Annotated in this window: 49 protein-coding genes, 1 tRNA gene and 1 pseudogene (1 of these 51 running past the window's edge); 26 read left to right on the top strand and 25 right to left on the bottom strand. The window is 50.6% G+C overall.

Translation table 11 applies throughout. From position 1 onward, the window contains the following. A protein-coding gene (locus tag IPN95_31935) for a T9SS type A sorting domain-containing protein (GenBank protein MBK9453925.1) crosses the window boundary here: on the bottom strand, positions 1 to 753 show its 5' portion. The gene continues 1,806 nt to the left of window position 1, outside the view; 753 of the gene's 2,559 nt are visible here — the first part of the coding sequence; the start codon lies at positions 751 to 753; its stop codon lies off the left edge, out of view. Between the two features lie 310 nt (positions 754 to 1,063). Between IPN95_31935 and IPN95_31930 the strand changes: the two genes are divergently transcribed. Next, positions 1,064 to 1,137, top strand: a tRNA-Met gene (locus IPN95_31930). 174 nt (positions 1,138 to 1,311) lie between these two features. On the opposite strand, the gene IPN95_31925 is transcribed toward IPN95_31930, so the two are convergent. Continuing rightward, the gene (locus tag IPN95_31925; GenBank protein MBK9453924.1) at positions 1,312 to 1,584 is read right to left on the bottom strand and encodes a hypothetical protein; all 273 of its coding nucleotides are present in this window, start codon (positions 1,582 to 1,584) and stop codon (positions 1,312 to 1,314) included. A 189-nt stretch (positions 1,585 to 1,773) separates the two neighbouring features. Further along, a complete protein-coding gene (locus tag IPN95_31920) occupies positions 1,774 to 2,058 on the bottom strand; it encodes a DUF2752 domain-containing protein (protein ID MBK9453923.1) in 285 nt (94 codons plus the stop codon). 47 nt (positions 2,059 to 2,105) lie between these two features. On the opposite strand from IPN95_31920, the gene IPN95_31915 reads away from it, so the two are divergent. Then, the gene (locus IPN95_31915; GenBank protein ID MBK9453922.1) at positions 2,106 to 2,519 is read left to right on the top strand and encodes a cupin domain-containing protein; all 414 of its coding nucleotides are present in this window, start codon (positions 2,106 to 2,108) and stop codon (positions 2,517 to 2,519) included. Here IPN95_31915 and IPN95_31910 read toward each other — a convergent pair. Next, positions 2,516 to 3,163, bottom strand: a complete 648-nt coding sequence (locus IPN95_31910) for a hypothetical protein (GenBank protein ID MBK9453921.1) — start codon at positions 3,161 to 3,163, stop codon at positions 2,516 to 2,518. The two genes, IPN95_31915 and IPN95_31910, sit on opposite strands and share 4 nt — an antisense overlap. A 235-nt stretch (positions 3,164 to 3,398) precedes the next feature. On the opposite strand from IPN95_31910, the gene IPN95_31905 reads away from it, so the two are divergent. From IPN95_31905 to IPN95_31880, 6 genes are read left to right on the top strand one after another with little or no spacing between them, the layout of a single operon-like run. Continuing rightward, positions 3,399 to 4,814 (top strand): glycosyltransferase family 39 protein, encoded by a 1,416-nt coding sequence (locus tag IPN95_31905; GenBank protein MBK9453920.1) that lies wholly within the window; start codon positions 3,399 to 3,401, stop codon positions 4,812 to 4,814. Continuing rightward, positions 4,801 to 5,877 (top strand): glycosyltransferase, encoded by a 1,077-nt coding sequence (locus IPN95_31900; GenBank protein ID MBK9453919.1) that lies wholly within the window; start codon positions 4,801 to 4,803, stop codon positions 5,875 to 5,877. The genes IPN95_31905 and IPN95_31900 overlap by 14 nt, the downstream gene beginning before the upstream one ends. Next, the gene (locus IPN95_31895; GenBank protein MBK9453918.1) at positions 5,870 to 7,051 is read left to right on the top strand and encodes a polysaccharide biosynthesis C-terminal domain-containing protein; all 1,182 of its coding nucleotides are present in this window, start codon (positions 5,870 to 5,872) and stop codon (positions 7,049 to 7,051) included. Before IPN95_31900 ends, IPN95_31895 begins: the two co-directional genes overlap by 8 nt. Positions 7,052 to 7,062: 11 nt before the next feature. Further along, positions 7,063 to 8,145: a radical SAM protein gene (locus IPN95_31890; GenBank protein ID MBK9453917.1), complete on the top strand. Its 1,083-nt coding sequence runs from the start codon at positions 7,063 to 7,065 to the stop codon at positions 8,143 to 8,145. A gap of 30 nt (positions 8,146 to 8,175) precedes the next feature. After that, a complete protein-coding gene (locus tag IPN95_31885; GenBank protein MBK9453916.1) occupies positions 8,176 to 9,678 on the top strand; it encodes a B12-binding domain-containing radical SAM protein in 1,503 nt (500 codons plus the stop codon). Between the two features lies 1 nt (position 9,679). Continuing rightward, positions 9,680 to 10,498 carry a methyltransferase gene (locus tag IPN95_31880; GenBank protein MBK9453915.1) on the top strand — a complete coding sequence of 273 codons (819 nt, stop codon included), beginning with the start codon at positions 9,680 to 9,682 and terminating at the stop codon, positions 10,496 to 10,498. A 9-nt stretch (positions 10,499 to 10,507) separates the two neighbouring features. On the opposite strand, the gene IPN95_31875 is transcribed toward IPN95_31880, so the two are convergent. After that, entirely contained in the window at positions 10,508 to 11,848 is a 1,341-nt protein-coding gene (locus IPN95_31875; GenBank protein ID MBK9453914.1) for a T9SS type A sorting domain-containing protein, read from the bottom strand. 144 nt (positions 11,849 to 11,992) lie between these two features. Beyond that, entirely contained in the window at positions 11,993 to 13,951 is a 1,959-nt protein-coding gene (locus IPN95_31870; GenBank protein ID MBK9453913.1) for a T9SS type A sorting domain-containing protein, read from the bottom strand. Positions 13,952 to 14,318: 367 nt separating this feature from the next. Between IPN95_31870 and IPN95_31865 the strand changes: the two genes are divergently transcribed. Next, positions 14,319 to 15,239, top strand: a complete 921-nt coding sequence (locus IPN95_31865; GenBank protein MBK9453912.1) for a DUF4261 domain-containing protein — start codon at positions 14,319 to 14,321, stop codon at positions 15,237 to 15,239. A gap of 386 nt (positions 15,240 to 15,625) precedes the next feature. Beyond that, on the top strand, positions 15,626 to 16,162 hold the full coding sequence (locus IPN95_31860) for an SRPBCC family protein (GenBank protein MBK9453911.1): 537 nt from the start codon (positions 15,626 to 15,628) through the stop codon (positions 16,160 to 16,162). 83 nt (positions 16,163 to 16,245) lie between these two features. Here IPN95_31860 and IPN95_31855 read toward each other — a convergent pair whose 3' ends face one another. Further along, positions 16,246 to 18,231, bottom strand: a complete 1,986-nt coding sequence (locus tag IPN95_31855) for a T9SS type A sorting domain-containing protein (protein ID MBK9453910.1) — start codon at positions 18,229 to 18,231, stop codon at positions 16,246 to 16,248. Positions 18,232 to 18,476: 245 nt separating this feature from the next. Next, positions 18,477 to 19,997: a hypothetical protein gene (locus IPN95_31850; protein ID MBK9453909.1), complete on the bottom strand. Its 1,521-nt coding sequence runs from the start codon at positions 19,995 to 19,997 to the stop codon at positions 18,477 to 18,479. Between the two features lie 236 nt (positions 19,998 to 20,233). Between IPN95_31850 and IPN95_31845 the strand changes: the two genes are divergently transcribed. Then, entirely contained in the window at positions 20,234 to 21,139 is a 906-nt protein-coding gene (locus IPN95_31845) for a hypothetical protein (protein MBK9453908.1), read from the top strand. Positions 21,140 to 21,305: 166 nt separating this feature from the next. Beyond that, on the top strand, positions 21,306 to 21,785 hold the full coding sequence (locus tag IPN95_31840; protein ID MBK9453907.1) for a hypothetical protein: 480 nt from the start codon (positions 21,306 to 21,308) through the stop codon (positions 21,783 to 21,785). A gap of 139 nt (positions 21,786 to 21,924) precedes the next feature. On the opposite strand, the gene IPN95_31835 is transcribed toward IPN95_31840, so the two are convergent. Further along, complete coding sequence (locus IPN95_31835) at positions 21,925 to 22,737, bottom strand: sterol desaturase family protein (protein MBK9453906.1); 813 nt, start codon at positions 22,735 to 22,737, stop codon at positions 21,925 to 21,927. A 253-nt stretch (positions 22,738 to 22,990) separates the two neighbouring features. Here IPN95_31835 and IPN95_31830 point away from each other — a divergent pair, with 253 nt between their 5' ends. Together IPN95_31830 and IPN95_31825 are read left to right on the top strand one after the other, a co-directional pair. Then, complete coding sequence (locus IPN95_31830; GenBank protein MBK9453905.1) at positions 22,991 to 23,701, top strand: YebC/PmpR family DNA-binding transcriptional regulator; 711 nt, start codon at positions 22,991 to 22,993, stop codon at positions 23,699 to 23,701. A 21-nt stretch (positions 23,702 to 23,722) separates the two neighbouring features. Then, a pseudogene (locus IPN95_31825) lies at positions 23,723 to 24,076 on the top strand (four helix bundle protein). A gap of 48 nt (positions 24,077 to 24,124) precedes the next feature. Here the strand turns inward: IPN95_31825 and IPN95_31820 are convergent. From IPN95_31820 to IPN95_31770, 11 genes are all read right to left on the bottom strand, one after another. After that, the gene (locus IPN95_31820) at positions 24,125 to 24,322 is read right to left on the bottom strand and encodes a hypothetical protein (protein MBK9453904.1); all 198 of its coding nucleotides are present in this window, start codon (positions 24,320 to 24,322) and stop codon (positions 24,125 to 24,127) included. A gap of 170 nt (positions 24,323 to 24,492) precedes the next feature. Next, the gene (locus tag IPN95_31815; protein ID MBK9453903.1) at positions 24,493 to 25,854 is read right to left on the bottom strand and encodes an alkaline phosphatase family protein; all 1,362 of its coding nucleotides are present in this window, start codon (positions 25,852 to 25,854) and stop codon (positions 24,493 to 24,495) included. A gap of 103 nt (positions 25,855 to 25,957) precedes the next feature. Continuing rightward, the gene (locus IPN95_31810) at positions 25,958 to 26,227 is read right to left on the bottom strand and encodes a hypothetical protein (GenBank protein MBK9453902.1); all 270 of its coding nucleotides are present in this window, start codon (positions 26,225 to 26,227) and stop codon (positions 25,958 to 25,960) included. Positions 26,228 to 26,305: 78 nt separating this feature from the next. Beyond that, positions 26,306 to 26,782, bottom strand: coding sequence for a hypothetical protein (locus IPN95_31805; protein ID MBK9453901.1), 477 nt, complete (start codon positions 26,780 to 26,782; stop codon positions 26,306 to 26,308). Positions 26,783 to 26,811: 29 nt separating this feature from the next. Further along, positions 26,812 to 27,318, bottom strand: coding sequence for a hypothetical protein (locus tag IPN95_31800; GenBank protein MBK9453900.1), 507 nt, complete (start codon positions 27,316 to 27,318; stop codon positions 26,812 to 26,814). A gap of 25 nt (positions 27,319 to 27,343) precedes the next feature. Next, positions 27,344 to 29,650 carry a M1 family metallopeptidase gene (locus IPN95_31795; GenBank protein MBK9453899.1) on the bottom strand — a complete coding sequence of 769 codons (2,307 nt, stop codon included), beginning with the start codon at positions 29,648 to 29,650 and terminating at the stop codon, positions 27,344 to 27,346. Positions 29,651 to 29,775: 125 nt separating this feature from the next. After that, entirely contained in the window at positions 29,776 to 30,351 is a 576-nt protein-coding gene (locus IPN95_31790) for a HupE/UreJ family protein (protein ID MBK9453898.1), read from the bottom strand. 1 nt (position 30,352) lies between these two features. Next, positions 30,353 to 31,834, bottom strand: coding sequence for a hypothetical protein (locus IPN95_31785; protein ID MBK9453897.1), 1,482 nt, complete (start codon positions 31,832 to 31,834; stop codon positions 30,353 to 30,355). A 48-nt stretch (positions 31,835 to 31,882) separates the two neighbouring features. Next, positions 31,883 to 32,263 (bottom strand): hypothetical protein, encoded by a 381-nt coding sequence (locus IPN95_31780; GenBank protein ID MBK9453896.1) that lies wholly within the window; start codon positions 32,261 to 32,263, stop codon positions 31,883 to 31,885. 336 nt (positions 32,264 to 32,599) lie between these two features. Further along, positions 32,600 to 36,106, bottom strand: a complete 3,507-nt coding sequence (locus IPN95_31775; GenBank protein MBK9453895.1) for a hypothetical protein — start codon at positions 36,104 to 36,106, stop codon at positions 32,600 to 32,602. A gap of 168 nt (positions 36,107 to 36,274) precedes the next feature. Next, complete coding sequence (locus tag IPN95_31770; GenBank protein ID MBK9453894.1) at positions 36,275 to 38,068, bottom strand: hypothetical protein; 1,794 nt, start codon at positions 38,066 to 38,068, stop codon at positions 36,275 to 36,277. A 341-nt stretch (positions 38,069 to 38,409) separates the two neighbouring features. Between IPN95_31770 and IPN95_31765 the strand changes: the two genes are divergently transcribed. Continuing rightward, positions 38,410 to 41,838 (top strand): T9SS type A sorting domain-containing protein, encoded by a 3,429-nt coding sequence (locus IPN95_31765; GenBank protein ID MBK9453893.1) that lies wholly within the window; start codon positions 38,410 to 38,412, stop codon positions 41,836 to 41,838. Then, positions 41,835 to 42,533: an SH3 domain-containing protein gene (locus IPN95_31760; GenBank protein ID MBK9453892.1), complete on the top strand. Its 699-nt coding sequence runs from the start codon at positions 41,835 to 41,837 to the stop codon at positions 42,531 to 42,533. Before IPN95_31765 ends, IPN95_31760 begins: the two co-directional genes overlap by 4 nt. Positions 42,534 to 42,539: 6 nt before the next feature. On the opposite strand, the gene IPN95_31755 is transcribed toward IPN95_31760, so the two are convergent. Next, positions 42,540 to 43,736, bottom strand: coding sequence for a LamG domain-containing protein (locus tag IPN95_31755; GenBank protein ID MBK9453891.1), 1,197 nt, complete (start codon positions 43,734 to 43,736; stop codon positions 42,540 to 42,542). Positions 43,737 to 43,811: 75 nt separating this feature from the next. After that, complete coding sequence (locus tag IPN95_31750) at positions 43,812 to 45,398, bottom strand: VCBS repeat-containing protein (GenBank protein ID MBK9453890.1); 1,587 nt, start codon at positions 45,396 to 45,398, stop codon at positions 43,812 to 43,814. A gap of 120 nt (positions 45,399 to 45,518) precedes the next feature. Between IPN95_31750 and IPN95_31745 the strand changes: the two genes are divergently transcribed. Continuing rightward, positions 45,519 to 45,890: a transmembrane 220 family protein gene (locus IPN95_31745; GenBank protein MBK9453889.1), complete on the top strand. Its 372-nt coding sequence runs from the start codon at positions 45,519 to 45,521 to the stop codon at positions 45,888 to 45,890. 339 nt (positions 45,891 to 46,229) lie between these two features. On the opposite strand, the gene IPN95_31740 is transcribed toward IPN95_31745, so the two are convergent. Continuing rightward, the gene (locus tag IPN95_31740; protein ID MBK9453888.1) at positions 46,230 to 46,508 is read right to left on the bottom strand and encodes a hypothetical protein; all 279 of its coding nucleotides are present in this window, start codon (positions 46,506 to 46,508) and stop codon (positions 46,230 to 46,232) included. Positions 46,509 to 46,663: 155 nt separating this feature from the next. Here IPN95_31740 and IPN95_31735 point away from each other — a divergent pair, with 155 nt between their 5' ends. The 9 genes from IPN95_31735 (at position 46,664) to IPN95_31695 (ending at position 55,367) form a co-directional block, all read left to right on the top strand. Then, positions 46,664 to 49,939 (top strand): hypothetical protein, encoded by a 3,276-nt coding sequence (locus tag IPN95_31735; GenBank protein MBK9453887.1) that lies wholly within the window; start codon positions 46,664 to 46,666, stop codon positions 49,937 to 49,939. Between the two features lie 94 nt (positions 49,940 to 50,033). Next, the gene (locus IPN95_31730; GenBank protein MBK9453886.1) at positions 50,034 to 50,309 is read left to right on the top strand and encodes a hypothetical protein; all 276 of its coding nucleotides are present in this window, start codon (positions 50,034 to 50,036) and stop codon (positions 50,307 to 50,309) included. 362 nt (positions 50,310 to 50,671) lie between these two features. Next, the gene (locus tag IPN95_31725) at positions 50,672 to 51,700 is read left to right on the top strand and encodes a hypothetical protein (GenBank protein ID MBK9453885.1); all 1,029 of its coding nucleotides are present in this window, start codon (positions 50,672 to 50,674) and stop codon (positions 51,698 to 51,700) included. Further along, positions 51,652 to 52,128: a T9SS type A sorting domain-containing protein gene (locus tag IPN95_31720; GenBank protein ID MBK9453884.1), complete on the top strand. Its 477-nt coding sequence runs from the start codon at positions 51,652 to 51,654 to the stop codon at positions 52,126 to 52,128. The genes IPN95_31725 and IPN95_31720 overlap by 49 nt, the downstream gene beginning before the upstream one ends. Positions 52,129 to 52,193: 65 nt before the next feature. After that, on the top strand, positions 52,194 to 52,760 hold the full coding sequence (locus tag IPN95_31715; protein MBK9453883.1) for a pseudouridine synthase: 567 nt from the start codon (positions 52,194 to 52,196) through the stop codon (positions 52,758 to 52,760). 816 nt (positions 52,761 to 53,576) lie between these two features. Then, entirely contained in the window at positions 53,577 to 53,879 is a 303-nt protein-coding gene (locus IPN95_31710) for a hypothetical protein (protein MBK9453882.1), read from the top strand. Next, a complete protein-coding gene (locus IPN95_31705) occupies positions 53,791 to 54,105 on the top strand; it encodes a hypothetical protein (GenBank protein ID MBK9453881.1) in 315 nt (104 codons plus the stop codon). The genes IPN95_31710 and IPN95_31705 overlap by 89 nt, the downstream gene beginning before the upstream one ends. A 322-nt stretch (positions 54,106 to 54,427) precedes the next feature. Continuing rightward, positions 54,428 to 54,994 (top strand): hypothetical protein, encoded by a 567-nt coding sequence (locus IPN95_31700; protein MBK9453880.1) that lies wholly within the window; start codon positions 54,428 to 54,430, stop codon positions 54,992 to 54,994. A gap of 121 nt (positions 54,995 to 55,115) precedes the next feature. Further along, the gene (locus IPN95_31695; GenBank protein ID MBK9453879.1) at positions 55,116 to 55,367 is read left to right on the top strand and encodes a hypothetical protein; all 252 of its coding nucleotides are present in this window, start codon (positions 55,116 to 55,118) and stop codon (positions 55,365 to 55,367) included. A 416-nt stretch (positions 55,368 to 55,783) separates the two neighbouring features. On the opposite strand, the gene IPN95_31690 is transcribed toward IPN95_31695, so the two are convergent. Together IPN95_31690 and IPN95_31685 are read right to left on the bottom strand one after the other, a co-directional pair. Next, on the bottom strand, positions 55,784 to 56,212 hold the full coding sequence (locus IPN95_31690) for a hypothetical protein (GenBank protein ID MBK9453878.1): 429 nt from the start codon (positions 56,210 to 56,212) through the stop codon (positions 55,784 to 55,786). Positions 56,213 to 56,741: 529 nt separating this feature from the next. Next, positions 56,742 to 56,894 (bottom strand): hypothetical protein, encoded by a 153-nt coding sequence (locus IPN95_31685; protein ID MBK9453877.1) that lies wholly within the window; start codon positions 56,892 to 56,894, stop codon positions 56,742 to 56,744. Positions 56,895 to 57,671 lie beyond the last annotated feature (777 nt).

The raw sequence follows: 57,671 nt of genomic DNA, 5'->3' as shown, positions 1-57,671 counted from the left end.
ATTGGTAACGGTTCCAGTACCATTGACCACGGTCCAAGTACCTGTTCCAAACGCTGGATTGTTGGCAGCCAATGCGGTGCTACCTGCGCAAACCGTCTGATTTGCTCCTGCTGCCGCAGTACTTGGGGCATGGAAAACAGTGATTTGCTGCGTGGTGGAAACATATCCGAAAGAATAGGTAATGGTATAGTTCTGGTTGTTGCCTCCAGGGACAGGCGCAGTGAAAACGGTTCCTGAAACTCCTGTACCCGAGAAAACGCCAGCGCTTCCTGAATTTGGCAATGCGCCTGTCACCGCTGCAGGGGTGGCAGTCAATGCGCGTGTTTGACCTTGGCAAAGACTCGTGGATGAGGATGTGATGGACAAGTTGTTGTTTTGCTGCACTGTGATCGTGATCGAGGAAGATCCGCCAGGCTGACAGGAGTATTGACGTACATCGACGCGGGCATAGTCAGTAAAGTTAGGCACCATCGAGCAGGAGGCCGTCAATCCACCGCAAAGTGGGCCACTGTCGTCATCATAGGCAAAAGGTCCCGTAGTGGCATTGCCTTCAAAGATGTTGATCTGCGTATCAAAAGGTGCTCCGCACGTGCTAACCGTATAGCAACCTCCCGCCAGAACAGGCATTCTGAAATACTCCCCCGGGCTGTATGGGCTCACTGAAAGTGGTGCCGCTCCATTGGAAGGCACGATTTCGCCGCGGTAGAAATTGCTGCGAACGCATCCAGACTGTCCTCCCAGTTGCGTATTCACGCATAATTGCGCCGATAAATTTTCGGGAACTGCAATCCATAGAAGGGCAAAAAGCAGAACAAATTGAACTGAGTAAAGGGCTTTTCTCATAATCCTTTTGGCAAAGTGAATTGACTTTAGAAGCTAGCTGATGTTCTTAAAACGAATCACAAATTATGATTTTTGTTTGAAAGGGCCAAGCAATGTGCCTTCAAATGGCATTTTATCAATTCTTAAGAGGATTTTTTGTGGAACGCTTTACATTTCTATTTCCATCCGCTATATTTGCAGTCCAATTTTTTCCGCTCCAAATTATTGGGCGGTGCTACTTGGCGAGGTAGCTCAGATGGTTAGAGCGCAGGATTCATAACCCTGAGGTCGAGAGTTCGATTCTCTCCTTCGCTACGAAATGTCGGTCTTCGGATCGACATTTTTGTTTTGCGGGTCGAGCGATTGATGCTCCTTCGCTACGAAATGTCGGTCTTCGGATCGACTTTTTTTTGCACGAAGCGGTCTTCGGATCGACTTTTTTGTTTTCGCAAGGTTCATATCCGCTTTTGGATTTCCCCGGCAGATGGGTCAAAAATTCCCTACAGCCGCCATGAACAAGCCCAACATTGCCAAGACGATCACCGCTGAAAGGCAGATTCCAACGATTCCGCAGACCCTGCCAGCCTTCAAATTGCTGTAGGAAGACGACGAGTATTTGGTCGGATTCTGCTTGTAGAGCCTTTCCGGACGTCCCGCCAAAGCCACGGCAATGATGCCCAAGATCAGGCCCACGATGCCGTAACAAAAGGATCCGATGATCGACAATATTCCCAAAACCAGGACGGCGGTGGAATCAGGCAAGTTCTCAGACCATGAGCTTCCCGCGTTGGAATTGGTATTCTGATTGCCGCTGTAGTTGTTGTTTCTGCCACTGAAATGGTCATCCACAAAGGGGTCGCGCACCACTTTGCTTTCAAATGGATCTTCGAAGGGGGTTTCGTTATTTGGACTTTCTGCCATGATGTTGAGTGTAGAGTAGGAAGGAGCAAATCAATACATTTTGAAGGCATAGTTGACGAAAATCGCGACGCAAGTCACTGTTAGAGAAGCCACAAGAGCGGGCATTCGGAAACGGGACTTTGTTTTCAATGCGACGAGCAAAACGATCAGGGTCACCAAAAAAGGAATCAACGGCGGATAATCATGCCAGGATTCGGCAAAATCACCCTGCAGCAACGCAAAAAACGCACGTTGGAAACCACAACCCGGACAGTCAATGCCCAACCCAGCCTTCACAGGACAAGGGAGCATCCAACCATTCGAGAAATTTGCCATCGTTACCATGCTTGTGCAATTTCTCTATTTTTGGGAAAAACGACAAGATGAAACGTTGGATAAGTCTCGGATTCCTTTTTGCCCTGATCGGATGCACTTTTCTTCCTGCCCAAATGCCCTTCCAAAGTCAGGCAAAGGCCATTCAGCCGGATACGACCTTTGACAATGTGCTGGTCAAGCGCATCTTTGGTGACGACAAGGCCTCCGGATTCGTCATTTGGATCAAGCAGCGGGTGCCCGCGCATTACCATGCTGCCCACAGCGAAACCGTGATGATCCTGGAAGGCAAGGCCGAAATGACCCTGGGCGACCAACGACTTTCCATCAGGAAGGGCGACATTTTTTTCATTCCCAAGGGAACAGCACATTCCGTGAAGGTCAAAAAGGGCATCCTCAAGGTGCTTTCCATTCAAGCACCCGAGTTTGACGGAACGGACCGCGTGATGGTCAAAGAAAATTAGCGAATGTGCTTTTCGCCGTTGGCGATGATGTTGTCGTGCATCCAGCTGCGGCCGCGAAGTTCGTCGTATTGCTTGTCTTCCAGCTTCTTGACGGCAAATCGCTTGAAAGTCACGTCGCCTTCGGGGCTTTTCTTCTCCTCGATGTCCAAGCTGAAACAATCCTTGGTATCCTTGACCGCAGCCAAAAATTCGTCGGCTTTTACTTTTTCCGCATAGATCGCCGAACCGGGGTAGGGGGCGTGGTTGCCGAATGTATTCTTCATGGCACCACCACGGCTGTCGAGGTAGACGTCGCCGCCAAACCACATTTTTTCGCCTTCACCATTCTCGCCGACGATGCTGTAGTTGGTGCCATCGCTTTTGAGCCAGAGCAACATGCCCTCGGAAAGTACATATTTTCCCCAGCGTTTGGCGGTTTTGGTGTTCTTGAATTTCTTGACGACGATGGTCGGGTTGCTGTAGCTACCGGCGAGCACTTGGTCGATTTCGAAGGTGAACGTTGTCGTTTCGAGCATCTTGATCTTACCTGTGACGACGACGTCAGAAGCGGCATTCAGCTCAAAGACTTCCATTTTGGCGGTCTGTGACATGCCAAAGGTCCAAGAAACCAAGGCAAAAAGGGCGAGGAAAATCGTCTTTTTCATGTGTAGAATTGGAAATGAGATGCGAATTTATGAATTGAGACCGCGGTTGCAAAATCTGGGCCAATTTCTCGCGTGCATCACACTCAAATGCACGGGATTTGCCACCCGTGGACAAAATGAGGCCTGAATCAAGCCATTTGACAATCGTTGCAGGATTGGATTTCGTTCCGTGCGCTTTTCCGCATTAATTTGGGGGATGCGTATGTGTTGGAAGCCAATTTCTCGCGTAGATGCAATGCCCTGGTTTTGGGCCGGATTGCTCTTGGGAGGTTTGGCTTTGCTGACCACGGTGGCGGGCTACGATGGCCTCTACGGACAGGATGCGTACGCGCACCTGAATTATGCCATTGATATTCAGGAGTTTTGGCGAAGCGGAACGCCGTTGGGCAGCTATCAATGGCCGCGCTTGTATGCCTTTTTGGGAGCACTTTGGCCTTGGGGCGATCCGCGGTGCTGGATGCAATTCCTGTCGATGGCGGGAGCTGCATTGACCTTGGCGATGTTGATCAAAATTTTGCAACGGTCGCTTCCGGAGGCCCGATGGGTTCCCGCCTTGACCTTCTCCTTTGTCGGATTGTCGCCATTGTTGGTGCGTAACAGCTTGTCTGTCATGGCGGATGCACCTGCGTTGGGCGTGATGACGGCTGCGCTTTGGCTGGGAATGCAGTATCAAGAAAGCGGCAAGCCGCTCAAATTGCTCGGTGCAGCCCTGCTTGCCGGTGCTGCCATTCTGCTGCGTTATCCCGTGGCACTCGCCTTGTTCTTTCCCGTCCTCAGCTGGCTTTGGTCGGCAATTCGGCGAAGGGATTTGTCGGGATTGTCTTTGTTTCTACCCGTGATGATGGTGGCGGCGCTGCCGCAATTGTTGTTGCCCGAGGCCGCGGGAGAAGGTCTTTCGCAGCCGTTTCAGCATCAGCATTTTATTCAATGGACGCCTACCAACTATTTCGGACGGGATTTTGTCCAAAAAGATGGGCACAATGTGTACCCGATCTTCAATTTGGCTGCAGTGTTGGGTATTTTCTGGCATCCTCGTTATCTTGGACTGGGGTTGCTGGGTGTATTGGGGTGGTTTTTTCGAAGAAATGCCAGTGTACAACCCATGTTTTGGATTGCATGTGGCGCAATCGTGGTCAATGTCCTCTTTTTGGCCGGAATTCCATTCCAGAACCCGCGGTTTCTGTTGCCCATTCTGCCTTTTGTGGCGATTTTGTTGGCTACAAGTTGGGATTTTGGCTTTCAGCGCCTGTTTCCATCCCGTCGAATGCAGCAAATTGCCTTTTTGGGGATTTTGACCGTCCAAGTCGGGCTCTGTTTGTGGTCGAGCAAATTGCCATTCGCCGTCAGTGCCAATGAAAAAATGATTGCCGCTGATTTGAAAGCCATTCCCAACCAAGGTCAGCGCCTCTACGAATTGAGTTTTGAAGCCATGCTCAAAGCCCGCAATGTACCGCTTCAGGAAGTAAATATGTGGTACGGGCCACTCGAGCCGCCGCAAAAGGGTGATTTGGTCCTTTTTAACCTCAAGGCCTTCGAAGGGCAGTTTAAAGGGATGTGGCCGATGAAAAATTGGGAAATGCTCGGGCAAAACCATACGTTGCGCGTTCAACAAGAGTGGAAGGAGGGCTGGAAACTGTATGTCATCGACTAAACACATCGTTTTTGTCACCCCAGGATTCGCGAAAAGCGAATCCGACAGCGTCTGCACGCCTTACCTGCAGGACTATTTCCGCGCATTGAAGTCTGCGCGACCTGATTGGCGGATTTCCATCGTCGCGATGCAATATCCTTACCAAAAGGGCAGTTACACGTGGGAGGGGATCACCGTGCAGGCGATCGGCGGCAAAAACAGAAGGCTTTCCAAACCTTGGGTTTGGAAGCGGACCGCGAAGGCGATTCAATCCTTGCACAACGTGCAACCGATCGACGTGATGCACAGTTTCTGGCTCACGGAAGCAACGCAAGTCGCAAGTAAAGTGGCTTCCAAGCTCGGAATTCAACATTTTGCTTCAGCAATGGGGCAGGATGTCGGAACCAAAAACCGGCAGTTGAAACGGCTGCCCTTCGACAAAATGAAGGTCATCGCCATCAGTGAATTCAATGCGGAACTGGTCAAAAAGGCAATTGGCCGGGAGGCGGATGCGATGATTCCCTTTGCGGTCGCTGAGGCCGACATTGACCGCACAAACAATGCCGATCGCCCCATCGATGTGCTTGTAGTGGGAAGTTTGATCCCTGTGAAGCGTTACGAAAGGATTTTGCGGATCGTGAAGATGGTCAGTGAGTTACATCCGAATATCCACGTTGAAGTCATCGGTTCAGGTCCCGAACGCGCCAAAATGGAGCGCTTGGCGGCTGCGTTGGGCATTCAAGACAAGGTTCAATTTCTGGGAGAATTGCCGCGTGCGGCGGTATTGGCCAAAATGAGTCAAGCCAAGGTTTTCCTGCATGCAAGTGCCATGGAAGGGACGGGCTTGGTGCTTTTGGAGGCACTCGGGCGCGGCGCGCACGTGGTCACGTCAGCCGTAGGCGTGGGCGCGAGCCTGCCCGCGAGCGTCGCTGCCGACAAGTCGGCCGTGTCGGATGCGACCTTTGTCTTGTATGAGGCAACGTTGAATTTTTTGAAACATCCCGTGGATGCACAACCCCGCGTCCCGTTTCCGATGGCTAAAATGGTCGCCGATCACCTTCAATGCTACGGAATCGATGCTTAAACGGCTGCTGAATGTCGGCTGGAGCGCGGCGCTGAACATGTTGCCGACGCTCACCAACTTGGTGGCAGCTTGGCTTATCCTTCGCCTTGCCGGCGATGGCATTTGGGGCGAATTTGTAGCTATTCAATTGTTGATCGGGCTCGGGCTGCATGTCATGGCTTGGGGAAACCGCGACTATTTGATGCGGGTATTTTCAGTCGAAAAGGACAATCCTGTTGAGGTTTGGCGCCAAGTTTTATTCAGCCGCGGCGTCATGCTTTTCATGGCAATGCCCGTTTTTTTGCTGACGTATCCATCGCAGACAGCTGTTTTGCTGTTGCTCTGGCTATTTTTTGGATTTTTGCGCCAATCCTTTGATGTCGTGCTCACATTCCGGAGGGAATTTGCCTTCGGAGCCCTCACAGAATTGGCATCGAGCCTGTTTTTGTTGGGTTGGATCTACGTGGATGCTGAAAAGTCGACGGTTGAATCCTTGATCATGGGTTCGATGTTGGCACAATCCGTCCGTTTGCTGCCTTTTTTGCTTCGATATGGTGGTGAATTTCTTCTGGGTGCTGTTCCCAAGATTCGATTTGGGTATTTTCAGTTGGCATTGCCGTTTTTTTTGCTCGGATTTGCAGGGTTGCTGATCATGCGGCTGGATTTGTATTGTTTGTTGGCGAATGCGGGGCCTGGAAAAGCAATTTCGAAGGCCGAAATCGGCCATTACCAAGTTTGGACCGGATTGCTGATCTATTTGCAGAGTTTTTCAGCCTTCATTCTCCTGCCGCTGATGAAATTTGTGTACCGCCTTCCGCTTCGATCGATTTGGAAACTGGCCTTCCGCATGGGACTTTGGGGAATGTTGGCCGCCGCAGCAGGATTGCCGGTTGTTTGGCTGCTGCTCACTTATTGGTATCAAATTCCGATGCCGCTGGAAATGTTCGGCTTGGCCATACCTTATATAGTGGTGGTGTATTTCATGGCGCCTTTGGTTTTGTACCTTTACAAACGGCAATGCCAACAGCAGGTTTTGATGGCCAATGGCGCCGCCATTTTGCTCAATTTTGGTTTCAGCATTTTGTTGATTCCGCGTTGGGGTATCTTTGGGGCCATGGTTGCCGGCGTTGCCGGGCAAATGCTGTTGATCGCTTTGGTTGTAGCTTTTGTGCAGCGTTACGGGAAGCAACGATAACTTTTCATCGGATGGTCAAAAAGACATTCAGGAAACTCAATATCCACCTTCGGCCGCAGAAACTTGCTTTCGGGCCCAAATGGATTGTGTTGGGCGTGAACAACATCTGCAACATGAGCTGCAAGATGTGTGATGTTGGTGTGGGCTATGAGGGCAGCAATTTTTACGCGAATCTCATGGGTGCAAAGCCGATCAACATGCCCATGGAACTCGCAGAACGCATTTTCCAGCAAACGGCCTTGCATTTTCCCGGCACCAAAATCGGCTACGCCTTTACTGAACCCATCATTTATCCGCATCTCGTGGAATCCTTGGCCGTTGCAGACCGGTTGGGACTCTATACGTCGATCACCACCAACGCGCTCAAGCTCAGAAACTTGGCAGCGGAACTCGCGGAAGCGGGCCTGGATGACATTTTCATTTCGCTGGATGGCCCTGCCGATGTGCACAATGAAATTCGCGGCAACAAAAAGTCGTTTGAATGGGCCGTCGAAGGAATGGAAAAGGTCTTCGCTTTGCCTGGACGAAAGCCCAAAATCTCCATTTACTGCACCATTACCGAATGGAACATTGGGCGATTGCGTGAGTTTATGGGCTATTTCAAGGGCATGCCCTTGGCCGCGATGGGCTTTATGCACACCAATTTCGTCCCGAACGATGTCGCCGATCGTCACAATGCGGTGTATGCGGGAAAATATCCCGCTACCGCGAGCAACATGGAGTTGATCGACATCTCCAAAATGGATTTGCCGCTGTTGTGGGAGGAAATCAATGGCATCAAGGCCATGGACAAGTCATTTCCCGTTTCATTCTCCCCGAATTTCAAGGATTTTGCCGCGATGGAACATTATTACAGCAAGCCTGGCGAGATCATCGGGAAGATCTGCAACGATGCTTTTCAAATGATGATGATCAAAAGTGACGGCACCGTGATTCCTGCCCACGGGCGCTGCTATCAACATACTGTCGGCAATCTGTACACTGAAAACCTTGCCGAAATCTGGAATTCCGCTGCTTTCGGGACCTTCCGAAAGGACTTGATGACGGCTGGAGGATTGCTTCCTGCCTGCGCGAGATGTTGTTCGGCGTTTTGATTTGCCCGCTTTTCGCTTTTCTTTTGTACCGTGAGTAAAGTCATCCTCTTCAACCCGCGTTCTGCCAATTCCAAGCATCGGATACCCAATTCGGTGTTGCAGGTCGCTGCTTCCATCGATGCGGAGCGGGAATGGGTAATCGTGGACGGCAACCGCGAGGTCGATCCTTGGCCCAAAATCAAAGCGCTGCTGGAAACTGGCGAATACGGCTATTTTGGCTCCACGGTGATGCCCGGACCGCAATTGCGGCAGGCCATTCCGATCTCACGGGACATTCGGCGGCTTTTTCCATCGGTCAAAATTATCTGGGGTGGCTACTTCGCTTCGAATCAAAATGCCTCCGTTCTGGCATCGGGTTACGTCGATTTTGTGATCAATGGCCCGGGCGACGTCGCATTCCCCGAATTGCTGCGCTGCATTGAATCCGGCGGCGAGCCTTCCTTGATTCCCAACCTGATTTATCTCCGTGACGGCATGCCATTTCAGACCCACAAGGGCGCGCTGCTCGACATGGACACCTTGCCGCCCTTGCCTTACGAAAAGCTGGGGACGATGTATGACATGAAGGGCTACCTGCCTAAGACATGGTTTGGGAATCAGACGATTGCCTACCATGCCAGTTTCGGATGCCCGTTTACCTGCTCATTTTGCGCCGTTGTTCCGATCTACAACGCCAAGTGGAAGGGCCGTTCTGCGAAGGGGATTTACAACGATATCCTCCGTTTCCGGGAGCGGTTTGGCGGGGATTCGATTGAGTTTCATGACAATAACTTCTTCACTTCCCGCAAACGCACCGTCGAATTTGCGCAATTGATGCTGAACGAAGGCATGGTTTGGTGGGGCGAAGGCCGCATTGACACCATGGACAAATACAGCGACGAAGACCTCGCGCTCATGCGCGCTTCCGGCTGCAAAATGATTTTCTTCGGCGCTGAAACAGGCAACGACGAAATTCTGGCCCAAATGGACAAAGGTGGAACCCAAACCGCCGCCCAGATCAAGGAATTCGCTGCCCGCCTCGGCAGGCTCGACATCGTCCCCGAATATTCATTCGTACTTGGGATGCCCGCCGCAACTCCGGAATTGGTGATGAAGCAAATTGACGACGACATTGCCTTCATTCGCACGATCAAGGAAATCAACCCGCAGGCGGAGATCATCATTTATGTCTACAGCCCCGTGCCGACCGAAGGTTCAGAACTCTATGAGCAGGTCAAGGCAGCAGGTTTTGACTTTCCGGAGCGCCTTGAAGACTGGTTGATGCCGGCTTGGGAAAAGTTTGACCTGCGCAAAAATCCGCTGACACCTTGGTTGACGGCGGCGATGGTGGACAAGATCAAAAACTTTGAAACGGTGTTGCATGCGCGTTATCCGAGCAATTCAGATACCAAGCTCACGCGTTTTCAGCGCCGCACGATGCACCTGTTGGCAGGTCCGCGCTACCGCACGGGCGTATACACCTTGCCCTATGAGTTGAAGGTATTGCAAAAATTCTGGCTGCGCTACCGTCAGCCGGAAATCGAGGGCTTCTGAGGTGCGGCTACGTCGACTCGTCAAACCGGTTTTGGACCGTATCATGCCGCCGCTTTGGCGTTGGTACGTGCGCAAACCGCGTGTTGCACGCAGTGGAGACGTACGTCTGACGGTCCCACCGGGAGTCTTCCATCCTGGATTGTTCATCAGTACGAAATTCATGATGGCCCATCTGACGCAGTTGGATGTCAAGGGAAAGTCCTTGCTCGAACTCGGCGCAGGAAGCGGAATGATCGCCATTGTGCAAGCCAAACGCGGAGCGAATGTCACGGCCACGGATATCAGCAGCTTGGCGGTCAAAACGATAACATCCAATGCCCTCGCCAATCAAGTCCAAATCGAAGTTCAACAGGCAGACTTGCTGGTAGGGCTGGAAAAGAAACAATACGATTTTGTGGTCATCAATCCGCCGTATTATCCCGAGGAACCCGCCAATGAAGCGGAGCATGCCTGGTTCTGTGGCAAGGACTTTGAGTATTTCCAGCGGCTATTCCGGGACTTGGGGGAATTTGTGCATCCGAATTCGCAAATTTTGATGGTGCTCAGTGAGGATTGCAAGATCGACCGCATTGCCCAATTGGCAGAAAACAATGGCTGGACAATGCAAATCGTAAACGAACGCACCCAATGGGGCGAACGGAATTACATTTTCAGAATTTCGAGATCGGAATCCTCTGGAAAACAGCCATCGGACATCAAATTGCATTCCCAAAAAGTCAAGCTCTCCAATTCAACCAAAGCCTCAACAAGCTTGCTGAATTCACGCAAACAACACCAACGTGCTTTCAGTAAATTCTGCGAATTAGCTTCGCTGATCTAAAGATTCTGCTCATCGGAGGACCGAGAACTTCCCTGAGTAGGTGTGCATCCCATTGCTTACGTGCGCAATGTACATGCCGTTCGCGAGATTGGTGACATCCACATCCAATTCGTTGATGCCGCTCTTCATGGTGAAATCCTGCGTATGCACCAACTGTCCGCGCAAGTCAAGGACTTTCACCTGCAGTGGCGCGTTTTCAATTTCGCTATCGAATTTCACTTTCAATGAACCTTCGGTGACGGGATTTGGAAACAATGCCAACATGTTTTCGCCAGCGTAGTTCATGTTGACCTTGATCGCGGGATATCCCGTGGTGGCGCCGTTCATGTCGACCTGCACAATCCGGTAAAAATTGAGCCCACGATGGGGAGTTACATCACGCACTGAATAAGTATTGGACTCATCGGTGGTGGCATTGCCATCTACACGTGCAAATTCGACCCAATTGTCAGCATCGGTGCTGCGGTAGAGGATGAATCCCATATTTTGTTGCTCGGATGCCGTTTTCCAGTGAAGATCAACACCAAGGCCGTTTTGCTCGCCATTGAAGTACTCCATCAAAACCGGCAAAACAGTCATTTGTCCATAGGAAGCATTGTCCAAGGACGCAGTGAGGTCAAAACCGGCAGCGTAATTGTCCCAGTTACTGAACATTGTCATGTTAGCGGCAGACCAGCCACAGAAATTCATTCCTGCAACACCAAAATTCAGTTCCGTATGCGTAAAGGCGGGAGATGCACTGGTAATAGTGATCATGGCAACGCCAGTACTGGCATTGTAACTAAAGGCGTAATTTCTCCAGACTCCATCTACAGGCAGTTCGCCATTGGAGGGAACTGCTCCGCCCCAGAGCCAACCGCCATTGACCGGCCAATTCCACGCAGGAGGATAAGCTGCAAATTCGATTTGCGGGACACAACCACCTACGCCATTTTCGTGGGAATATCGGGCGGTGACTTTGCTAAATCGGACGCCAAACGCAAGCTGGTCCTTCAGCCAAAACCAACCATCGATTTCGCGCCTTGGACGACGGTAATCGATGCTCATTGTGGGACTTGTTACATTGAATACCGCGCCAGGAACGACCATGTTGACGGCTTGGGGGCAACCGCCAGGAGTAAAACATCCACCGGTAAATTGTGGTGTTACCCCGGCTGCACATCCTTGAGGTGTGCCATTTCCCGTCGCGCGCGCATTGGCTTGCGCACCTGAAGAAACGGCATTTGGCCCAACGGTGGCAATGCGCTCGTCAAAAGCAGGATCGTCGAAATCAAATCGACTAACCGTCTGTGCCTTCGTCACAAAGGCAGTCAAGAGCAAGAACAAGACGACTTGGACAATTTTCTTCATACTACCATTACCATTGGCAAACATTATGCCACATGCAAAGCTACGCTATCGTACGTGATTTTCAAATAGCAGTTGCGGGCTTCAAAGATCAAGCTGCCGAAGTGCAACTGAAACTTTCCCTCCAATGCTTTTCTTCTGGAAAAATCAATTCACCTTCAATTTCAGCGTCGCAACGCCTTGCGAACCCGCATTGACACGAAGGAAATACATTCCAGAGGAAAGGCCCTGTGTGGGCAATTCAAGGCTGTTTAGCCCCGTTTCAAGGTGAATAGGCATCGAATAGATGACTTGCCCAACCATGTTGAGAATGCTGAGATTGCCATTCGATGCAGCCGGAGCCATCGTTTCGAGCGTCACTGCGTTGGGTGCCGTGACTGGATTGGGATAGAGTTGTTGAATGGTGATTGCCGTTGGGGCAAATCTTACTTGTCTGATTTCGGAGGCTGAACTGCGGCCGTCACGGTCAAATTGTCGGATTCTATACCAGTTGTCGCCGACTTTTGGAGTACGGTGCACAAATTGGTATTCTGCACCTTGGCCATTTTCTGCAGTCGACAGAACTTCGCCAATGGGCTCATAGTTGATGGCATCCAAAGAATGCTCCACCACGAAATGCGTATTGTTAACCTCTGTTGCGGTACCCCAATCCAGTTTCACTGTGTTTTGGATGCTGGGTTCTGCGTCAAAATAGGCGTATTCGACGGGCAAAATACAAGGCGCAACCGCGACGGTGGTACCCATCGGTACGCCAGGTGCATTGGTCACGACAACACCGACGGCACCTGCCACGGCAGTGCCACTCGTATTCAGGCAACCATTGCTAGATGACAGGATTAATCCAGGTACACCACCCGAAAGTAAGGTGGTCACTGTCCCAGGCAAAGTAGCCGTTCTTGTAATGACTGCCCCGCCACTACCGCCACCGCCAGGTCCATAACAACGATTTCCGCCGCCTCCTGAAGCAGATCCTCCATTCCCGCCGAGTCCATGAATGATGAAAGGGGTAGCAGTGATCGACGTTACATCAAGGACAAGTGTGCCGGCTGCGCCTCCGCCGCCAGCGCCATCGAAATTGGCAGTATTAGCAAAGCTTGAACTGATTCGAAATGCGTCCAAGCTTGCGTTCAAGGTTCCAGCCATCACGATGATGATTCCTCCTCCTGCAGAACCAGCGGTAGAGTTTCCGCCAGCGGAGCAACCACCGATTCCACCATTGTTGCCATGCCCTGCGCCACCACCGCCACCCATGAAAGCACGCGCGCCAGCCAATGAAGCCAAAGGCTTGCCGCCGATACCTGGGTGAAATCCTTTGCAGTTGAATGCTCCAGGCTCATTGTTCGCCGATCCTTGGCCGCCCGCGCTCAGGTTGCCACCGCCTGCACCTCCGGCATTGTGGTCGTTTGCTCCACCACCACCATTGGCTTGTGCGCCTTTACCCAGCTCAAATCCTGCGGGGATGGCAGCAATGCCCTCGCCTTTCGGTGCCCCACGGTAGTCACCGGTAGGATAAAAAAAGTTGGCGTGCTGCACGCTGAAATTGCAGCCATTTGGACAAACTTGTTGAAAGGCTCCGCCCCGGAAACCTTTGGAATTCATGTTGATCTCGCCCGCAGTAATGTTGAGCGTACCTCTCACATCCAAGACGACGACCCCACCTGTTGTGCCGTTCCACGCTTGGCCCGTCAATGACCCGGTAACATTCGCATTTTGATAGACTGGAACACTTACCATCTGCACTCTGCCACCAAAGTTGTAGGTATTCACCAGATCTTGGGTCAGGTGAATTGTCCCGCCGGCAATCGCTTGAATTTCGGCTTTTTCAAATGAACCTGCACCGTTGTAATTGGAGATTGTCCCGTAAGCAGCAGTATTGGTTTGGTCGATGATCGCGCCTTGCATTTGGATGATCAGAACCGTATCGCCAACAGAAAATCCTGCAGAACTGCTTACAGTGATCACGTTGGCGCATGGACCTTGAGTCAAAACAGGCGTGTAAATGTTGATGACGCCTGAAATATTCGTCGTTTGGGCAAATGCTACGCCCCAAATGGCAAGCATTCCCAACAAAAACCGTATAGCAAGACGTGAAATCCTGATTTCCATCTTCATCTAAGCTGCAAAAAGTTCAATTCCCGTAGGCGATCATCCGTCAACAACGGATCCAGACGATCTATTCTGCAAGTTAAGGATAAAAAGTATGCCAAATCTATGTTTTATGCACAGTTGTTACAGAAAATGTTGATTGTCAGCCTTGTGATTGCCGGGAAGTACTTTCATTTCTTTGCTTGTTAAATTTGCTTGTGTAAGATGTTGATAGCTAGATTCTTATGTGCAGGGTCGTTTTCGGTGAGCATGCAAAAGGATTGTCTGTCATTTTGTCAGTTCTGTTTTCCCTGCACGTTGATGTACAAATCGAGGCGATTTCTTGGCTAGCTTTGACCGGCAAATTCAATAGTTTATCACCATGGGAATGAAATCGTTTTGGAATCGAATCGCTGGTAAGAATCAACTGCCAAAGGAGGAGGAACCACAAGCAAAGGACATGCAGGAAAATGCGGAATGGGAGCCGGAAGACCTCTTTGCCGTCACATTCGGGGTTGAATTGTTCTTTAGAGAAATGCCAAACGCATTTCCCATTGAGCAAATCAAGCGCAGGATGACTGCTCTTTGCGGAGACTTGGATATGCCCGGCGACAGCCAGGAATCCATGCTCTTTTTCTTCAAGGACCATACGGTCAAGTTTGCAACGGGTGAGATGCCGGTGCAAGTGTTGGTTGCAAAAGCAGGTGAGGGCGAATCCAACATTGATTATGAGCCCGCGCTGCGGCAGTCCTGGCAATTTCACAATGTCCGTGATGTCGTTGCGGCGTGCCCCAGCCGCATCCTCGTAACAGACATGATGGCCTCCGGATTGGAAATTCATCAAAGAATCACGCTTTTTCAGGCTGCTCTTTATGTGATTGTTGAAGCTCTGCGACCGCAGGCAATCCATTTCATGCGCAGTCAGTTGTTTGTCGATGGAGACGCTTACCTCGCCAACGTCCCGATGAGTCCGGGATATGACCGGCTGCTAGGCCCATTGAATGTTCGTCTTTTTAATGTCGAGAATGGCAATGAAGAGGCAATCGTGATGGATACGCTCGGTTTGTCTGCCCTTGGATTACCCGATCTGCAAATTCATTGCCGCGACCTCGATGTGAATCAACTTGCCGGCATGCTCTATGGCACAGGACATTACATTTTTGAAAACGGTGACGTGATCCAGGACGGAAATACCCTCAGTGGTTGGGAGGAGAGCCAGCGCTGGAAATGCCGTCATGAAGCCGCTCTTGTCGAACCCCGCAGGGTGGTAGTGGACATCAATCCGGGAGAGCCGTGGGCGGTGCGGTGAGAATTGAGAATGGAAAATTGAGAATGGAAAATGGAGAAACCCAAAGGGTTCGCGCAAGCAATGGGAAACTGCGAAGCACATCACCAAAACGTTTGAAAACAGACAACGCTGAGTACATCACGAAGACCTTTGAAAAGAGTCAACACTGCGTACATCACGAAGATCTTTTACAATAGACAATAGGCAGTCCAGGAAACATTTGTGAGTGATTTGATGCCAGCAATGCAAAACCAACTATTTGTTGCCAGGTTGTCCTGATTCTTGACAAGGATTCTAACACAGGAAGTTGCGAAGTTTTTTTTGAGCAGATATCCCTGCTTTCCAGAATCGCAATTATCTTCGCAAGGTCGCATCCCCGTTGCGAAATGCCTTGAAATTAGTCTCATATGAATATCCTCCTCTATATCCTGCTTGGCGTGGTGGGCTTCATTGCCTTCCTGCTGATCCTCGCATTGTTCACAAAAAAGGGCTATAGCATACAGCGGCAGATCATCATCGATCGCCCGGTTACGGAAGTCTATGATTTCGTGCGCCACCTTAAAAACCAGGACATTTTCAGCAAATGGGTCCAATCTGATCCCGGAATGCAGAAAATTTACAAAGGCACCGATGGAGAAGTTGGCTTCGTCTATGGCTGGAATGGCAACAAACAGGCAGGCGAAGGCGAGCAGGAAATCATGAAACTCATTCCCGGCAAATTCGTGGATGTCGAAGTACGGTTCGTAAGACCCTTTAAAGCTGTGGCCAAAACACCATTTTCATTGGAGGATCACGGTGGCGTCAACACGACTGTCACTTGGAGCATGACAAGTGCAATGACCTATCCGATGAATCTGTTTTTGCTGATCATGGACATGGACAAAGCACTGGGAAAGGACATGGAAACCAGCCTCGGGGTGCTCAAACAGCACTTGGAAAAGTAGGTCATGCGCTGTTCCGAATCGCGTAAGTCTGCAAAAGCCCAATCGGTCCGTGGAAAGGTAACTTGCTGATTTATAAGATATTTTTAGTGGATCACCTCGATCTTGAAGTTCCGTCTGACGTCGGCGGCTTGCAATGAGACAAGATATATTCCTCCCGGCTTTTGGCTGAGGTCCACATCCCTGTTGTATTCGCGGACCCAGTCCACCTTTTCAGTAAGAACAAGTCTTCCCAGGATGTCCCTGATTTCCATGACGAGTTCGGTCGGCTCACCTGTTTGCACAGTCACCCTGAATTTGCCGTCGTTGGGATTGGGATACAAAGTGAATTTTACCGGATTTATTGGTTGATCGTTGCTGACAACCAAGTCTATACTTGCAACGGAGGTGCAGCCGATGGCATCGGTGACTGTCACCGAATAAGTTCCCAGCCCAAGCCCACCGATACCACCCGGATTAGTTGATCCGTTGCTCCAAACATAAGTACATGGCCCATGACTGCCACCGACATACACAGCCACAGAACCATCTTGAGCACCTGGAGAGGAGGGTGGCCACATCACTGCCTCCGTAACGAGGTCGCAAACTGAAAGGATCGGCCTGATCATCTGCGGATGTTTGTAGGCATTCAGTCCGAAAAATTCCACATTTCGCCAATCAACAGCCGGCAAAGTCGGCCAGCTCAGCCACGTAGTTCCTGGGAAAAATGCTCCTGAAGACATTCCCACATGCAGGGTCGAATCGAATTCCACCATCGTCACGACAAAATCACCTTGAGGCAATTGCAATCGTCCGCCATGCATCGGCAAGACGTAGGACATTGCAGAATCGGTGGTGTAAACGAGGGTGTCGGTGGACCCTACAATTTGATTGGGGACACCATCGAGCATGTCCCAAACGACGACAGCAAGGGGTTGCCCGGTGAATCCTTTGGTGACGTGCACCCAAACACTGTCAAGATTGTCTGACTGGTTGAAATGGAATTCCTGACCGACATATCCCCCGACGTAGGCGCCGATCCCGATCCCGCCGATTGCAATTCCGTTGTCGCGTGCATAGGTAAGCGGCGATATTTCAAAGTGGTCGTACAAGGTATCATTGCTGTGATCGCCGTCGAATGCGTTGTGCAAGGCGATGTATTGTAGCGTGTATTTACCAGGAGCAAGACCGTTCGGAGCAGGAACGGAGTCCAGCATGTTGTCGCCAGGCACCATGTTGGCATGCATTGCACTGTTGGCTGTGTAAACCTGTGTGCCAGCGCTATCGAGTACATTCACTTTCATGTAGGCTGCATTCACCGTTGTCGAGCCATAATTCTGGAAATTCCCATAGAGATAGCCGGAATAGGTATGGCGCTCAGGAAAAATGGTGTATTCCATGCGTTGAATGGAACGCATCCGCAAATCTCCGGGAGGAGGGAGGTAATAGGCGACGCTGTCAATACCGATATACTCGGAATTTGCCCCGGATGAGCCGCCGTTTGTGACAAAGTAGCGGAATGCAATCCGGCCAGAGGTGGGCGCAGTCAATCCCGTAATAATAATCGTGTATTCTGTCCAGACATTGGGGTAACCTGATGCTGTAAGTGTTGGGTTGATCTGCAAAAGTTGCGTAGTGAAATCCCCAACAGAGGTTGCAGTGGTCCCTACATCGGTACTTGCCCCGTTGAGGCTGAGTCGCACTTGGAGACGGTCGGGATAATTGGGGGCACTGACCGTTCGCGTTCGGAAGGAAAATTTTTCGCCATTGGTGAAAGTTCGGGTCGGCGTAAAGAGCCAGTTGCTCAGGGTATTGCTGCCGGTTCCGCAATTGTAGCTCACAGCGATATATGCTGTGTCGCCGCCATCAAAAGCCGCGAAATTTCCGGGGTCTCCCTGAAACCAATTCGGGATCGATCCTGGAAGCGCACTCCGGTTTTGTTGCGCCCAACCATTGCTCCACAAAGCTGGAACATCGTCAAAATGCTCGGTATAGTACTGCGCTGATACATCGGAAAAGCACCCGGCCATCATCAGCAAGGCCAAGAGCATCCGACCCCGACCAAAAGCAAAAAGGCGACAAAAAGCATTCATTGAAAAATCATTGACCACGAAAATGCAGCATTTGAAACCCGCAAAAATTGGAAACAACACAGGAAAGATAAGGCATTTCCAGATACGCACGGCAGCGCCTGAAAACGTAGAAACAACCAACCCTGACAAATGTCTTTTGCTGCCAAAACCGAAGATGCTTCACTTCGTTCTGCATGACAATGAAGCTCTCAACTCTCAACAACTCATCACCAAGCTGAAAACTCTGATCTCTGAACTTAGCAAGCTCACGTTACTCCCATCTGTCGCACCACATCGACCATCCTTTTATTCTCCAGTCGGCTCAGGACCCAAATCCAGAGTTCATCATAACCCGTAGGTTTGATTTCTGGACCGAGGGCGAGGAGTTGTTCGTGGATTTCAAGGATGGCTGCCCGTGTCTCCGCGGCGTCGACTGCGTCGAGCAGTTTTCCGATGAACCGATGCGTTATTTGGCCGAAAAGCGGTTTATTGGGTTGCTGCCGCAAGCGGCGCTCTTGTGACTTGTGCAAGTGCGTAAGCACATCCAGCTGCCCACGCGCGTAACGCGCGATCATTTCGAGCAACCGCAAAGCGTCCAGAATGTCTTCGCGGAGTGGCAAATGCGGCCGATTGAGCACCAAGTTGATGTACCGCTGCGCCTCCGGATAACGCTCAGCAACGAAATAGAGTGCACAAAGGTTGTAAAGAAACGTCAGTTCGAGACTGGCATTCAGGTACTTACCATATTTGGTCATGCCCGCTTCAAATTCTGGCGCATTCACCATTGCTTGGTCAAGGTGGCCCGTGATAAGCGCATACCGCAGCATCAAGTGGTGTTTCAGGAAAAAAATGCGCGCCACAAGGCTGGTTTCTTTGGCTTTGTGACTGACGAGGCGGTCAAGATCCGTGAGAAAACGTTCAAGGTCATTGTTGTTCAGCTGCGCGTCGAGAAGCGAAACAAGGGCATTGATGTATTGGTCGGGTTGCCGTTTGATCTGGATCGGATAGGCCTCGTAGGTCGCCACAAGCGACTGCCAAGCCTCCATGGAAAGCCGAGTTTTGGCCTGCGAACGCTGATAATAGGCATGCGCTAGATAATAGGAGACCTTCGCATGGAAACCGACCTCCTCAGGTGGCTCGCGCAATGCCGGATCAGCCCACAGAGCTTCCAATTCGGCTTGCAAATCAGGGTTACGGTCATCAACTTGCTGCGAAAAGATGATTTGAATGCGGCCCATCAGATCGCGGAGATGGGCTTCCTGCGCCAACCGCGAAATGGCCAATGCCTCCTCTTTTCCAATTTCGACCAATTCCGGGAGCAAGGTTTTGCCGCCCCGCCATTTGCTCAGGCGTCGCTGCCAGCGATGAAATTCTGCCGTAAAGGCATGCAGATCAAGTTGGCGCGACTTGGAAAGTCCAGTTTTCAAGAGCTTTTCCGCCTGGGCCGGCAATCCTTTTGCATGCAAAATTTCAAGGTGGTCCAGCATTTCCCGCAATTCCGTTTCGGCGGATTCTGGCCCGCGTGTGAACCGCAAGCCGGCTAAAATGGCATCGTAGAGATAGGATTTGGCCTCACTGAGGTTTTTGAGGAAGGCCTTGCCTTCAAATTTTTCCCGCAATTCGTTTTCATCGTAATGCGACTGATCGACAAGTGCGTCAAACAGCAGAATGTAGTTGTTGCCGTCTTGCCGGGAATGCCGTTCGGAAAGCAACCGAAAGGCCCGCCGTTCCGCTGCCGTCATCGAACGCACCAATTGGAACAAATCATCTGATGCCTTGATTCCCATCGCTTTCCAAATCAATTGCCCATTTTGTCAACGCGAATTCGGCTGGATTTTTGCAGTCTAATTGGATTCAAATTACTGATTAAAAAGATAAAAATACGATCAAATGAATGCTTTTTAATTGAAAAGGTGAATTTGGATTGCTGAATTTGAAAAAACATTGAATTTGTGCTCAAAAGTCCAAATGCTAGGTTTGTAGTGTCCTCCTGGAAGACCACAAGACCAATTTTAAGAACTCTATGAAAGCGACTTATTTTTCATTCTTTGCTGTCTTTTTGATCTGCTTCGCGGCCTGTACTCCGACGGCAGCCCCTACAGACAGTCTCACCCTCACCAAAGAAAAAATCTGTCTCCAAGCAGGAGGCAAAGAACAATGTTTGGATGGACCGGGCACCTACCGGTTGCGTTTGCAAGACGGGAAACCCGTTTTGGAGGCCATGAATCTCAAAGAAGCCGGCAGCAATATCACTTTCACGCAGTTTGGACGGCCCGATGCCGTGAAAGCCGAAAAGCTCGGCGTGATCATTGAAAACAAAGTATTGAGCCTCAAAGATGGCGAGCGCCTTCTAAAAGATACCACCGGGCTTGGTTTCCTGATTGTCAGGGAGGCAAACGGTTCCCTCAGTGTCAGCACGGGCAATCAGATTGAATTGGAGTCCTTGCCGATTGATCTTTCGTTTGCACAAAGGACGGTTCGGGTGGATGTCTCATCGCGGAAACTCGATCCTTCGTTCATTGCCTTGACGCAAATTGACTATACATTTCAAGGCGAAAATCGCTACATGCCCAACGATACCGGTACCATTGTCGTGATCATCGACAATTTTAAGGTCGTGGGAAATTGCGCTGCGGAGGCGCCCGACAGCTGCTGCCCTGCAAGCGAAGCGCCAGGTCCCGATGTCACGGTCACCGACGGCATGGTTTCTGACTATGCAGCCGACGGATTGCGGTTACTCGCTTGCTTTCCCAACAATTCGATTTGCACATTTACCCATGGCGACAAACTGATCATCTTGGACTGTGCCTCTCAGGAAAGGTACTGCATTGACCTTTCCATTTGTTCAGTCACCATCACAACCACCGATGACAATGGAATTTGTATCAGCGTTCCAAGCGACTGTTCGCTTGAGAACCCTTTTGAATAGGGCTTTATGACCTAGAATCAATATCACCCGTTCTTTTTTCTAAATCACCCGTTCTTTTCATTCAATAGTCACCAGTTCTTTAAAGAATCAAAAATCACCCGTTCTTTTCATTCATTAGTCACCCGTTCTTTCAGCATCAAAAATCACCCTCTAAAATCCTATCGACATGCACTATGCTGTGGTTGGACGTATTTTGGCCGAGTTGCCCTGGGATCGTTACGCGCTTTCTGGCGCGCAGGGTTACCTGAGGCTCTACAATGGAACACTTCCGCTCGGCCGCGGAATCCAAGTCGGTCCAATCCCGATTGAGATTGATCTGGAAAAGGAGTTTGCCGGATTCGGCGAACACTACCTCGCCCGTGAGCCGCTCGACCAAGAGGGTGCATTTGAAATCGGCATTGATGATCGGCAGCATCCCTACGCCAGTGGTTCGCTACGCGCTGTTTTGGAGCTGCCGTTCGTCAGGCCATCTGATGGAAATGCCGACAAACATGTTTCACGGTTTCTTGTCTTGGAAACTTTTGAGCCCGCATGGCACTTCGAAGGTAAGACGGCAACGACGACCTGGAACTTCCAAGTCAATGCCCAATTTTGGACACTCGCTTTCGGTGAGAAAGCTGATCCAATTCTTCTGAATGTATCGTAATCAATGATATCCGTTGGCGCCCAAGTGCCAGCTTTTCCTCTGCCAATTCACTCTACCAACAGTTTTTTTTTCAACATTTCCCGAAGTCCCAAGGTTGCCGCTCCCGCGCAACGCTTGGGACATTTTTTTGGAGAATCGGTCAGTAAGGCTTTCTGAACAGCTCTCTTACCTTGCCCGTCCAGCTTTTGGTCTCCCCCGTTGCTTTGAAGACAGATTCGAATTCATGGAAGGCGATTTTCCATGGGTTGTAGGTTTCGATGGGTTTTGTGAGACCGTATTTGACAGGTTCGTCTTCGACCTCAAAGGTGCCAAACAGCTTGTCCCAAAAGATGAAGATCGCCGCGTAGTTTTTATCGAGGTACTTGGGATTGCTTGCGTGATGAACCCGATGGTGTGAAGGGGTATTCATCAACCATTCAAAGGGTCCCAATTTGGGAATGATGCGGGTATGCAGCCAAACCTGGTAAAAATAGGATAGACCATCGGTCGTGATCACGATCCAAGGGGCAAACCCAAACAAAACCATCGGCGTCCAAAAGATGCCATGAAAAAGGTTGTTGAGGAAGTTTCCTCTCACAGACGTGGTGATGTTGAGCTTTTCACTGCTGTGGTGGGCAACATGCACCGCCCAGAAAAAGCGGGTAGTATGGCTGATGCGGTGGTACCAATAAAACAGAAAATCATTGACCAGCAAACCGATCAGGTACCAAACGACAATGTTTACATCCGGTTTCCATAGGACGTAGTCGTTTTCCCAAAGAAAGGTATAAAAGGCAAGTTGCAAGAAGTTGATACCTATCTTGGTCACGAAGGTAATGACGCCCATGGAGATGTTTGCCTGTGTATCCTTGGGATCAAACAGCTCCAATTGGTCCTTCTTGCTGACAATGGCTTCCGCAATGGCCAATCCTATAAACACCAACACGGACAAAAGGGATGTCCACTCTAGCATGACTTTGTAATTCGGATAATTCTTTCGCGGCAAATTTAGTGGCATGTGATGTCACTTTCAACCATTTCTCCTATCAAAAACTTGATTTTGATCATTTGCGGGGAGATTCCTCTGCGAATGTCCTTCTGCAGGACTTGGACTGCCTTTTGTTGCCGAACATTTGTTCAGTTCCTGTTTTCTGCTTGACGTGATAGCCTCAGAATTCGTAGTATTGCGCCTTCAATTTGTAGTTTGTTCGCAAAACCTCAAGAAAATGGGAAGAGCTTTTGAATATCGCCGCGCCTCCAAGGAAAAACGTTGGGACAAAATGTCCCGAATTTTCCCGAAACTCTCCAAGGCGATCACGATTGCAGCAAAAGAAGGCGGTTCAGACCCTGAAGCAAACGGAAAGTTGCGTTCGGCCATCATGAACGCCAAGGCTGAAAACATGCCTAAGGACAACATTGACAACGCCATTGCACGTGCCTCCGGCAAAGATGCCGAAGACATGAAGGAAATTGTCTACGAAGGCAAAGGCCCGCATGGCGTCATGGTCGTCGTGGAATGTGCCACGGACAATGGTACCCGTACAGTCGCCAACGTCAAAAATTACTTCAGCAAGGCAGGTGGCGGAATGGTTCCCACAGGATCCTTCGAATTCCTCTTTTCCCGCAAGGCTGTCTTCGAAGTGGTTCAGAAGCCTAATCTCGACCTTGAAGAGCTGGAATTCAGCCTCATCGATGCAGGCCTCGAGGAAATTGAAGCCGAAGAAGGCACTATTTATATCTACGGCCCCTTCACCGCTTTTGGTACACTCTCCAAGGCGATCGATGACTTGAAACTCGAAGTCACCAAGTCATCCCTGCAACGTATTCCCAACAGCGCCGTCGAATTCACGGAAGAACAACTTGTCGACATTGAAAAAATGATCGACCGCATCGAAGAGGACGAAGACGTTCAAGCAGTCTACACCAACATCGCTTAAGTGAAAAGTTAGAAGTGAAAAGTGAAAAGTCCGCTCAAGGAAAAAAGCTATGCTTTTGCCATACGTGTGGTGAGGCTTTCTCAATTCTTGGAGCAGGATCGGAGTGCGTTTGTCTTGGGAAAGCAGATCCTGCGAAGTGGGACTGCGATCGGAGCCTTGGTTTGCGAAGCGGAATTTGGTTAGAGTAGGGCTGATTTTCGCGGAAAAATGAGCATTGCACTCAAAGAAGCCAATGAAACCGATTATTGGCTTTCATTACTCAAGGACACCCAATATATTGATGAGCGATTGTTTGTGAGTTTGTCCGCAGACTGCAAGGAAATCATCGCTATGCTTGTTTCCACGGTCAAAACAATGAAAAGTGAAAAGTCTTGAATCAGAGATTCAACAACTTTTCACTTTTCACTAATAACTTTTCACTTATCACTTCCTGTTTCCGAGGAAAAAGGAAAGGCCGACGGAGGCTGCCAAGAACACACCGAGGACGACGCGCTCGATCATGAGGTCACCGGCTTTGCCCAAGGGCGCCAAAAGACTGCTGCCGGAAACAAATGAATAAATCAATAACGAACCAAAAATCAATAGGCCGCCAAAAAGTACGACCGCGTTCATGTTTTTCATAAGCGTAAGAGGTTGAGTGGTAGAACCATTGAAAGTGCATCCCGCAAAAAAGAGGGCGAGATGATTCACTTGAAAGGTAAGACCTTTGCTGAAAAATTCCACGTTTGAGCTGAAAAAATCAGCTTTCCAACCGTTTGAATGAATAATTGGCAATGCAACTGCCTGATTTTCTATTGTTTGGTTTGCAAGGACTTTGCAGTGATTTCCTGCGACCAAACCAGATTGCCTTCATTGTCTTTGCAACTGATCACCAATTTGCGGTCGGTCCGTGGACCGCTTACCTCCAAAGTGGCGTAGTTGTGGCCCACATATTCGGTGCCGGGTATCAGCAACGTATTCTTGTCGCCATCTCCAGGATAGGTGCCCGAGGTGAAGGGCGAAGCGCAGAGATCATACACCGGATAGCCGCCTGCGGGCTTCCACAGGCTCATTTCGGTATGGTGGCGGTCGCCTGTGAGGAAGATCACGCCCTTGATTTCCTCCAATTGAATGGCATCCAACAGCCGCTTGCGTTCTTCGGGTGCCACATGAATGTAATTTTCATAGACATCCGCTGTGCTCAGGACCATTCCCCCGACACAGACAAATTTGAAGGGCGCCTGACTTCCCTTCAGGGCATCGATCAGCCAATCGACTTGGGCCTTGCCGAGCATTTCGCGCTGTGCACTTTTCAGGCCGTTGGGACTGCGGAACGTGCGGTCGTCGAGCAAAAAGAAGTCACAATCGCTCCAAGTGAACATCGACGTTACCCCGCCTTGGCCATGGACCCCGTAACCCGGATTCGCCCAGAAATCCTGGAAAGCCTTGTAGGTAAGGTCTTTGTGGACGAAGCTGCGGTCGGCATCGTTGGGGCCGTAATCGTGGTCGTCCCAAATGGCATAATGCGACATGGAGGCCAACAAGGGCTGCAAAACCTTGTAGCTACGGCCATGGGTGTAGCGGTAGTAAATACCCGTACGGGTGTTCCAATCGACTTCATTGAGGTAGATGTTGTCGCCGAGCCAGAGCATCAAGTCACCGTCGTCCTTGCCGATGGCCTCAAAAACTTCGTATTCGCTGCCGTAGGGCTTGCCCGGGCGGTCAAACAAGGAATCATTGAAATAGGCACAGCTCCCGACAATCGCTTTGAATGCCGGCGGATCGGTACGCCATTGCCAGAGATCGCGGGCATGGAAGGTAAAAGGGTAGGAGAGGCCGATCTTCTTGCCGTTGATGCGCAGGGTGCCTTCGTAGGTCTTTCCTGGCAAAACGCGGTCGGCAAGCAGGTGGGCAGTGAATGCATTTTCAGAGCTGGTCATCACGGCATTCGTCAAAAACACTTCCGAAGCCGGCTGATCCTTTTCCTGATACTCGACATAGACTTGGCAGGCGCGGTTGGTTTGTACCCAGAGCATCACCTCCCGCATTTCGCTGTAGCCGACCATGGGACCACTTTGCAAAAAAGTCGCCGGATCAGCCTTTTTCTGGGCTTTCGCCTGAAAACCAAGGGTGAAAATCCAGAGGAAAACGAGGGAAGCAGTGAGGAAACGCATAATTGGGTGAATTTTCAGGCAATTTACGAATGCAGCGTTGCATTCCCTTTTTTTCAGATGAATTGAATGTGAAGAAATTCCATGATACTGAAAAGCGAAACGGTCATTCCCAAAACAACTTGGAGCGCAATTCCCGCACAGCAGCGTCAAAGACTTCCTTGCTGACTTCCTCGTCGTCGTCGCGTGGCCATCCGCTCAGGCGCGTGAGGTAGCCCATGTCCAAGGCAAACTCACCCGATTCCCATTGGTAAGCATAGACCGCCAAGCCACCTTCCGATGTCGGAATGGAATAGACAGGCCGCAAGCCGCAGATCATATAAACCAGCGGTAACAAGGAGGGAGTATTTCTGCCCGGGACATCCATCGCCATCATTTACAATGCAAAATGCTCATCCCTACACTGCAAAGCAATGTTTCGAATGAGCATTTTTCTATTCTCAGAAGAAGTTTCTCAGAATGCGTAGCGCACGGAAAGTGCACCGCCGTCATACCAGAAATGGCGATTGCCGACCAAATTAAAGGAAGGTTTCCAGTCCAAGCTTAAGTTGATGGGAACCTCGCTGAAGGTATATTCCAAGCCAAGGATCCCGTCTGCGCCGATAAAAACTCCTTCATCGTTGGTGTCCCATCCGTTGTTTTTTGAATTTCCGTCATAATACCCAATGTGGCCGCCACCGCCAATATAGAAATTCATTCCATCGGTAATCACTGGAATGTGGTGCTCGTACATGACTGTCACCTGATAACCACCCCCGTGGCTGTTGAGGAGAAACTCCAATCCGGCTGCATCGCTCATTTTGTGCTTGAAGGTGATTCCCCAAGATGGACCAAGGCGAAGGCCGATGGCGTTGTTGTACTGTGCTTCGGCACGTTGGGAAGTCGCCAGAAACATTACTGGCAACAACAAAATAAATAAGTACTTTCTCATATCGTTTTCACTAATCTGACTACAAATGTCTACAAACTTACGCGATCAATCAAGTGATTTGCATTGAGGTACAGACTGCGGGTAGTTCCACTGGCTTGAATATGAACTACATTGGCTTGGTCATCAAAGCGCTCCATGAGAATCCGATTGGTGATTTTGAGGCTGGTCAATCGTTCAATCGGCCCGATTTCAAGGTAGCACCAAACGGCATCCTGTTCGGTTTCACTGCCGATCCAAGTCATTTTGCTTGGTTGGTCATTGACCTCTATCACCATTCTATTCTGAAGGTAAGCGTTAAGAATGGAATCTGCATTCGGCGCTTGATCAGCCTCACCAAGTCGTAGCTTTCCACCTCCCAAAGCAAGAATGCTGCCTTCAATGTCGTCCAAAAATAGCTTGCTGGTGATTTCCAGTGATTTTGACCGTGCATTGTAGTCGATTTGCGTAATGCTCACGTGGAAATCGTGCCGCACAGCATTGGGATTGGCCCGAAGACCCGCGAAGAGCAAAGTCCCCACGAGTAGAAAAGCAACCACCCTCCAACGGTGCTTTCGTTCCAATCTACCTGCCCAAGCCATTTTGCCGCATCGGATTTTGCTCGACTTGTTCCCGGTTTTTGTACAGCTGAAACCGGCTCGGCTGCATCACAGGAGGCCAATTGTTGTTGTTGAAATCGACGTCAGCCGTTTCCAGAAATGGATCCAAATGCACCGCTGTCACCTCCTTGGGATAGAAAAACACCTTGCTGACCGTCTTTTGATCCATTTTCCAGATTTCGGCAGGGATACGTTCCACAACCTTGCTGCCATCCGCGAATTGGAATTCGAGGATGACCGGCATTGGCAATCCGCCTACATTGCTCAGGGTCAGTTCATAGTAATTGAGTCCGGAGTTGAGGAGCTTCCTTTCGTCATCACTCAGGCGGCCCACATAAGTTTTGTAATCCTCCTCTTGTTGAGCCGTTGCTGCGAGCGGGTCAAATCGGTTGTAGAAGTCGCGCAGCGTGGTGTCCTGATCAATCAGCGGCTTGGGAATGGCTGTTTTGTTGCGTGTGTCTCCAATAAAATCCGGGGCCGCGTCGCGCTGTGCCCGCGTGATGGCGGCCTCCTTTTGTGGATCGCCGGTATTGATGCGCATCCATTTGACATTGTCCAAACTCAGGTCTACATGCTCCGTGCTGTAAAACCATCCTCTCCAAAACCAATCCAGGTCAATCGCGCTTGCATCTTCCATGGTGCGGAAAAAGTCGGCAGGCGAAGGGTGGCGGAAGGCCCAACGGCGGCAGTATTCCTTGAAAGCAAAGTCAAACAATTCGCGGCCCATGACGGTCTCGCGCAAAATGTTGAGCGCTGTCGCAGGCTTGCCGTAGGCGTTGTTGCCAAACTGATAGACACTTTCGCTGTTGGCCATGATCGGCGAAATCTGCGACTTGTCACCCTTCATGTAGTCCACGATCTTGTAGGCAGGACCGCGGCGCGAAGGGTAGTTCAGGTCCCATTCCATTTCTGCCAAGTATTGCACGAAGGTATTCAAGCCTTCATCCATCCAGGTCCACTGACGTTCGTCGCTGTTGATGATCATCGGGAAGAAGTTGTGCCCCACCTCGTGGATGATCACGGAAATCATGCCGTATTTCGTTCTGTCAGAATAGGTTCCGTCAGCCTCCGGGCGTCCGCCGTTGAAGGCCATCATCGGGTATTCCATGCCGATGTCTTTGGTGTGGACGGAGTAAGCGACAGGGTAGGGGTAGTCAATGGTGTACTTCGAATAGATCTTGAGCGTATGCGCGATCACTTTCGTGCTGTACTTTTCCCACAGCGGATTGCCTTCCTTCGGATAGAGGCTCATGGCCATGACGGTGCGGTCGCCAAATTTGACGGGCATGGCATCCCAGATAAATTTCCGGGAACTGGAAAACGCAAAGTCGCGCACGTTTTGGGCAAAATATTCCCAAGTCTTTTTGCCTTTGGCCTTGCCTTTTTCAGCCTCGCGTGCTTCGGCTTCGGTGACAATCATCACCGGCGCATCGGCGGTTTTGGCTTTGTTGAGGCGCTCCCTTTGCGCTGCGGTCAGGACCTTGTCGCCATTTTGCAAAACTCCCGTTGCACCGACTACATGGTCGTCCGGCACGGTGATTTTGACTTTGTAGTCGCCAAATGGCAGGGTGAATTCGCCGCGGCCGAGGAACTGTTTGTGTTGCCAACCCGTGACCTCATTGTAAACGGCCATTCTTGGGAAAAAGTGGGCAAGGGTGTAGAGATAGTTGTTTTCGGCAGGGAAATATTCCATTCCGCTGCGGCCACCAACCTTGTCGCGGTCGTTGATGTTGTACCACCATTTGATCTGAAACGAATAACTCGTTTTGGGCTTCAAAACCACGGGCAAGTCGATCCGCATCATCGTGTGCACGACGGTAAACGGCAGATTTTGCCCCTTGGTATCCTTGATCCAATCGAGTTTGAAGCCTCCATCGTAGTCGTGGTGCATGCCGGCAAGGTCATCAAACGTCATTTGGTCGGCCAAAGTTCCCGTTTGGATTTTTTTGGTTTCGCTCTCGCGGCTGTACAGGTTCTGATCGAGTTGCAGCCAGAGATAAGTCAGCGGATCCGGCGAATTGTTCCAATAAGTGATCGTTTCGACGCCCCGGAGAATCTGCTTGTCGTCATCGATCTCGACTTCGATGGCATAGTCGGCCTTTTGCTGATAGTATTCATGGCCCGGCGCGCCCGAGGCCGTGCGGTAGGCATTGGGCGTCGGCAGTTCCTGCTGCAACTGCTTGAACTTGGACATGTCATTAAAAACCTGGGCCTCGGCGCATACCATCGCCATCAACATGCCCAATATCAGCCCGTATTTTTTCAAATTCATTGCATTCACTTTGGAAATCCTTTAACAAAAGTAATGGAATTATCGGATGAGGAGGGGGAAGAAACTGCGATTCTCCGCGAAGGTCGCGCACACACCAACCGCTGAGTGCGCCGTTTACGCGGTATTCACAACCGCTCTACCATCAGCCAGATCGCAATCACCCCCGCCATAACGGAAATTCCGATCCGCCACCAATTGGGAGGCACCCGCATGGGGCCGCGCATCACCCACCCAATCAACAATATCGCTGTCACAATGGCCAATTGGCCGATTTCGACACCGATATTGAAGTACAGCAACGGCGCGATGACGTCATTGGCATTTCCCAGAAGACTCCTGAAATAGTTGCTGAATCCCATGCCGTGGATCAACCCGAAGGCCAATGCGAGGCCATAACTCAGCATCCAATAGCGTTTCGTGGCCGATTTGGAATAAAAAATGGTGCCCAAAGCGGTCAGGAAAATTGTCAATGGAATGAGAAATTCGATGAGGTTGGCATTGACGCGGATCACATCCAAGGCGGTCAAGGCCAAGGTGAGGCTGTGACCGAGGGTGAAAGCGGTCACGAGCAAGGCTACTTTTCGCCATTCTGCGAAGGAATAGGCTCCGCAGAGCGCCAGCAGAAACAGCATGTGGTCGTAACCCGCCCAGTCGGTGATGTGCCAAAACCCCAGCTTGAGGTACAATTCGAAGGCCGACATGCTATTTTTTCAAGGCAATCGCGTACGGATCGCTCGACATCTCCGGCTTGAATCCGGGAACCAATTCCAGCGTTTGCAGATCGATGGCGGTGAGGTATCCATTGCGCCCGCCGCAATTGCTCGAATGATGCGGTGCGGGCCCGTCGGGCGCGACGTTGCGGTTGGCTACGACAGCCATTCCGGATGCTTCGTCGACGATGATGCCATGGGGTTGAAAGCCGGTATAAACTGCCTTGACGAAGGTATTGGTACGATAATCAATGATGGCTACCGAACCGCGTTTGTTGTTTGCCGGGAAGGTCGTCATGTCTTCGAGGCAGGTCACAAACAAATGCCCTGTTTGTGGCGCGATCGCAAATTCGACCGGATCGTCACCGACTTGAATCACCGCGAGCAGGCTGTCATTCGAAGTTTGGTAGGCCCGCACTTCCCGCACATACTGGCAGGTCACAAAGTATTTGGAGCCGTCTGGCACAAAAAACACCTCATGGGGGCCCAATTGACCGGAAAGGTGAGGGTGAACGGGCGCCACGCCTTGCATCAAATCCACCGATTCGAAGCTTGTCACACGCCCAGAAGTGTCATAATCGATGTACACGAGGCTGCTTTCATCCTGATTGGTGATGTAAAAGCGGCGCATCAAAGGGTGGGCTGCCGAACCATGTACTTTCGAATTGAAATTGAGCGGCTCGGTGACGACCATATTTTGGAGGTCGATCAACACCGATTGGTTGACCCCTGTTCCCGTCAAAATGTAGGAAACCGCGATCGCAAAGCGTCCGTCTGCCGACACATTAAACGTGTTCCAATTGCCGTTTCCAATCAGGATTTGCCCGACTTTTTCATCCGTGAGCGTGCTGTAAACCTCGACATAGGGATTCGCCGCCAAGAAAACGACATACCAAAAGCGGCCATCCTTGCTGGTTTTGATGTAGTGAGGTTGCTCGGCGGCAGCTGAATTTCCAACAGATACGTAGCGCATGACCTGACGGGATTCGGCGTCCATCACCGCAACGAGGTCACAGCCTTGGTTGATGACATACCATTTGCGGCGATTGGCAATGGGGGGGAAACGTTCTTCGCCTTTGGCGTTGCGGGCGCCGTCGAGGATCCATTGTTTCACCGTTGCATATTCCTGATCCGTAAGCAAGGCGCCGCCAATCGGCATCGTGGGAAGCAATGCGGGATCACCGTTGCTCGTGTCGCGGTTGATGGCGTAGAGAAAGTAGCTTTGATCCGGCGAATAAGGAATGACCGGAGAACCGCCGTTGCTACCCAAGAAGAGGCTTTCCCAGGTTTCCAGGTTCAAGCCGGCAGCGGCTTCTGCACTTTGGGTCGTATGGCAGCCGCTCGTCGCGCAACGACTGACAGCAATGGCCGCAATTTCTGGCGGATAGGCCGATGCTTCATCACCCAAGTCATCCCAAGTGCAACCTGACAAAAAAAGCAGTGTCACGATAGCGAACGAAAATGCTTTTTTCATGTTCAACTTTTGTTTTTGGACCCCATTACCCTTTAGATAACACTATTCTCAGTCTTCCGTGACTGCGAGGGGTACCGTCTTCTCTTCTGATTTTGCGAGATTGACATATATTCCGCCCCGCACAATGGTATCGATTTGGGTATCAAATCCGACGCCATACATGTAGTAGTCTCCCGCTTTGAGGTTCTCAAATTGATAAACGCCTTGGGTATTGGCAACAACGCTTGCATCAAAATCGGATTCCAAAGTGCCCGGTAACTCCTTGGCGCCAAATTTGATGTACACGATCGCATCTGAGATGGCTAAGCCGTGGTGTGCCACCGTCCCGGTAATCGTGGCGTTTCCATCAAACCCTTCCTTGGTGCATGCAAGCATTGAGATCGAGAGTGAGATGAGCACAAAACCCACTCTCAGGAACCTATTTCGCATCTTTTTCGAATTGAGCCAACCCATGATGCTCAAAAATACCGAAAAACCCATTGTGAAATGAAGATTGCTACGATGGTCTCCCGACATTTTACGATTTTATTCAAAGTACGGGTCCTGATCATCTCCAATCCGAAAAAATGCGGAAACCCCTCAAATCCTGACGATTTTCTTCGACTTATCGAGCTCGTTGCCGAACCTGAACATGACTCTTCAAGCACCGAATCTCCCAGGGTTGGAACCTGTTTCATGGGGCAATTTTGGTAAACAAACATGGACACCATTTCCTTGCGGAAACGATGTCCATGCGCTTCAATCCCAATCATGATTCGCTCCGCGTCACGCTTCTATACCGGCGTAAACGACTTGCACGCATTGTAAAGTGGCAGCTACCAAATCGATTCCAACTCCCACGCCGATGACAATGTTTTTGCCACCGCCTTCAGGGGCAAATGTCGCTGCAAGGTTCATGGATGCATTTCCAACAGCACAAAATTGATCCATGGCCTGCACGATGGCAAGATTGGAGAGTTTGGGATCGTCTTCGTAATTGATCCCGAGTTCAATCAAATGTTCTGCAATGAAAATCACATTGATACCTTGAAATACCAAGGTCAAAACCTTGTTGGCAAGATCTGCAGCTTTGGTATCTTTATTCTTTACTTTCGCATAGATCATGTATCCTGCAAAAATGGCCTTTTCGGTTACCATCGCACCAATCAAACCAAAATTGAAGACCTTGAACCAAGTATTGCGAACAGGCGCGGGTTGCGCAAAAACTTGTACCGTGGCATTGGAAAGGCTACCAACCAATTGATTGCAGACATTTGCAATTTTTAATGCCTGAAGGTTTTCAATTCCGGGGGTATTCACAAATGGGAAGAAGATGGCCGATAGGATGGAGCTCGTTGCAGAGATCACGCGGGAAATTTGGAAGAGGATGATCTGTCCATCGCTCGGTTGTGCAGCGTCGGAGGCACTGACCATCAACCTCAACGAATTGGATGGTATTGTGACCGATTTTCCCAGCGCTTCGAAAATGTCATCTACACTTTTGGCAGCGAGGAGGGAATCGCTAAAGCCGTCATCTTGGGTAAATGGGGCATTTCCCGTCAAGATTTTGTAGCCAATGGTTGCCGGCATGGCACCCACAAGCATAATGACATCGATCCAAGAAAATGGAATTGTCGTGTCAAAAAATTCTTCCAGAATGTCGGACAAAACAGGAATCCAAATGGGTGATTCCAGGATAGAGATGACCTTTCCTGCTACGGCAATCACCATGTCCAGAAGCGTGTCGGTAACGTTTTGCGCTGTCTCGATCAAGGCATCGCCGAGAATGCCAATGACCTTTTTCACCAAATCTTGAAATGTCATGGTGCGGTATTGGCCGTCTTCAAAAATCTCCGTCCACAGGCTTGTAACGGCATCTTGAATGATCTGAGCTTCGTCCTTCAGAGATTCCACCAGCGAATCAAACAAGCTGGCGACCAAACTGCCATCCTCGTTTGAGGAGGTATCCGTGGTCGTGGCATTGGCTGCGTTGTTCACAAAATGATATTGCAAGAAGCTGCTCGTGGAACTGCTTTGCTGTCCATTTTGGGAAGCCATCGTGCTGTTCATGGTCGCAGAAGAGGAGGTTGATTCGGCAGGAAGTCCAGCCCAGCTGTTGAGGGCATTTTCAAGTCTTGCAAATCCTGCATCCAGCCCGGTCTTGACCCCTGCCATCGAATTCAATGAATCTTGCAAAAAGACCATTGTCATGTTTTTGAAGACATCCTTGGTGCGTTGAATGTCACCCCAGGCAAACAGGAATTTCATGAATTGGATCAGGTCCTTGACCAATGTTTTCAATGCTTGAAACACCGCCTCAATGGCGCCAACGACCTTTTCAATCGTGTCGATGACAAATGTGAAAATTTTGCCACCGATGGTACATACAAAATTCCAAACGTTTTTGGCCGTGTCTTCGATGATGTCAATGACATAGTCAACAGCATTGTCCAAAAATGAAAAGAGATCTCCCGCTGCGACCACGATGGCATCCCCCAGGCTGGAAACGGAATCGGATGCACTGACCTTTTTGGCGGATGGTTGCACCAATAGTTGTGTGGTCGTGCCTGTCGCCGTAACGCTTGTAGTTGTGGGAGCGTAGGCGCTGTAGGCACTGGAAAGCGATTGCAGGGATGCTGCTGCGGCATTCAAATCGTCTGTTGAAGTGTCTGGACTAACCAAAGGCTTCGGAGAATTTCCCTTGTCGTCTGTTGTGGTGGCCTTTGAAAGGCCGTCAGCACTGTCAATTGAAATCACCTTCGTCACCCCTGCCTGCATGGGATTGATGCTGAGAATGTCACCCCCTGATACGGCTTGGACTTTGAGGCCCGCACCAACTGTGTTTTCAATCCGTTGGATGACGGTGATACAGCCTTGATTGTCAGTGGGGATGTCGATTGCGGTGGTGTCCAAAACATAATAATGGTTGTTTACATACACCGGAACCCTGAATGTACTGCCGATTTTGACCGTCGCATTTGCGACTGGCGCGTTATAGGCATCTACCACGTTGATTTGGGTGGTATAGGAATCATATTTTTGCGCCGTGACACTTGGGTCAGCAGGCAACAAAATATCTTGTGTTTGCCAGGTTGTTGAAATCGGGTCCTGAAATACCTTTTTGAAGGAATTGGTTCCGATATGTGCAAAAAAGGTATTGCCACCGTTTACACGGTTGATATACGGCGAAATTTGCTCGATTTGGTTGCCCAGCGGCAACGGATAGGACCAATTCGCTTCCATGGCAACGCCAAAGGTCGAGGATTGCATGTAAAAAACCTGTTGTGCGCGGTTGAGGCCCCAAACGACCGTTTTACCTTTGTCAGTGTAGGCAAAGAGCGCATTGACATCGGCCAAAAGCGCATTGGTAGCCAGTTTCACGCCAACGGCCTTGTCTTGCTGTTTATCGGCGGCAAAAAAATACAGTTCGCCCGCAGAGGTGGTTGCATACAAGTCGGTATAGGTGAAGGAGTTGTTGGAAGTGGTCTGCGCCGAAGGTGTGCTTGCAATGGCTTGTGGAACAGTTCCTTCTGGTAAATTGAGTCTGCTTGTGGCACCGGCTGTGATCTCCGGCAATCCAAAGGGGTCATACAATTCTTGGTACACAATGGATTGTTTTCCGCCGACGGTTCCCAAGGAATAAATCCCATTGACAAATCCTCCGGCTTTGCACCCACCGCAAATTTGGACGGGTTGACTGCCATCCATGTCCACGGGCAAATTGAATAAATTCCAGCATTGGTCGGACACTGCGTTCTGGGTATCGATAAAATAGCGGTCAATTGCCCCATCAGAGGGGTTTATTGCATCGACCACGATCAACGGGGCTGTTGCCGTTTGCGTCACATAGACGTTCGCAAGGCTCGCTGGGGCTGTAGTTCCGGTTGCGTCAAATGGAATTGCTGTCCAATTTACAGTCACTGATTGATCTGGATTGCGTGTATAGGTGTCTGCAACGTACAAATGATCGTTGCCATCGACGGTGAGCACCATGGCAAGCGTGAATAAATTGGAGACTTCATTTTGCTCGACGGCAAATGTGCGTGCTGCCAACGATGTTGCCGTCGGAAATGCACCTGCCAATGCAGAACTGAGATCATTTTTTACCCAGCCGGTGGAGATTCCGGAAATCTCTTCCGTCATGTAAAATACACCATTGGTGCCGATTGAAAAAAGGAGCGAATGGCCATCGTGGGTCTGCACTGCCGCAAATTTGTGGTCAGGAGACACCGTCTCAGCCTGCATGTAATTGCTGATCAGTTCGGAAGAATATGAAATGTTGATACTTGACATATTGATTTTGAAGTAAGATGTGATTTGAAATTGCAACGCTTTTTTGAGCGTTTAAAGACCAAAAAGGAGCTGTGGATGGCCATTTTGACCCGTAATCCCGATTCACTTGATTCATGGAAAAGCGATCAAAATGGCCAAATCACACAGCAAAAGCCTACCCGGAATACATCAGGAGACGTCGGCGTATTTGATGATCGTGGTCAAGTCAAGGGCATTTGAAAATTGGCAATTGCTGTAGATAAAAGTTTCAGCTCCGGGGAATACCCATGCATTGAGGTTGTTGAGCAAGTCGCAGACATCTTCGTTGAAATTGCTCATATAATTGGTCATCAGATTTACATAGTAGGAGTTGATGCTGTCCACCATGTCCTGCATTCCTCCGACCGTGAGAAACTGCGCAAAGAAGCTTGCATTGAGGTCGCCAGAATAGTAGGCACCGCTGGAATTCGTGGTTTGGCAGAGGTTTTGGTTGCTTTTTGTCATCGCCACTTGAAGTGCCCCGGCTGTGGTTACGCCAAGTGTAAATACCGTCGTATTCAGCGTTGCATACATGTACCCGCGCGTGTGCGACATATCGTGCCCGCCAACGCCCGCCAAGCCAACGTCCAAGTAGGCCGTCGTCAAGGTCGTACATGTGATGGTTTTGCCACTGATATAAACGTCGGACTGAACACTGCTCCAAATCAATGTATCTCCCTGAACTGCAATGATGTCATAGCCGGGATTGCTCTTGTCTTCAGATTGATCAGACGTGTAGCTCACCGTCAGAACATGCGTCGGATCAGATGAATTGTTGACGGTCTGGTAGGTGGGCATTGGATTGGCTGGTTGATGGTTCCAATGATAATGGACTTTCAGGCCTTCCGCCTCCATGTCCACGGTTGGCTGAATGCAAATATCCGCCAATGCCGGTGACAATACCTGCTTGAGGTAGTTGACAAATTCACCTTTACGCACAGCCATTACCCCATCATAACTGTTGTCTTCTGCCGCACTCAACCAATTCCAAGCTGGTGCCGCAATCGTATTGGGGAAGGCGTGACCATCTGCCATCACCAAGTAATTGAGACAGTAAAGCCCATTTTGTTGCGAAGGGCTCAGTGTTCCATCTGCCGAATTTGGAATATAAGGAGATACAATGAAATCCAAATCTGTTGGAATCAGCGTAGGTGTGGCTGGATTTGGCTGTGAATTGATTGGTTGTATTGCTTGTGCAAAGACCGCCCCACCGAGGGCACGAAGTGCGTCCCAATAGCCTGACAAGTACTGTTGCAACAATGGACTTGCATCAAAATTGGTATTGATGACAGGTTGTTCGGCCGAATACGTTGGTGCAGAATTCAAGTCAAGCATCAATTGCTGTACACTGAACATGCTGGCACTGTTCAGGTTTTTGATGCTGTTTTGTGTTGTCGTTGGCAAGCTTTCAAAATCAGCACTTTGGAGATCCAAGCCGACCTCCCACTGATACACCCAAGGATTATTGGGGTCTTGGGACTGATTGGAGTAGGTCCAACTGCTGCGTCCATCGGTTTGCTGCACAATTTGGAAGCTTTTGAAGTACATTTCGTACCAAACCCGTTGAGATGAATTTCCATCCTGCAAAGTGATAATGTCAGGTGCATGTGTGGAGGGCAAACCCATCGTGGCTTGGAATGCAAATGCAAAGTAGGCATCGAAAAGGGCCTGACCTGCAGCCTTGAGGCTTGGATCTGTTGTCGTACTGCTCGTCCCATCGGGTATGGCAAACGGATCAACCCCACCGGTCAAAGCCATCAATTGTTCATAAGAAATCAATTGCACACTGGTCAAGCTGTCGTCCGTATAGACGTAATAGGCAGCAGGAATCGGTGTATCCATGGTTGATAGGTACCGTTTCATGGTTGCATTCATGGAGTTTTGGGTCAGCCCTACAACCAGGTCATACCCCAAACTACTGAGATTGGAATCGAGACTACTCATTTTACTTTCAATTAAATTGTTGAAACCTTCATTGGCAGCCAATACGTTTTTTGCCGCCTTCTGAGGATTCATACCCAACGCCGAGTTCTGTTACCATCTGGCACAAATTTTTTTTAAAATTTCTTTAGCGCAGTGGTAAGTGGCAGATAATGAGATTCTAAAATTGAATGCCCCAAGCTTATTCGCTTCGTTTTTGACGGCATACTCATCTCTGCGTTTGCCTCGATCAAGATTTCTAACGGCATATCGAGGTCCTGAATCGATTTAGTCTCATTGACGAAAAATTCATTCCTTTTTTAGAATGATCCGCCCTCAAAAAATGCTAGCTTTGAACGTTTTGGGTGGTACTTTCAACAATTTTTGGAGCCATGTTCATGCGTTATGTGATCGTTTGTATAGCTATCCTTTGCTTCCTTCACGGCAGTTTGCTTGGTCAAACGGAAGGACAATTCCGGCCATCGATCCATCAGCGCCAAGCCGAATTTTACGGCAAGATGGGAGAGAAATCCGAAGTCGAATGGGATTCCTTCAACGGTCGGAAATCCGCACCATCCGCTGCCAAAGTGACTGCCTGCAATTTGACCCACAGCGTTTATGGTTGGTACCCCTATTGGATGGGGACGAGCTATACGGGCTACGATTTTGCCAAACTGAGTACGTTTTGCTATTTCTCCTACGAAGTCAATCCGACGACGGGCGGCTACTCCTCAATCCATAGCTGGCGCACGACCAACAGCATTCCGCTCGCGCATGCGGCGGGTTGCCGTGTCGAACTCTGCGCGACCAACTTCGGGTCCACCAACAACACCAACTTCCTGACCAATGCCGTCGCCAAGCAGACGTTCATTGATTCGATCATTTCTCTCTTGCAATACCGCAACGCCGACGGCGTCAACATCGACTTTGAAGGCTTGCCGAGCGGGCAGCGCAACAACTTCACGGCCTTCATGCAAACGCTCAGCACGCAGGTCAAAAACGCCATTCCCGGAGCTTCAGTTTCCATGGCCTTGTATGCCGTCGACTGGGGAAATGTCTTCAATATCCCTGCGCTCGAGCCCTACGTCGACGAATTTGTGATCATGGGCTACGATTATTATTACTCGGGAAGTGCCCAAGCCGGACCCAATTCGCCACTGTACAGCGGGACCTTATGGGCGCCCTACAACCTCACAAAATCCGTCAATTATTACCTTGGGCAAGGATTGACACCTTCGAAGCTCTTGACCGGATTGCCCTATTACGGGGAAGAATGGAACACAGCCGCAGGCACATATCCAAGTACGAATACCGGGCATATCGCGGCGCGGCTTTACAATTACATGGAAAACAACTACGCTGGCGTGCGTCCCAAAACGTTTGACAGTCACAGTCAAACGCCAGTTTACATCTATCAAAGCGCCGGCCTTTGGCGACAATGTTGGGGCGAGGACGTCCAAAGCATGGCAGAGAAATTTGACCTCATTCACCACCGCAATCTCGGCGGAATCGGAATCTGGGCCTTGGGCTACGACGATGGTCATCAGGACTTTTGGAATTTGATCGAGCAGAAATTCACCGATTGCGGGCCCGATGTTTGCGCCGACACCCTTTGGGATACCGGCGGCCCGATGGGCAATTATGCCAACAACGAAAACTACAAATTCACCATCAATTCCCCCAACGGAGAGCAAATCAAAGCCGAATTCATCGCATTCAACCTCGAGGCCAATTATGATTACGTGTACATCTACGATGGCCCTTCGACGGCTTCGCCCTTGATCGGGCAATATTCGGGCACCACCATTCCGCCTGTTGCGATCAGTTCGGGGACGGCGATGACTTTCCGATTCACGACGGATGGGGCGACGGTTGCAAGCGGTTATCAACTCAAATGGGCATGCGAAGGTGCGCCGATGTATGGGGATACCATTCGCTTGGATCACAATGCTTTGGGGAATATTGACTGCGGCAAGCCTTATCATGTTTTTTATGACAGCGATGCTGGCGTGGCCGGCAATTACCTCAACAATGAGCGCAATACAATGACATTTTGCGCAAGCGATCCGGCCAAGTCCGTGCGTCTCAATTTCAACATGTTGGTCGCGCCCGTGCAGCTCGACCTTGTTTCAAGCACCGTCGGCAACGACTATTTTTGGGTTTGGGACGGCGCCGATACCACCGCCAAAGTCAAAGCGCTGTACACCGGCAGCACTTCGGCCTATCCGCAGCCCGGAACCATCATTTCCTCGGGGCGCTGCCTCACTACGCGCTTGCAGAGCGACGCCCTTACAACCGGAACAGGCTTCAAAGCCACCTTGCGCTGTGCGAATCGGCCGACCGTAAATCCGACGTTGTATGCAAGTGCAGCCAATCCGCTGAACTTTTACGATACCGGTGGTGCGTTGGGCAATTATGCCAACAACGAATCGTATGTCAAAACCTATTGTCCCGATGGCATCGCTACGGGGGCTGGACAGGTCATCCACGCGCAAATCGGGACCGTCGGATTGGAGCAGAATTATGATTACCTCCATGTCTATGACGGCAATTCCACCAATGCGCGCTTGATCGCCACCTATACCGGCAATGCCTTGAATCAAAATGACTTGCAAACGATCAAGGCAACGATCGCCAATGCCACCGGCTGTCTCACCTTTGAATTTTCAAGTGATGGCGGAACGGTCGCAAGTGGATGGGCCGCGACGATTCGCTCAGGTGCAGCACGCAAAAATTACGGCAGCAATGATTGCAGTTCGGCGACATTGATCAATGCTTCGAGTGTCGCCTACGCGGGCAGCACGACGCTCGCGACGGGCAAGCCGACGACCGAGGATCCGAACCTCAATATCCAACTGCTGAGTCTGCCGCAATGCAATGGCGCCAATGCGATTACGCGGTTGGAAAATACGGTTTGGTACAAATTTTCGACGCCGAGCACGATTTGCACCAATGGCCAAATCGACATGCAGCTCGAAAACATTTCCTGCCAAAATTCGATTCCCGGCGGAAACGGTGCGCAGATTGCGATCTATCAGGTCAATGCTTGCCAATCAGGCGCGTCTTGGGGGGCTCCGATTTATTGCGCCGACAAGATGCTGCAATCTGCACCGGTCAATATTGCGCCGCTGTTGCAGCCTTCGCAGACTTACTATGTGATGGTCGACGGCTTTGCCGGGCAACATTGCAACCTCGACCTGATGCTCACCGGCGACCTCAATGGCTGCATTTTGCCCATCGAATTGGTGAGTTTCTCAGGTACCGAAATGGAGGGATTTGTGCAATTGGATTGGCAGACGTACGCAGAGGAAAACAACGTCGGCTTTTTTGTCGAATGGATGAAGGCTAGTGACGCCATTGCCTTTCAGGAAATCGGTTTTGTGCCGTCCTCACCTGATGCGCAAGGCGCTGGAGCCTACGCGCTTCAGCATCCGGATTATGCCCGCAATGCCATCAATTATTACCGCTTGCGGCAGCTCGACAGCAATGGCACGAGCCATTATCACCGCGTCATTGAGGTGCGTCCCGGCCAATCGGGCGATGTTTTGGCGCCGGTTTTGTTCCCCAATCCGTTTCAAAATGCAATCACGATTCGCTTTGAATCCTTGAGTTCCGAGGCGGGCTCCGTTGAATTGTTTGACCTACAAGGCCGCGAAATTTTCCAATCGGATTGGGCAATGGATCAGCAGCCGGAGGAATTGGTGATTGAAACGGAGCGCTTTGCGCATGGCGTTTATGTCTATCGGATTTTGGTGGGAGGGAAGGTGTTTTTGGGAAAGGTGGTGAGGGAGTGAAAACGGCCGGTGCATTTGTTGGTTTGATATTGCTCATACTGAATTTCTGCCAATGTTTTGGGCAAATTCCGCGTGACGAGAGCCCCCGTGATCCTGATTTTCAGCGGTTTCGCGGTGCACTTGATCAGGCATTGGAACAAAAGGACCTTGCAAGCTTAAAACTCCTATTTGCCGATACCATTTATGAAAGCAACGATGGGTGCGGATGGCCCGGATGTGCACAGGAGACCTTTTTTGAGTACTATTTTAAAGGGGATTCCTCCGAAGATTGGCAGTTGCTCCAACGTATCGTGGCTTATGGTTTTATTCCTTTAACAAAAGAAATACAAAAAAATGATTTGAAGGGCGAAGCTTATTTCGCACCATCTTATTTCAAACATTTCGAGGAGGGACTTGAAGTGTACGTGCTTGGCAAGGATGTCAACATTAGACGGCAGCCATCCTTGCAATCTGAGGTGATACGGCGCGTAACAATGCAAAAGTTCGGTTGTATTGTGCCCCCTCAGCCAGATGGATTTTCTCGAATCACTTGGGATGTAGATGGATTTGATTGGCTCCAAATCCAGCTCAAAGGAGGAGAGGTCGGTTATGTCGCTACAAAATTCACATCCCTGGAGTTGCGCAAAAGAGTGATTGTTAGCAAGGAATCGGGCCAATGGCGGATCAAATGGTATTTTCATCCGCCGGGCTGTTGAGATGGATTATTGAACTATTCGGCAACGAATGGTCTTTTGTTTGCCGATTCCCATCAGTTTGACGAGATAGAATCCATTCATTGTCGGAAGATCGAAACGCAATTCATTTGAAACTAAGTGGCATCCGTCAAGGATTCGCTTTCCAGAAACGTCGTAAACGCTGTATTGAATCTCCATGGGTTCCGTGACAGATACTTGCACCTGATTGTCAATCTGGTTTGCGAAGAATGTCGCATTTTGCTTCCCAGGCACAAATTCCACCGCATTGCTCGAAACCACTTCGCCATTCGCAGTGATGGCTGAGAGTCGGTACCAAGTCGCCTGCATTGGCTGATGGCGCAACGACAATGAATTGTTCATCGGTTCAATGTCTTGAATTGCAGTCAATTCCGATGGTGTCGGCCCTGTTTCCAACAAAAAATGCTGAGGAGTGACACCATTCCATTCCCAATCCAGTTGCAATCCATCGCCTTCCGGACTCACCGTAAACCGATCAAAGGACCCGCCCAAAATCACGCAAACCGGCGTCAATGCCACACAAGTCGGATTCGCATTCCCAAGGCTTGCAGTTCCCGCAACGCTGCCGTTAAACAGCGCATTTCCTTGCAAATTGATCGCACTGTTGAACGAATAATAGGCCAACAAGCCCGTTTGCGTCGTCGGCGTCGGCAAGGGAATGAACATAAATGTTTGGATTTGCGCTTGCGTTCTCGCTACTGCCCAAATCCGAACTTCGTCGATGAATCCAAAAAATTGTTCGCCACCAAAACAGCAACCATAGTTGCCAACAAGCGCTTGGTGATTGTTTTGGACCATATTGCCTGACATCGCGACTTGCCCATTGAGTTGCCCATTCAAATAAAACGAAAGCGTGGTGCCATTATAAACCATCGCGGCATGGCGGCAAGTGTTTTCATCCGGCGGACAAACCGCTGGCGAAGAAGCAAATCCGCTGCCGGTCGTCAATTCTGCATGGGTTCTGCGTAACAAGTAATTTACATCTCCAGGACCGGCATGTTTGGAAACCAAATCCACCGAAGCAGGATTGGTGGAGGTGTAGAGGCATTCGACAGTCAATTGCGTGCCAGGGACATCCAAATCGCCTAGCGCCACATACCCCGTATTGGCAGGAAGGCTGAGCCATGTTTGCCCGAAACAAAAACTTGCAAACAGCAGCAATACTGTAAATAGAATCCCTTTCATTCTTCCCGACGACTTTTGATCGATAGCAAGATAACATTTCCGGGAAATTTTTCTGCAAATATTTGGTCTGATGCGCTATTTCCCAGATTTTGTCAAATTCTCCAAGACCAAAACCGGCACATCGTCCTTGATCCATTGGTCGTAGGTCGCCTCGCTACAGTCGTCACTTTTGACGTCGAAGGCCCCCAACACAATGTCTTCATCCCCATCGCCGTCCATGTCCCCGGCATCCATGACCATCCACCTTCCTAAGCCAACTTCGGGAAATGTCAGCGCACGAAATTGGAAATTGCCCTGATTTTCGAAGTAAACAAAAGCTTCTTCGGGCCGGCCTTTGTAATCGGGATAAAAGGAAACCGCCGCCAAATCGGGATCGCCGTCCAAGTCAAAGTCCCCGACGCGCAAGCCATAAGCGCCGTTGAACGGAAAATAATGCGCCATCTCAAATTCAGCATTGCCCTTGTTCAGATACAACCGGATGCCGTGGTGCGCCTTCAGAATCGGCGGATAATCGCCGTTGTCGCCGTTCGCAACCAAGAAGTCGAGCCGACCGTCCTTGTCCCAATCCACGACTTCCATGGCCGTGCAACCATAACTCGGGTTAAAACGGAACAGCATTTTTGCTTCGAATTGCCCCTTGCCTTTGTTGGTGTACAAATCGACACGTTCGTCGGCATTGGCCTTGAGGCTCAGGATGTCGGGCAAACCATCGCCGGTGAAATCGCCGACATGAATGGAAACCGTGCCGTCGTCGGGGTAGAGTGTATGCCGAATGAATTTCCCTCCTTCGTTTTCCTGCCAAGACATTTCGCCCATGTGGTAGCCAAATTCGGCGAGGGCGGCATCTTCGTCCCCATCCTGATCGAGGTCGGCCCATTGGATCATCACGGGCCGCATCAATGAATCAAAGCGCACCGCAGGCTTTTTGGATTTGATTTGGCCGAATCCATTTGCCCGCCAAACGCTGCCTTTGGGGTGGTCACTGCCCTTCATGCTCCCGATTTCGGCCATGGAAAAGCCATTCGCAGCGGGATTCAAATAAATTGGGCCATACAATCCGTCGACACGGTCGAGAATTTTCCCTGCGGGATTCATTTCGAGCAAGCTCTGCTGGAAAAATGCCGCATAAACTTTCGAATGGGCTGAATCAATCGCCACTGCCGTTACCAACGGCTGCAAAGTGCGGTCGGGTTGCCACGGCCGCGCCTTGAAAAGCTCCAATTTCTTTTCAATCGGCAACATCCCGGGAGCGCCCGTCGTGAGCGTTGGCGCATTGCTGAGGATATAATCGCGCAAAGCCTCCCAATCCGGACGGCTCATCACGGGTTTCGCAGGATAAATCCCCGCTGCGCGCACCCGCTGACCGCCGACACCGGGCTCGAGCCATTTTTCAGGGACACTATCGTAGTACCGTTGGTTGTCGTTGTAGATGCCCATGTAGGCGCTCATGCGCACGAGGATGTGGTTTTTCCAGGTCTTTTGGTCCAAATCCGACGGTGAAGGAACGGTATGGCAACTGCCGCAGTATTGGGTCATCAACTGCTTGCCCTTGGGCTCGGTAGCTGCGGCCGAACCTGGATCGTCGATTTTGGTCGGACCTCCGCCACTGCATCCGATCCAAAACGGCAACAATAACAATCCCCAGAAATACGCACGTTTCATGGCCTGAAATTAGTGATCTCAAGGGAATTCTTCAGAAAACCGATGCGATCGTGGATCAAATGTGGGCAACTCAACTGGGTTGATGGCGGCTTGAAACAGGTTGCCACCTACCTTTGCAAGATGGAAACACGTGTCCATACGGGAATAGGAATTGTTTTGGCCTTGATTTTTGGGGCATTTGCGGCGGTTCAATACAATGATCCCGATCCGCTGACGTGGATTGCCATCTACGGATGTCTCGTCGTTATGCATGTTTGGAGCATTTTCAAGCCTATTCCATTGTTTATCTGCCTGTTTCCGATGATTGCGGCGATCGTCGGGGCCGTTTTGCTTTGGCCGGAGGAGTTTCAGGGGCTTACCGGGAAAATGGATTCCCGGCCGGGTGTCGAACTCGCGCGGGAGTCTTTGGGGTTGATTATTTGCGCATTGGGTTCTCTGTATTTGGCGATCCGGTCGGTGGTGCGGGTGAAGCGTAGTCGGAAATTGGTTTGAATCCTTGTTGAACTATTGCACGGGGAATCAAAATCTCGAATTCGAATCTTGCGCGCTTCAATGTGGGCATAGGCAAGGATCGTCATCGGGTAGAAAATTGCATAAATGTTTGGTAATGAATTGTTTCGCGTAGGGACAGGTCGCGACCTGTCCCTACGCGAAACAATTGGACCATGATATTCAGGACAATTGGTGAAAACGACCAACACGGAACGCACACACCATGGAATTCAAATTTGGATTTGGCAGGTTCGTCTGGAATGCCGTTCCAAATTAGCGTCATTGGCGCTCACACCGCATTTTGGGTAGCGCCAACGACGCGGAATAACTTCCTCCAATTCATTCTGCTTCGAATTCCATTTGGGCGACCTTTTCCTTCAACAATAGGTCCAAGTCCCATTTCCGCTCGGGGTGGAAGGCGGGTTGATGCTGGAATTCGTCGATGTGGAAGTAGATCCATCCATCGCCTTCGAAAAGAAATGCAGCGGCGTTGAGCTTGCCCGGCGTGAAATCGACAAAAATGTGGTCGTCATAGGGTTTGCCGATCGCTTTCAAAACGGATTGGACGGTTTGCCCGATGAAACGTGGGTCTTTGGCAATGGATTCTAATGAAGGCATCAAGGTGATTTCTGCGGGAAAGTTAAGCAGATTTGCAGTTCTGGGTAAATTAATTGCTGAAATTTAACATTCAGGCCAAGAATCAACCGTCACGCTGCCTCAAGGTTTTTTCTTCGCATGATTGGCCTTAACTTTCTGCACCCGAATTCGAAGCGATGCAAAAAAGACTGAATTTCCCGTTGAGCATTTTCCGTATGCTCCTTGCTTGGACCTTGATCCTGGCAGGAATACCCTTCGCAGATGCCCAAACGGTGGACCTTTCCAAGTTCAAAAACCTCAAACCGCGCTGTATCGGTCCTGCAGGCATGAGCGGGCGCGTCACGGGCATTGTGGCTGTGGAATCCGACCCTTCGACGATTTATGCAGGTACGGCGAGCGGCGGACTTTGGAAAAGCGAAAATGGCGGGATCAATTGGGCACCCATTTTTGACAAGGAAGCCGTTTTGTCGATCGGTGCCGTCGCGGTTACCCAACAAAATCCAAGCGTGATTTGGGCAGGAACGGGCGAAGGCAATCCGCGGAATTCGCAAAACAGCGGCAAGGGCATCTACAAAAGCCTCGATGCGGGTCGCACTTGGCAGATGATGGGCCTCGAAAACACCAAAACCATTCACCGCATCATCGTCGATCCCAACAATGAAAATGTCGTTTACGTCGCAGCACTCGGTTCGGCTTGGGGACCTAATGCGGATCGTGGCGTTTTCAAAACCATCGATGGTGGATTAAAATGGGAGAAGATCCTCTATGTGAATGACACAACGGGTTGCGCCGAATTGGTCATCGACCCGAGCAATCCCAACAAGCTGCTCGCTGCGATGTGGGAATATCATCGCGAACCTTGGTTTTTTACCTCGGGCGGCAAAGGTTCGGGCCTGTACATGACCCTCGACGGAGGCAAAACTTGGCAGCAACAAACGGAAAAAAACGGCCTTCCTGCGGGCAAATTGGGCCGAATGGGCTTGGCATTTTCCCGCTCCAAACCCAATGTCGTTTATGCCCTCATTGAATCCAGTGCCACAGCCTTTTACCGCAGCGACGACGGCGGATTCAACTGGAAAAAGCGCGCTGAAAATGACATTGGCAACCGCCCCTTTTATTATGCCGAAATTTTTGTTGATCCGCAGAATGAAAACCGCGTTTACAACCTCTGGAGTACGATTTCCTATAGCGAAGACGGTGCAAAAAGTTTTACGCAATTGGTGAGTTTTTCGGGCGTTCATCCTGATCACCATGCCTTTTGGATCGATCCGAATAATCCCGAATTTCTGATCGATGGCAACGATGGCGGCATAGCCATTTCGCGGGATGGCGGCAAGTCTTGGGCCTTGGTCGAGAACCTGCCGCTCGGGCAGTTTTACCACGTCGATTACGATATGCAGGTGCCCTACAACATCATGGGCGGCCTGCAAGACAACGGCAGTTACGTCGGGCCTTCGGAGGTTTGGGCCGAAGGCGGCATTCGCAATTACCATTGGCGGGAGGTGATGTTTGGGGACGGATTTGATGTCGCCGCCAAGCGCAATGATCCGCAGGTCGTGTATGCCATGTCGCAAGGCGGATTTGTGCGTCGTGTGAACAAAATAACGGGCGAAAGCATTGACATTCGGCCCATTCATCCTGAGGGCAAGGCCTTGAGGTTCAATTGGAATGCGGGTTTGGCCTTGGATCCCCACAACGACAACGGGCTTTATTATGGGAGCCAATTTTTGCACCATAGCACCGACGCAGGCGCAAGTTGGCAGCTCCTTTCACCGGATTTGACCACCAACGACAGCACCAAACAAAAGCAAGCCAAAAGTGGAGGCTTGACATTGGATGCGACCACCGCGGAAAACTACACCACAATATTGGCGATTGCGCCGAGTCCGTTGCAAAAGGGCCTGATTTGGGTGGGCACAGACGATGGTAACCTGCAATTGACTCGCGACGGCGGGCAAAACTGGACGAATTTGATCGGGAAATTGCCCGATGCACCCAAAGGCGCGTGGATTCCGCAAATTGAAGTCAGCAAAATCAATGTGGGCGAAGCCTTTGTCATTCTTAACGATTACCGCCGCAACAATTGGGAGCCTTATGCCTACCATACCCGCGATTTCGGGGCGACTTGGCGCCGGATTGCGGACGGCAAAAAGGTCAGCGGCCATTGCCTGAGCATCGTGCAAGATCCTGTCGCTGAAGGCCTTTTGTTCCTTGGAACCGACCACGGCCTTTACGTCAGCATCGACGCCGGCGAAAATTGGACGAAGTGGAAAAACGATTTTCCCTCAGTTCCCGTCAACGACCTCAAAATTCATCCCCGCGAACACGACCTCATCATCGCTACATTTGGCCGCGCGGTTTGGATGATCGACGACATTCGCAGCTTGAGAATGCTCGCCAAAGAAGGTAAATCCCTGCTGGAAAAGGAGTTTTACTTGCTTCCAATCCAAGATGCCATTGCGGCTGAATACCGCTCCGTAGATGGATTCCGGTACAATGGTGCGGCAGATTTTGGGGGTGGAAATCGCGGTAGGGGCGCCAATCTTCAAGTTTATCTGAAATCACCGGGTGGCGAAGCGGCATTCCCCAAGGCCAAAACGGCTGATGCGAAGAAGGAAAATGCTGATTCGAAGGGGGAAAAGAAAAAAACAACGGAGGTTGAGCCCCCAAAACCCGACCGCGGCCCCGGCGAAGTCACACCTAAAAACATGGTCCGAATCCATATCTTGACCTTGGCAGGCGATTCGGTCCGAACCCATTCCACCAAAGCCGACACCGGATTTTTTGAATTTCGCTGGCAGTTTGACCGGAACGGCAGCTATTTCCCGAAATACAACAAGTTTCCACGGCAACTGGAAATTCCCGGTGGACCCGACATGCCACCCGGACAATACAAGGCTGTAGTGTTGCATGGCGCCCTCAAAGACAGCAGCAATTTTCAGATTTTGCCCGATCCAAGGATTGTTTATGACCGTGAAAAAGTGGCCCTGAGGGAAGCAAAAGTGGCGGATTACTTGCGGCTTGTTCGGAAAGGAACGCAAGCTTTCGAGCAGGTGCGCGACGCGCGCGAGATGATGGACCGTTATGAAAAATTGCTGGAAAATGTCGGCGACACCCTGCGGGATTCCCTCAAAAAGGTCGGCAAACCCGTGCGGGACAGCATCCGCAATTTGATGGAAGTATATCTCGACCCCGAGAACCAAAAGGGCCTCGAGCACCTCACGCAGCAGATGGTAGACCGTTTCTACACAGTCGCCGGACTCGTGGAGCCGCTCTATTCGCCGCCGGGTGGCAACGCGGACCTGGCATTGCGTCAACTCGACGCCGAGGTGCGGCGCACCGTCACCCGCATCAACCACTTCCTCGAAAACGAATGGAAAACTTATCGACAACGCATGGAAGCCGCAAAAGTGCCACTGTTTCTGGATTTTGTGCCGGTAAAAATGGATTAGTATCAGCTGTTGTCGGCACAACGCGGTAATAGCTGTTTGTCAGCCCATCCCAGCGTTTAGGCTTCGGCTTACGAACGGCAATTTTTTCCCCAAGGTGATTCCTGCAAACGGTCCGACGCGGGTGGAATTTTTTATCGGCGGGATGGTGATCGACCCCAACGGCACCATTCTGAGACTTGACATTTCCGACGGTTTTGCGGAAATTACTCAAAATGGGACGATGAATCGAAATGCCAATTCATTGGTCCATGGCTGGCAATCTGGCTTCGTGATTCGAATGGGAGACCAAAACATGAGTTTTCCATTTTTTGACGATTGGATTTCAGTCAATTATAAAAAGTCAGGCAGTCGTGTACTTGGCAAGAATTGAAAGTGTAAGGGGGGCGGCGGCCCGGCGGCGGGGGCGGGGGCCCCCGGGGGTTCTTCGAACAGTTGATCGCTGAAATGGAATTAACCTGGTTCGTTTTCTAGCTCATCTCCCAAATAAAGGTCGGAGCAAATTCTGTACACGAAGGAATGACAATTTTGACTTGTAACCCCAACGGCACCATCCTCAAGGCTTGACATTTCCGAAGGCTTTGCCGAAATTCTAAAACAGCCTCCCACAGCTTCAAACCGCTTCCCATCCTTCAAACCCCCAACCCATTGAGGATATCCCTCCAAAACTTGTACATTCAACCAATTGCAAAAAAGAATACGCACTGGAAATCGCGCTGCTTAAGGTTGCTAGGAATGCTCGTTGTCCTATTCCCCGCAACCACGCTCCAATCCCAAACTTGGCATCCATTTCCTGCGAATGGGCCGCATCTTTATACTTTCAGTCAGCAAGGAAGTGCCGATACTTGGTTTTTTGCGGCGAATATGGATTCGGTCGTGGTTGAAGGCGCGGCGATGGCCCATTATTTTTACCGCATGGACCGACCTGTGACGCCTTCGGATAGCCAATTGACGTGCGGCGGATCGGTTTTGGGCTCAATCACAGGTTCTTACGCGTTGGAACAGGACCATTGTTTCGGCCGGAAGATGTTGGAATTTCCAGACGGTGTTTGCCTGTTCGTCAGCAGTCGGGGAGACAGCTTTCGGTTGGAAACGCGGGCAGCCATCGGCAATTCCTGGATTTGGCAAGGCGCGGTGACGGCGCAGGTGGACAGCATCGTCTTCCGCACCGTTTTGGGCGTTCCGGATTCGGTTAAGTACATTTCGCTTTCGACGGGCAAACATCTTGCGTTGAGCCGCACGCATGGATTCGTGGAGACTTTTTCCTTCCTGCCCTTTGTCAATTTCGGGGGCTTGGTGGAGTTTCCGGCCTTCGAACTTTGGGGCTTGCCTGCCTTGGGTTTGGGAGGCGCACTTCCCGATTATGCCCAAATTTTTGATTGGGATCCCGGCGAACATTTTGGTTACCGTTACAGCGAATTGAGTTTTCCAGCCACCGACAGCGGCTATTTCAGCACGGTGGTGAATGCCCAAGTCCCCGGCAGCCGATTTGCCTATGCCGTGATGCAGGAGCAGCTTCAGTTTTATCAATTCGCCGCCCAAGCCATGGATACCAATTATATAGCACCTGCGCCGGATACAATTTCGTTTGATTCAGTGGCCTACCTTCGCCTCGGACTGTTGCCCTACCAACACAATCCCGCTGTCAAAACCCTTTTGAGCGACTATTGCCAAAACGGGATGCGCACGATGGCGGGACCAATGGACGTATTCGAATGGATTTTCTCAAGACTACTTTCTACGATTCCTGCGCCAATGCAATGATTCCGATGGATGCCGCTTGGTCGCAGAGCTTCGCCAACGGGCTCGGAGAAATCGAATCTACCTACAGTTCCGTCGGCGGCTACGCTTGGCTGCGCCTGTATTGCTTCGAAAAGGGTTCGGAATCCTGGGGAACCTGCCGCGACCTGAGCACGATAATCGGGCTCGAATCACCAGGAACATCCCTTTTTTCGATCGCACCCAATCCGGCCTCCGATGTGATTACCTTGCGATTGTCAGCGGTTGCAAAAACGCCGCTTCAAGTCCGCATTTTGAACAGCCTCGGCGAATTCGAAGCAGAAACGACCCTTGTCGCGGGTAGCCAAAGCCAGCAAGTCGAGGTCTCAAAACTCCCCGCCGGCCTTCACCACCTGCAAATCGAAGGCTTGGGTAGGACAATGGCTGTCAGACGAATTGTGGTCGTGCGGTAAGGCATTCGGCAGAATTTGCCAGAAATTCCCGACCTTCGCAGCGGTTAATTTGCTTGATTGGTCGCATGTCCCACCGCTATTTCCTCATCTACAAGCCTTACGGCGTCTTGAGTCAGTTCTCCACGGATGACCCTTCCAAACGGACGTTGGCGGAGCTGCATGATTTTCCCAAGGATGTTTATCCCGTCGGGCGGCTGGACGAAGACAGCGAGGGGCTGTTGCTCCTGACGAATGATCCCAAAATGAATGCGGTATTGCTGGGGCAAAAAATCGAAAAGGAATATTGGGTGCAAGTGGAGGGAATTCCCAACGAAGGTGCCTTGGAAAAATTACGCCGCGGAGTGGACATTACGGTGAAGAAGGAGCGTTATTATACCCTGCCTGCGACGGTGCGCCGGCTCGAACCTGCGCCTGATTTGCCTGCGCGTATCCCGCCCATTCGCGTACGGGCGACGATTCCCGATTGTTGGCTGTCGATCACGATCAAGGAAGGCAAAAACCGCCAAGTGCGGAAAATGACCGCTGCCATTGGCTTTCCGACCCTGCGACTCGTGCGGTGGCGCCTGCATACCCTCAAACTGGGCGACATGCAGCCCGGGGATGTGAAGGAAATTTCTGGTGTGCGGGTTTGAGGGGCTTGTCATGTCGACCGGAGTGGAGGCAGAGCGAAGCAGCCGAACGAAAAGGCGGTGGTTGCTGTCCGCCCAGCAGCGCCGGGTTTTCGCGTTCCAGATGTCACCGCTCATCCTCTGCATCGCTCCGCTCCTGGAATTCCGGTCGACATGACGGGGTGGTGATTGCGTGCGTGTATCTGTGGTAGATGTCTCCGCTCCATCCTCTGCGTCGCTATGCTCCTTGAGGATTCCGGTCGACATGACGGGGCGCCTACCTGAAAAGTGAAATCTTACACGAATAAAACATCCCATCCCATCCGAAAATCATTCCCAACAACACGGAATCCACTATCTTTGCAGCCAAATTGAATTAAAGTCATTCAAAAAATGAAAAAAGCTAGTTTGATGTTTGTTGCTGCCTGCGGCCTTTTGGCTTTTGTGGGTTGCGGTCCATCTGCCGAAGAGCAGGAAAGGCCAAACAGGAGATTCTCCAAATTGAGGCTGCCAACTATGCCGTGGATTCCACCAAGGCTGCAGCAGAAAAAACCTCCCGCGAATTGGATTCCCTCTTGAAAATCCTGAACGAAAATTGATTTACCCTCTGAATTTGAAAACGATGAAATCGACAGTAAAATATACATTGAGCTTGGCAATCGGCATGTTGCTGATGGGCAACCTCGTTGCGCAAGGCAACAGTCAAGGCAAAGGCAATGACAAAAGAAATCAAGGAAACTGGCAATCCTACTGACCGCAGCGGTGGCGCCACTACCGAAAACCTACGCAATTGGGCAAGCCTTCGGACGGCGACAGATGGCAAACCCGCCGTGAGTTGGAGTGAGCACCCATTCTGATCCACAGGATGGCAAGCAGGGTTCGAAGTCGGATATCAAGGATCCAAAGAACAATGGCAACCAAGGTTCCAAGGAAAAAGGCGACGAAGGCTCCGGCGGATCCGGTTCGCACGATGCCAATGATGCCCACGGTTCCAAGCCCGACAAGGTCAAGGAAAACAATGGTCAAGGCAGTGCTTACGGCAAAGAAAAGACCCTTGAAGGCCGTGATTTTGGTCAGCAACGCGCCGAAGAAGCGTCAAAACAAAGTAGTCACGGAAACTGCCGAAGTGGTCGTCGCTGCTGAAGAAGTCCATGTCGTTTCTGCAAAGGACCAAATCAAGGCTGTAAAGACCCAAGTGGAAGTGATGAAGGCCGATCCGAAAGCCGACAAAACCATCATCGCCACCAAAGAGGCGCTCATCAAGCAGGTCGAAGAAAAGGCCGCATTGCTCGAGCAGCCAGTCAAAGCAAGCAAGGAAGCAATCGTCAAGGCAAAAAGCTTTGGTCCCGTCGCTCCCAAAGCCAACTGATTTTCATTTGGTTTGATTTTTTGCCACGAAGGCTAGAAAGACACAAAGTCAATCGCTTCAAGTCTTCGTGCCTTTGTGTCTCGTGAAACGAAATAGCTGCTACACAAATCAAAATTGAATCTTTGCGATCTTTTGCAGATTATTGGCCTTGATTGGATGGGACCGAATTCGTTTGGTGTTCTTCCATTCCGTTTGATTCACCAATAACCCCCCGCCGAGGCGCAAAAACGCAATGAAAATTGTCCTGGTCCAGATGACATTGATTTCGACGAAAGCACAGCCAACCCGCTCAACCGCCAAGTAGACCGCATCCACCGGTACTATGTCGAGGGAAATGACGCAGGGCATTCGTGATGCCGGCTACGATGTGCAATTGTACACTTCTCCGCCGAACTCATCGCCAACGTTCGGCAAACACAGCGCGGATTTGGTGTTTCCGTATTGGCAGGGAATCCATTCGAAGAACCGCCACGCCCTCAATCCCGCGATCTGCGAAGCCGCAGGACTGAAATACATCGGCGGCGACGCCTTTGCCAAAAGCATCTGCAATGACAAACACGTTACCAAGTTGCTTTGCCGCGACTTCGGCCTCGATACGCCCGCTTCGTTTGCCATTCGGGATGCCTCTGATTTGCATTTGATCGACGAATTGCGCCTTCCCTTGGTGGTAAAGCCTATGTTTGAGGGTTCGTCGCTCGGCATCACGCAGCGCAACCTCGTGCGCGACCACGCGACTGCCCGCGCCCTCGCGCTCGATCTCCCTCGCCGAATTTGGTGGTCCCATCATTGCCGAAGAATTTGTCTCCAGGGAAAGAAGTTTCCATCTGTGATTGGCTACGGCGATTATATCCGTGAATGGGCCGCCGGGCGAACGTTACGTCCTCAATGACGAGACTTTTTGATGCATAATTTGTATGCCTTCGATGACAAATACGTCGCCGAAAATACCCTTGGCATGCGCAATATCAAGGATCGGGATTTGGGATGGCCTCTTTGAAGCTTGCAAGCGGTTGTTTCATTACCTCGACAAGGTCGAGTACATGCGCATCGACGGCAAACTCACGAACCGCAATACATTCGAAATCATTGAATTAACCCCCGAATCGCACCTCGGGAAAAACGCTGAATTTTGCAGTACGTTTCTTGCCGAGGGATTGCTTTCCTTCGACGACGTGATCCGCAACCTGATTGAAAATTGTTTGGAGCGCTACAGCCACCTCAACGAAACCGGACTATTGGTGCGTCCAAGATTGCGCGGTTGATTCCTGCATTCGCTGGAATAAAAATACCCGCGAACGAACAGGCCCCCGGATTTGGAGGGCCTGTTTGATTGAAGAGTCAGAACCAAAAAGGCCCAACTGTGACTATTTGAGCGATTTCCAGCTCCAAAGTATTGTCAGGGATATTGTCGTTTGTAGTGTTGAATTTCTTGTGCAACCCTGACCAGCATTTGTCGCTGTACCATGTGTAGCTTCCATCGTGGTCGATGGAGCGCCATCCTTGCTTTCAGTCATGCAGGTTTTGAGCAGGGCGAGCACACGCTCATAGTGTGAATGCAGTCTGACGCTGTTGAGCTCCAAGTAGAAGGCCAAGTCTGGTGCGTTGTTGCTGCTTTTGTGGCGAGCTCAACGATGCCAAAGTCAAAAAGAGAAGCACTTCAGTGGCTGCGAGGTCGTGATCACCTGCGCCGTGAGATCATCAGCAGGCAAAATTTTGCCTTCAGGCTTTGGAACGCGACTTGGTCGCGCCTGCATACCGGTGATGCCGGTGCAGAAGTCGGTTTGGAGATAGTTGCAGTGCGACCGCGCATAAGCACTTGATCGCGGGCGCGCCTTATCGGCCGCTGCTTTGGCATTGGCCTCTTCGCGGGCTTTGCATCGCAGCGCGGCGGGCTTCGTCGGCGATTTTCTTTCTTCGGCTGCTTGGCGGCGCGGCCTTTGGCGGCCTTTTCTTGCGCTACCTTGACCTTGACAGCTTCGTTGGCTGTGGCGAGTTTGTTGTTCATTTCCACAAGCAACGCGTCGGCATGGTCTTTGGCCGATTTTGAGATCTGCAAAATTTGCACCATTGGGGCGATCGTTACCACGACGGTCGATTTCTGGAGCATTGTCCAGACCTTTAAAGGTGACGTAGAGTTCCATGACCGCGCTTCAGGAGTACAAGCACAAATTGTGTGCCCTTGGTCGGCGTCATCCAGAGGCCTTAACTTGTCAACTGGAGCGAAGATACTTCGCCTTCAAAGCGGGCAAAATCGGCATCGTCGCCGTAGCGACCGTTGGTGGTGAGCAGACAGGGTAAATTTGCGCTCTTGTCGCTGCGCTCAACAGTCGCCATCACTTTTATGAGGTTGGCGGAATTCCCGCTAATGACGTCATTCCTTTGAGAATGGGATATTCACCATTCGCAAGCGGCGTGGACCTGGTGGATGCTGTTTGGCACAAAGAACGAAGACAAAGAGAGAGAAGAAAATTGCTTGTTCATTGTGAAGAAGACAATATGATAAGTCAAAAATTCAGCCAGTCCATTTGCAGGAAAGGCGGTGCAATACTTGGAAAACCTTTACTGACAACAAGAGATTCGGGTATCGGCAAACTACCAGAGAGGCGGTAGGATATGGCGTTACACGGAAACGAAGTTCAGCGGTTTCGGTAGGTGGCGTATTGATCGGAGAAATTCACCCATGTTGGAATTCCAAAGCTGCCTGCCGCGGCATTGAGGGTAAAGCTGAGGTGCTCGCCAATTTCTGCCCCCATGGTAAACATCACCTGCGGAAGCCACCGGCGTTTCAAACGCTGCCAAAGGATGAAAGTTTGAGCAGTCGCGAAGAAATGGATCGGTGTTGAGTGATGAACCTTGTCAGGGGAGACCACTGATGCCGTAGCCCAAACTCTCCGTAAATGATTCATCCAATAGACCCGGTGTCCGAATCCAACAAAGGTGCACGGTCAAGATCACGAAACGATGAGTCAAGCTGAGGGGTAATGCCGTTTTTGTGGTAGCGCTGCCGAATGGAAGGTCTCATACGGCTGACGGTATCCCGGAATTCCATCGATGTAGTTATCTTGTTAGAAACCGATAAATGTGTGCCCCGACAGTTGGTATTGCAGACTCGCTCCGAATAGCCAATGTTTGCCCAGCAACATGGTTCCACGCATGCCCAACATCAGATTAAATTTCAGGAATCAGGATCTCCACCCTTTGGGAATTGATTCCCCTGCCGATCGTCGCGTTTCCATGGGAAAAACGTGACCCATGCCAGACCTCTGGTCCCGCTTGCCACCGAACAGGTACCTGCGCAAACGCCGTTTGAACCATCAATAGAAGACAGAGAAGGAATATACGCCTTGCCTACTTGATATTGGAGCATGAGGGTGAATGGGTTGAAGATAACACGATTTGCTGGGAATACAAATGTTGAAGGAACAGTTTGAAAACAAGGAGGAAGCGGCATCAATTCGACGAGAAGTATTTGTGTTTGTGATCGAGACGGTTGTTCAAGACAGCCTTCGGCCTTGGTATCATTACATCTAGAACCATGGACTTCTACAAATCCACGGCTATCCACA

Source organism: Bacteroidota bacterium (assembly GCA_016718825.1).
GTDB lineage: Bacteria > Bacteroidota > Bacteroidia > J057 > JADKCL01 > JADKCL01.
Note: the sequence above shows the minus strand (reverse complement) of the source record. Positions and strands in the feature narration are given on the sequence as shown.

Bases quoted from the DNA above. Each gene is read 5' to 3' on its own strand.
- IPN95_31920 (MBK9453923.1), bottom strand. From the start codon at position 2,058: ATGGCAAATTTCTCGAATGGTTGGATGCTCCCTTGTCCTGTGAAGGCT.
- IPN95_31915 (MBK9453922.1), top strand. From the start codon at position 2,106: ATGAAACGTTGGATAAGTCTCGGATTCCTTTTTGCCCTGATCGGATGC.
- IPN95_31910 (MBK9453921.1), bottom strand. From the start codon at position 3,163: ATGAAAAAGACGATTTTCCTCGCCCTTTTTGCCTTGGTTTCTTGGACC.
- IPN95_31905 (MBK9453920.1), top strand. From the start codon at position 3,399: ATGCCCTGGTTTTGGGCCGGATTGCTCTTGGGAGGTTTGGCTTTGCTG.
- IPN95_31900 (MBK9453919.1), top strand. From the start codon at position 4,801: ATGTCATCGACTAAACACATCGTTTTTGTCACCCCAGGATTCGCGAAA.
- IPN95_31895 (MBK9453918.1), top strand. From the start codon at position 5,870: ATGCTTAAACGGCTGCTGAATGTCGGCTGGAGCGCGGCGCTGAACATG.
- IPN95_31890 (MBK9453917.1), top strand. From the start codon at position 7,063: ATGGTCAAAAAGACATTCAGGAAACTCAATATCCACCTTCGGCCGCAG.
- IPN95_31875 (MBK9453914.1), bottom strand. From the start codon at position 11,848: ATGAAGAAAATTGTCCAAGTCGTCTTGTTCTTGCTCTTGACTGCCTTT.
- IPN95_31870 (MBK9453913.1), bottom strand. From the start codon at position 13,951: ATGGAAATCAGGATTTCACGTCTTGCTATACGGTTTTTGTTGGGAATG.
- IPN95_31865 (MBK9453912.1), top strand. From the start codon at position 14,319: ATGAAATCGTTTTGGAATCGAATCGCTGGTAAGAATCAACTGCCAAAG.
- IPN95_31860 (MBK9453911.1), top strand. From the start codon at position 15,626: ATGAATATCCTCCTCTATATCCTGCTTGGCGTGGTGGGCTTCATTGCC.
- IPN95_31855 (MBK9453910.1), bottom strand. From the start codon at position 18,231: ATGAATGCTTTTTGTCGCCTTTTTGCTTTTGGTCGGGGTCGGATGCTC.
- IPN95_31850 (MBK9453909.1), bottom strand. From the start codon at position 19,997: ATGGGAATCAAGGCATCAGATGATTTGTTCCAATTGGTGCGTTCGATG.
- IPN95_31845 (MBK9453908.1), top strand. From the start codon at position 20,234: ATGAAAGCGACTTATTTTTCATTCTTTGCTGTCTTTTTGATCTGCTTC.
- IPN95_31840 (MBK9453907.1), top strand. From the start codon at position 21,306: ATGCACTATGCTGTGGTTGGACGTATTTTGGCCGAGTTGCCCTGGGAT.
- IPN95_31835 (MBK9453906.1), bottom strand. From the start codon at position 22,737: ATGCTAGAGTGGACATCCCTTTTGTCCGTGTTGGTGTTTATAGGATTG.
- IPN95_31830 (MBK9453905.1), top strand. From the start codon at position 22,991: ATGGGAAGAGCTTTTGAATATCGCCGCGCCTCCAAGGAAAAACGTTGG.
- IPN95_31820 (MBK9453904.1), bottom strand. From the start codon at position 24,322: ATGAAAAACATGAACGCGGTCGTACTTTTTGGCGGCCTATTGATTTTT.
- IPN95_31815 (MBK9453903.1), bottom strand. From the start codon at position 25,854: ATGCGTTTCCTCACTGCTTCCCTCGTTTTCCTCTGGATTTTCACCCTT.
- IPN95_31810 (MBK9453902.1), bottom strand. From the start codon at position 26,227: ATGATGGCGATGGATGTCCCGGGCAGAAATACTCCCTCCTTGTTACCG.
- IPN95_31805 (MBK9453901.1), bottom strand. From the start codon at position 26,782: ATGAGAAAGTACTTATTTATTTTGTTGTTGCCAGTAATGTTTCTGGCG.
- IPN95_31795 (MBK9453899.1), bottom strand. From the start codon at position 29,650: ATGAATTTGAAAAAATACGGGCTGATATTGGGCATGTTGATGGCGATG.
- IPN95_31790 (MBK9453898.1), bottom strand. From the start codon at position 30,351: ATGTCGGCCTTCGAATTGTACCTCAAGCTGGGGTTTTGGCACATCACC.
- IPN95_31785 (MBK9453897.1), bottom strand. From the start codon at position 31,834: ATGAAAAAAGCATTTTCGTTCGCTATCGTGACACTGCTTTTTTTGTCA.
- IPN95_31780 (MBK9453896.1), bottom strand. From the start codon at position 32,263: ATGCGAAATAGGTTCCTGAGAGTGGGTTTTGTGCTCATCTCACTCTCG.
- IPN95_31775 (MBK9453895.1), bottom strand. From the start codon at position 36,106: ATGTCAAGTATCAACATTTCATATTCTTCCGAACTGATCAGCAATTAC.
- IPN95_31770 (MBK9453894.1), bottom strand. From the start codon at position 38,068: ATGAGTAGTCTCGATTCCAATCTCAGTAGTTTGGGGTATGACCTGGTT.
- IPN95_31755 (MBK9453891.1), bottom strand. From the start codon at position 43,736: ATGAAAGGGATTCTATTTACAGTATTGCTGCTGTTTGCAAGTTTTTGT.
- IPN95_31750 (MBK9453890.1), bottom strand. From the start codon at position 45,398: ATGAAACGTGCGTATTTCTGGGGATTGTTATTGTTGCCGTTTTGGATC.
- IPN95_31745 (MBK9453889.1), top strand. From the start codon at position 45,519: ATGGAAACACGTGTCCATACGGGAATAGGAATTGTTTTGGCCTTGATT.
- IPN95_31740 (MBK9453888.1), bottom strand. From the start codon at position 46,508: ATGCCTTCATTAGAATCCATTGCCAAAGACCCACGTTTCATCGGGCAA.
- IPN95_31735 (MBK9453887.1), top strand. From the start codon at position 46,664: ATGCAAAAAAGACTGAATTTCCCGTTGAGCATTTTCCGTATGCTCCTT.
- IPN95_31725 (MBK9453885.1), top strand. From the start codon at position 50,672: ATGCTCGTTGTCCTATTCCCCGCAACCACGCTCCAATCCCAAACTTGG.
- IPN95_31720 (MBK9453884.1), top strand. From the start codon at position 51,652: ATGGATTTTCTCAAGACTACTTTCTACGATTCCTGCGCCAATGCAATG.
- IPN95_31715 (MBK9453883.1), top strand. From the start codon at position 52,194: ATGTCCCACCGCTATTTCCTCATCTACAAGCCTTACGGCGTCTTGAGT.
- IPN95_31700 (MBK9453880.1), top strand. From the start codon at position 54,428: ATGTCGAGGGAAATGACGCAGGGCATTCGTGATGCCGGCTACGATGTG.
- IPN95_31690 (MBK9453878.1), bottom strand. From the start codon at position 56,212: ATGCTCCAGAAATCGACCGTCGTGGTAACGATCGCCCCAATGGTGCAA.